This is a genomic window from Pristimantibacillus sp. Z349TD_6 (genome assembly GCF_056173205.1).
On the sequence record NZ_CM149662.1, the window covers coordinates 1,175,416 to 1,227,500 of the forward strand.

At 45.2% G+C, this 52,085-nt stretch carries 30 protein-coding genes and 1 rRNA gene (2 of these 31 only partly in view); 21 read left to right on the forward strand and 10 right to left on the reverse strand.

All coding sequences use genetic code 11. The annotated features are described in order from the left end of the window. Both AC0VYE_RS05085 and AC0VYE_RS05090 read left to right on the forward strand, forming a co-directional pair. Positions 1–677: the 3' portion of a polysaccharide deacetylase family protein gene (locus tag AC0VYE_RS05085; protein WP_475446467.1), read on the forward strand. It extends 148 nt beyond the left edge of the window; the window shows 677 of its 825 coding nt (coding positions 149–825); the start codon falls outside the window, past its left edge; the stop codon is at positions 675–677. A 1-nt stretch (position 678) separates the two neighbouring features. After that, positions 679–1,518, forward strand: a complete 840-nt coding sequence (locus AC0VYE_RS05090; protein ID WP_475446469.1) for a class I SAM-dependent methyltransferase — start codon at positions 679–681, stop codon at positions 1,516–1,518. Positions 1,519–1,618: 100 nt separating this feature from the next. Here AC0VYE_RS05090 and AC0VYE_RS05095 read toward each other — a convergent pair whose 3' ends face one another. Beyond that, on the reverse strand, positions 1,619–2,629 hold the full coding sequence (locus AC0VYE_RS05095; RefSeq protein WP_339207052.1) for a LacI family DNA-binding transcriptional regulator: 1,011 nt from the start codon (positions 2,627–2,629) through the stop codon (positions 1,619–1,621). A gap of 257 nt (positions 2,630–2,886) precedes the next feature. On the opposite strand from AC0VYE_RS05095, the gene AC0VYE_RS05100 reads away from it, so the two are divergent. The 4 genes from AC0VYE_RS05100 to AC0VYE_RS05115 all read left to right on the forward strand — a co-directional run bounded on the left by AC0VYE_RS05100 (position 2,887) and on the right by AC0VYE_RS05115 (position 8,177). Beyond that, complete coding sequence (locus AC0VYE_RS05100) at positions 2,887–4,980, forward strand: amylo-alpha-1,6-glucosidase (protein WP_475446471.1); 2,094 nt, start codon at positions 2,887–2,889, stop codon at positions 4,978–4,980. 58 nt (positions 4,981–5,038) lie between these two features. Continuing rightward, a complete protein-coding gene (locus AC0VYE_RS05105) occupies positions 5,039–6,358 on the forward strand; it encodes an ABC transporter substrate-binding protein (RefSeq protein ID WP_475446473.1) in 1,320 nt (439 codons plus the stop codon). 76 nt (positions 6,359–6,434) lie between these two features. Beyond that, complete coding sequence (locus tag AC0VYE_RS05110) at positions 6,435–7,334, forward strand: carbohydrate ABC transporter permease (RefSeq protein ID WP_076271480.1); 900 nt, start codon at positions 6,435–6,437, stop codon at positions 7,332–7,334. Between the two features lie 12 nt (positions 7,335–7,346). Then, on the forward strand, positions 7,347–8,177 hold the full coding sequence (locus tag AC0VYE_RS05115; protein WP_076271479.1) for a carbohydrate ABC transporter permease: 831 nt from the start codon (positions 7,347–7,349) through the stop codon (positions 8,175–8,177). 419 nt (positions 8,178–8,596) lie between these two features. On the opposite strand, the gene AC0VYE_RS05120 is transcribed toward AC0VYE_RS05115, so the two are convergent. From AC0VYE_RS05120 to AC0VYE_RS05130, 3 genes are all read right to left on the reverse strand, one after another. Next, the gene (locus AC0VYE_RS05120; protein ID WP_372239035.1) at positions 8,597–9,010 is read right to left on the reverse strand and encodes a DUF5412 domain-containing protein; all 414 of its coding nucleotides are present in this window, start codon (positions 9,008–9,010) and stop codon (positions 8,597–8,599) included. A gap of 180 nt (positions 9,011–9,190) precedes the next feature. Next, positions 9,191–10,063, reverse strand: coding sequence for a carbohydrate ABC transporter permease (locus AC0VYE_RS05125; RefSeq protein ID WP_076271478.1), 873 nt, complete (start codon positions 10,061–10,063; stop codon positions 9,191–9,193). A 15-nt stretch (positions 10,064–10,078) separates the two neighbouring features. Next, positions 10,079–11,029: an ABC transporter permease gene (locus tag AC0VYE_RS05130; RefSeq protein WP_076271477.1), complete on the reverse strand. Its 951-nt coding sequence runs from the start codon at positions 11,027–11,029 to the stop codon at positions 10,079–10,081. Between the two features lie 141 nt (positions 11,030–11,170). On the opposite strand from AC0VYE_RS05130, the gene AC0VYE_RS05135 reads away from it, so the two are divergent. From AC0VYE_RS05135 to AC0VYE_RS05145, 3 genes are all read left to right on the forward strand, one after another. Next, positions 11,171–13,012 carry a cache domain-containing sensor histidine kinase gene (locus tag AC0VYE_RS05135; RefSeq protein WP_475446477.1) on the forward strand — a complete coding sequence of 614 codons (1,842 nt, stop codon included), beginning with the start codon at positions 11,171–11,173 and terminating at the stop codon, positions 13,010–13,012. Continuing rightward, positions 12,990–14,600, forward strand: coding sequence for a response regulator transcription factor (locus AC0VYE_RS05140; RefSeq protein WP_475446479.1), 1,611 nt, complete (start codon positions 12,990–12,992; stop codon positions 14,598–14,600). The genes AC0VYE_RS05135 and AC0VYE_RS05140 overlap by 23 nt, the downstream gene beginning before the upstream one ends. 105 nt (positions 14,601–14,705) lie before the next feature. After that, positions 14,706–16,391, forward strand: coding sequence for a type 2 periplasmic-binding domain-containing protein (locus AC0VYE_RS05145; RefSeq protein WP_441907878.1), 1,686 nt, complete (start codon positions 14,706–14,708; stop codon positions 16,389–16,391). A gap of 302 nt (positions 16,392–16,693) precedes the next feature. Here the strand turns inward: AC0VYE_RS05145 and AC0VYE_RS05150 are convergent, their stop codons facing one another. Both AC0VYE_RS05150 and AC0VYE_RS05155 read right to left on the reverse strand, forming a co-directional pair. Beyond that, positions 16,694–17,668: an IS3 family transposase gene (locus AC0VYE_RS05150; protein WP_475449439.1), complete on the reverse strand. Its 975-nt coding sequence runs from the start codon at positions 17,666–17,668 to the stop codon at positions 16,694–16,696. After that, positions 17,605–17,934 (reverse strand): transposase, encoded by a 330-nt coding sequence (locus tag AC0VYE_RS05155; protein WP_475446268.1) that lies wholly within the window; start codon positions 17,932–17,934, stop codon positions 17,605–17,607. Before AC0VYE_RS05155 ends, AC0VYE_RS05150 begins: the two co-directional genes overlap by 64 nt. Before the next feature lie 350 nt (positions 17,935–18,284). Between AC0VYE_RS05155 and AC0VYE_RS05160 the strand changes: the two genes are divergently transcribed. Continuing rightward, positions 18,285–18,449, forward strand: a complete 165-nt coding sequence (locus AC0VYE_RS05160) for a hypothetical protein (RefSeq protein ID WP_475446482.1) — start codon at positions 18,285–18,287, stop codon at positions 18,447–18,449. Positions 18,450–19,258: 809 nt separating this feature from the next. On the opposite strand, the gene AC0VYE_RS05165 is transcribed toward AC0VYE_RS05160, so the two are convergent. Both AC0VYE_RS05165 and AC0VYE_RS05170 read right to left on the reverse strand, forming a co-directional pair. After that, a complete protein-coding gene (locus AC0VYE_RS05165; protein ID WP_475446483.1) occupies positions 19,259–19,882 on the reverse strand; it encodes a sensor domain-containing protein in 624 nt (207 codons plus the stop codon). 129 nt (positions 19,883–20,011) lie between these two features. Beyond that, positions 20,012–23,560 (reverse strand): Npt1/Npt2 family nucleotide transporter, encoded by a 3,549-nt coding sequence (locus AC0VYE_RS05170; RefSeq protein WP_475446485.1) that lies wholly within the window; start codon positions 23,558–23,560, stop codon positions 20,012–20,014. A 263-nt stretch (positions 23,561–23,823) separates the two neighbouring features. Between AC0VYE_RS05170 and AC0VYE_RS05175 the strand changes: the two genes are divergently transcribed. From AC0VYE_RS05175 to AC0VYE_RS05190, 4 genes are all read left to right on the forward strand, one after another. Continuing rightward, positions 23,824–25,779: an ABC transporter substrate-binding protein gene (locus AC0VYE_RS05175; RefSeq protein ID WP_475446487.1), complete on the forward strand. Its 1,956-nt coding sequence runs from the start codon at positions 23,824–23,826 to the stop codon at positions 25,777–25,779. Between the two features lie 78 nt (positions 25,780–25,857). Beyond that, a complete protein-coding gene (locus tag AC0VYE_RS05180; RefSeq protein WP_441907871.1) occupies positions 25,858–26,868 on the forward strand; it encodes a FecCD family ABC transporter permease in 1,011 nt (336 codons plus the stop codon). Further along, positions 26,861–27,859 carry a FecCD family ABC transporter permease gene (locus tag AC0VYE_RS05185; RefSeq protein WP_475446489.1) on the forward strand — a complete coding sequence of 333 codons (999 nt, stop codon included), beginning with the start codon at positions 26,861–26,863 and terminating at the stop codon, positions 27,857–27,859. Before AC0VYE_RS05180 ends, AC0VYE_RS05185 begins: the two co-directional genes overlap by 8 nt. Before the next feature lie 122 nt (positions 27,860–27,981). Then, positions 27,982–28,308: a pyrophosphohydrolase domain-containing protein gene (locus AC0VYE_RS05190; protein WP_475446491.1), complete on the forward strand. Its 327-nt coding sequence runs from the start codon at positions 27,982–27,984 to the stop codon at positions 28,306–28,308. A gap of 79 nt (positions 28,309–28,387) precedes the next feature. Here the strand turns inward: AC0VYE_RS05190 and AC0VYE_RS05195 are convergent, their stop codons facing one another. Beyond that, positions 28,388–29,224 (reverse strand): SHOCT domain-containing protein, encoded by an 837-nt coding sequence (locus AC0VYE_RS05195; RefSeq protein WP_475446493.1) that lies wholly within the window; start codon positions 29,222–29,224, stop codon positions 28,388–28,390. Between the two features lie 186 nt (positions 29,225–29,410). Here AC0VYE_RS05195 and AC0VYE_RS05200 point away from each other — a divergent pair, with 186 nt between their 5' ends. The 5 genes from AC0VYE_RS05200 (at position 29,411) to AC0VYE_RS05220 (ending at position 49,544) form a co-directional block, all read left to right on the forward strand. After that, positions 29,411–31,339 (forward strand): 3'-5' exonuclease, encoded by a 1,929-nt coding sequence (locus AC0VYE_RS05200; RefSeq protein WP_475446495.1) that lies wholly within the window; start codon positions 29,411–29,413, stop codon positions 31,337–31,339. A 160-nt stretch (positions 31,340–31,499) separates the two neighbouring features. Then, entirely contained in the window at positions 31,500–33,329 is a 1,830-nt protein-coding gene (locus AC0VYE_RS05205) for a sensor histidine kinase (protein ID WP_475446497.1), read from the forward strand. Further along, complete coding sequence (locus tag AC0VYE_RS05210; RefSeq protein WP_076271463.1) at positions 33,310–34,461, forward strand: response regulator; 1,152 nt, start codon at positions 33,310–33,312, stop codon at positions 34,459–34,461. Before AC0VYE_RS05205 ends, AC0VYE_RS05210 begins: the two co-directional genes overlap by 20 nt. A gap of 199 nt (positions 34,462–34,660) precedes the next feature. Then, positions 34,661–48,403, forward strand: a complete 13,743-nt coding sequence (locus AC0VYE_RS05215; RefSeq protein ID WP_475446500.1) for an S-layer homology domain-containing protein — start codon at positions 34,661–34,663, stop codon at positions 48,401–48,403. Positions 48,404–48,632: 229 nt separating this feature from the next. After that, the gene (locus AC0VYE_RS05220) at positions 48,633–49,544 is read left to right on the forward strand and encodes a Rossmann-fold NAD(P)-binding domain-containing protein (protein WP_475446502.1); all 912 of its coding nucleotides are present in this window, start codon (positions 48,633–48,635) and stop codon (positions 49,542–49,544) included. 69 nt (positions 49,545–49,613) lie between these two features. On the opposite strand, the gene AC0VYE_RS05225 is transcribed toward AC0VYE_RS05220, so the two are convergent. After that, entirely contained in the window at positions 49,614–50,177 is a 564-nt protein-coding gene (locus tag AC0VYE_RS05225; protein ID WP_475446504.1) for a guanylate kinase, read from the reverse strand. A 98-nt stretch (positions 50,178–50,275) separates the two neighbouring features. Here AC0VYE_RS05225 and AC0VYE_RS05230 point away from each other — a divergent pair, with 98 nt between their 5' ends. Then, positions 50,276–51,595, forward strand: coding sequence for an anti-phage deoxyguanosine triphosphatase (locus AC0VYE_RS05230; RefSeq protein ID WP_083682674.1), 1,320 nt, complete (start codon positions 50,276–50,278; stop codon positions 51,593–51,595). A gap of 436 nt (positions 51,596–52,031) precedes the next feature. Next, a 16S ribosomal RNA gene (locus tag AC0VYE_RS05235) occupies positions 52,032–52,085 on the forward strand (it continues 1,502 nt past the right edge of the window).

Sequence of the window (52,085 nt, forward strand, 5' to 3'; positions counted from 1 at the left end):
TTTTTGTCCTGGGCTGGATCGCTGAGAAAAGGCCTGACTTGGTGAAAGAAATATATCGAAGAGGTCATGAAATTGCATCACACGGCTATTCCCATCGTCTCGTTTATGATCAATCAACACTAGAATTTAAAGCGGATATTAGGCTGTCAAAAGATATTTTAGAGCATTTGATCGGTTCAAAGGTGAGTGGGTATCGTGCCCCCTGTTTTTCTATGACAGATTGGGGACTTGATATTTTAATAGAAGAAGGATTCGCTTACGACTCTAGTATTAGTCCGAATACACCAAATAACTTATATTCCAAGTTAAATTTGTCCTCGAAGGTTTCACATTCTTTTAAAATAAAAGATCATCTTTGGGAAGTGCCGTTGCCTGCTTTTCGCTTAGGCGGCGTTAATATTCCATGGGGCGGCGGAGGGTATTTTCGAATTTATCCTTATCGTTTTTTTTATAGCGGAGCAAGAAAAATTATAGGCGATAAAGATTATTTCGTTTATTATATCCATCCCTATGATTTAGACTACGATCAACCGCAAATTTTTAACACCTCTTGGTCAAATGGCATTCGAAGATACTACGGATTAAAGGATACGTATGCAAAAATAAAACAATTATTGTCGGATTTCAACTGTCTGTCCATAAGTAAATATGATCCTCAAATCGGGGGGATACATTAGCGTGACCACGAAAACGGAGATTATGTCTAACCGGCGTTTATTGGATGGTGTCGCTTATTTATTTTGCAGAGAGATGGGGATTAGAAGGGTAAAGATACAGAAACCATCGGAAGAAGAAGTGAATACGCTCCTTATGAACGGCATTGTATCCGAAGATCTTAAGCTTGTTGAAAAATCATTTGGTTACGCTTGTTATGAATATTACAGGCAGCTTTATGATCCCGATTCCTTTGACCACCTTCTTATCGCAGAGGCCAAAAATCGAAAGAAAATGCTGGACTTGTGCTGCGGGGGAGGGGCTACCGTATTCTCTTTACTTCAGAATGAGCCGGATATTATATATGGAATCGACTCGGATGCGCACCAGATTGGTCTTCTAGAAGCACTGCTCCACAGAAGTGAAGCTTCTAGCAAAGTAGTCACAACGGTAGCAGATGCGCACCATATTCCGCTTGCGAGCCATTCCGTTGATTTTGTCGTTTGTAGAGTAGCGCTGCAATATCTTCAGGTGGAGCAGGTGCTGCAGGAGGTTTTTCGTGTTTTGTCCCCGCGAGGAAGGGTGTTTTTTCTCGTACATGGCTCGGGATATATTTTGGATTATTTATTTGCGCGCAGAGCTATATTGAATAAAAAAAGTTTGAAATTTGCAATACACAAGCTTTTTCATTTGAGCAGTAAGCCTAAGGCGTTTAACCGCGCGCAAGCGAATTTTTTGACCGCAAAGGATTTGTATGAGAAGCTGGCTGCTGCAGGATTTCGAGACATGAAGGTGCACACCCATAAAGAATGGATGAAAATGGGGGTGTTTCCGGTTTATTTTGCGGTAACGGCGGAGAACTGAATATAGTCTGCTCAAAGACAACAGTAACCCAAGGTAAGTAGACTTGGGTTATTGCTGCTTGAATATGTACTTTGTTTGAACTTTCGAGTCAAAGCACATATTAAATACTGCGTACGCTGTCTCTAATCATAAGTTCTGTACCAAGCATGACATGGTGAATGATTTCTTTACCTTCGAGCATTTCAATAAGAATTTGCGCCGCTTGGGAGCCTAACTCGTATTTATGCTGGTGAACGGTAGTGAGCGCGGGCGTGCAATAAGCCGTCAAATCAATGTTGTCGAAGCCGATGATCGATATATCATCAGGCACCTTTTTTCCCATATCCTTAACGCCCTGCAAAGCCCCGAGTGCCATTAAGTCGCTTGAGCAAAATATAGCAGTCACTTCAGGACGGCTGGACAATATTTGTCGTGCGGCCTCTCTACCACCATGCTCGGAAAATGAACCATTCAGCACAAGGGTTTCATCAAAGGGAACACTGCTGCTTTGCAGTGCTTGACGGTAGCCCTCTAGTCTAAGCAGGCTTACAGCTGCTTGCTCATGACCGTTTATCATGGCGATATGGCGATGTCCCGATTCGAGCAAATGGTTGGTTGCCGCAAGAGCACCCGTTGTATTATCCGAAGTAACATATCCAACGTTAGGACCTTGGAGAGTGATATCAATAAGGACGCATGGAATATCAGACGATACGATTTCCTCCAAATAAGGATCGTCTAATCGAATACCCATGATGATAACCCCGTCTACGCCTCGTTCCTGGCATAAAGTTTTATATGATTTTACCTTTTGTTTCTGAGGTGTTGTACTGAATAGGACAAGGTCATAATCGAGTTCGCCTGAACGATCATTTATTCCGCAAAGGACTTCGAAAGCGATATTGTCTTTGGAGCTGTCTCTTGTAACATTGGAGAGAAGGAGGCCAAGTGTCTTTGTTTTTTTCGATATGAGCGACCTTGCAGCCATATTAGGGCTATAACCGAGCTGGTCTGCTATAGTCTTAATTTTGAGCCGAGTGCCCTCGTTAACGTCGTCATAGCCGTTCAAGGCACGCGATACTGTAGTAACAGATACACTAGCAGCTTTAGCTATATCTTTAATCGTAACCATACAATACCTCCGAAATGTTGAAAAACATGTAATGTATTATGATAAAAATTAAAAAATAAATTGACTCTTGTAAATGCTTTCATCATGATCTATAATTCGATTATAACTTATCCGAAACGTTTTGGAAAGTTAGATTGCTTCGTCGAAAATGAGTAAGCATATTTTTTTGTCTCTTTTCCGAAACGTTTCGGATAAACGAATGTTTGTATGATTTAAGGGAATAAAAAAGCTATTACAAGAAGAAATGAGGGAAACACTTGGATTATCGAGTCATCAAAGAAAACGATCTATTCCTCATGACGGACCGGAATGGAGATATTCCGGAAGGTGATGTTTCAGGTCAGGGTCTTTACACAAAAGATACCCGGTTCATAAGCAGGATGGAGATCCGAATCAACGGTCAGAAGCCGATACTGCTGTCTTCAGCAGCGGATGAGAATTATATCTCTACGATTCGCCTTACCAATCCACATATGGAAGAGAAGGGCGAGCTTATCTTGTGGCGTGAGTCCGTAGAAATTGAACGTACACGCTTCATTTATGACGGAGCATTGTATGAGACGTTCAAGCTCACAAGCTATTATCCTAAAGCCATTACATTTGATTTCTCCGTGTTATTGGATGCGGATTTTGCAGATATGTTTGTCGTTCGCGGCTTTCAGCATGGCGATTTGGGAAGAAAGACGGCAGAGAAAAGCGGCCAACGGGAAAGAGTTATTGGCTATCTCGGAGCTGACGATATACGCCGTGAAACGAAGATTAAATGGGATACAAATGAAAGTCGCATAGGCGAGACAGGCGAGCTTCATTTCGATGTGGAACTGAACCATCGGGAAAGCCATGCAATCGCTTTCTATATTGCACCAATCATTGACGGCAATGAGCCGCAGCAGCACGATCCGGCGGAAGCGATGGTTAAGCTTAGACAATCGTATGCGGATTGGAATGGATCATCCACATCCATCCAAACGGATGTACCGCTATTTAACAAGCTGCATCATCGCGGAGTGCAAGACTTAAGAGTCCTGCTTACGGATATCGGATATGGAGCATTCCCAGTTGCAGGCTTGCCTTGGTTCTCGGTGCCATTTGGCCGTGATAGTTTAATTACTGCGCTGCAGATGTTATCCTTAAACCCGCAAATTGCCAAGGGAACTTTGCTCACGATGGCCGCTTATCAAGGCCAGAATGAAGATGAGTGGCGCGATGAGCAGCCAGGTAAAGTGATGCATGAAATTCGGTATGGCGAACTGGCAAGCACAAATCAGGTTCCATTTACGCCGTATTACGGCACGATTGATGCGACGCCGCTATTCCTTCTATTAGCTGCCGAGTATTATCACTGGACCGGAGATGCTCAGTTTGTTAAAGAGCTAATGCCTCATCTTAATGCAGCGCTCGCTTGGGTGAAAGAATATGGCGACTGCGACGATGATTCCTTTGTTGAGTATTATCAGAAATCGTCTAAAGGGATTGCCAATCAGGGCTGGAAAGATTCTGCGGATTCCGTTGTTCACCGCAACGGCGATTATGCAGAGGCTCCGATCGCGCTTGTCGAAGTTCAAGGTTATGTCTACCAAGCGCTTACAAGGCTTGCCCCTATATTCAAGAGCTTAGGCCACGAGGAACAAGCCGCTGGCATGGAGCAAGATGCAGAACAGCTTAGAGTTCGCTTTGAGCGCGACTTCTGGATGGAGGATGAGCAGTTTTACGCGATTGCGCTTGATAAGGATAAGAAGCGCGTAGATTCCGTCACTTCAAATTCAGGACATATTCTAATGTCGGGAATTGCTTCTCCTGAGCGTGCAAGCGCTGTTGCGAAAAGACTGGTTGCTCCCGACATGTTCGGTGGTTACGGCATTCGTACGATGAGTACGGAAGCAGCCGGCTACAACCCGATGAGCTACCATGACGGAAGCATATGGCCGCATGACAACTCCGTTTGTTTGCTAGGTCTTAGTTATTTAGGCTTCCAAGAAGAAGCGATTACCGTCATGCAAGGACTATTGAATGCAGCAGCAAAGTTTGAGTATTACAGATTGCCTGAGCTGTTCTGCGGGTATGATGATTCGCTTGGTGCGCCAGTTCCTTACCCCGTTGCTTGCTCTCCGCAGGCATGGGCAGCAGGGACGCCGCTCACATTTGTACAAGCCTTGCTTGGGCTTCAGCCTAACGCTCTAACGAAGCAGATTACAATTAAGCCTTCTTTGCTTCAAGGGATGAACGAGCTTCTAGTAGAGCAAATGCAAATTGGCAGCGGCGCTCTAAGCCTGCGCGTTACTCGCGGTATCAATGGCCCAGAGGTGGAAATACTGTCTAATCTGACAGGATATGAGCTTCTCATTTCATAGGTTTCACGCTTTATGCTTTATATACAAAGTTCATATTACTAAGGAGGTTGTATGTAAGATGAAGAAAACAGGGGTTTCGATTTTATCTTTAATGCTGGTAGTTGTTCTTATGTTAACGGCTTGCGGCAAGGGCAATGAAGGCAACAAAAACACAGGTAATACAGCAACGAACGGCGGTACAGAACAAGAGGCGACAAAAGAGCCAACCGCTGAGAAGGTAACCGTTACACTTGCAGGTTGGGGAGCAAGTCCAGAAGAGCAGGATTTGCTAAACCAAACGTTAAAGGAATTTGAAGCAAAATATCCAAATGTAAAGGTTAATTATGAAGTAATTGCCGATCAATACATGGATGTTATCAAAACAAGACTTATTGGCGGTGAAGGCCCAGACGTTTTCTACCTGGACGCATTTGAAGCACCTGCACTTATTGAGCGTAATGTTCTAGAGCCGCTTGATAGCTACGTGACACCAGAATTTGATGTTGCAGACTTTGAACAGCCGATGGTTGATGCTTTCAAACAAGATGGCGTTTCCTACGGTTTCCCTAAAGATTTCTCTACGCTTGCAATGTTCTACAACAAAAAAGACTTTGCAGAAGCAGGAATTACTGCTCCCCCAACAACTTGGGATGAGCTGAAAGAAGCAGCAGTTAAGCTTACTAAAAAAGAAGGCGACAAAACGGTTCGCTTCGGCTTTGGTGTTGCGCCTGAGCTTGCACGTCAAATGTTCATGATTCAAGCATTTGGCGGTAAAGTAGCAGATGAGAATGGCAATGCTGCATTCGCGGCTCCAGATGCTCTTAAAGGTTTGCAGCTTGTAACGGATATGCACAATGTAGACAAATCATCCGGCGAGCCAAAAGAAGTAGGCGCTGGCTGGGGTGGCGAAATGTTTGGTCAAGGCAAAGCTTCCATCGTATTCGAAGGAAACTGGGCAATTCCATTCTTGGAGTCCAACTACAAGGATCTAGATTACGGCACAGCTGAGCTTCCAACTGTAAATGGCAAACAAGGCACTATGGCTTTCACTGTTGCTTATGTAATGAACAAGGAATCGAAGAAAAAAGAAGCAGCTTGGCAGTTGATCTCCTTCTTGACTGGTAAAGAAGGAATGAAAACGTGGACGAGCAAAGGTTTCGCGCTTCCAACTCGTAAATCGGTATCACAAGAGCTTGGCTACGACAAAGATGAGCTTCGCAGCGCAATTGTAGCGGGTGCTTCTTATGCAACGCCTTGGCAAGCAGGCTCCACACTTCCTACAATCATGAGCAACTTCAACAACCAATTCGTTGATACATTTATGGGTAATTCGAAGCTTGAAGATGCAATGAAAAAAGCAGAAGCTGTTGCGAATAAGGAAATCGCTGCAGCGAAGTAAGCGAGGTGAAGGAGGGAGAGCGCAAGACGCTCCCTCCTTCAAACTCTGATTTTGATATGAAAGGAGAAGGTGCAGCATGAGCCATGTCTCTTCATGGAGAAGAAAGCTGAAAAATAACGTAACCGGCTATCTGTTCCTGCTTCCAACCATTCTAGTTCTTGGTACTTTTTTGTTCTTGCCTGTTTTCTATTCCCTTTATTTATCGGGACATAAGGTCAATCTGCTTGGCGAAGTAAGTTACAAATGGGTTGGATTTAAAAACTTCACGCGCATGGCAGGCGATGAAAGAGCCTGGATAGCGCTTAAGAACACGGCATCCTTTGCTTTGTTTGTTGTGCCGCTGCAAACGGTGTTTGCAATTTTACTAGCTGTTATATTGAATGCTAAGCTCAAATTCAAAAACTTCTTCCGTATCGTATTTTTTATGCCGACCATTACTTCGTCGGCGGTACTATCACTTATATTTATGTGGATTTACAATTCAAACGGTCTTTTGAACCGAGTGCTTGAATTTATCGGTTTGCATGGATACAACTGGCTTGGAGATCCTGCGGTCGCCATGAAGGCGATCATGCTTATGAATATATGGTCTACCGCTCCATTCTTTATGGTTGTTTTCTTGGCTGCATTACAAGACATTCCTGATGCGCTTTATGAGTCAGCTATGCTTGACGGAGCAGGGGGCTGGAGGAGATTTATTTCCATCACGCTGCCGCTAATCAAGCCTGCGACCTTCTTTACGGTCGTAATGGGTATTATCGGTACCTTCCAACTCTTTGACCAATCTTATATTTTCTCAGCAGGTTCAGGCGGACCGAATAACTCGACCTTGACCGTAGCTCTGCTTATTTATCAATATGCTTTCAAAAATCTCGACTTCGGCTATGCCTCTGCGCTCGCTGTCATGCTGGCTGCTGTCATTATGATCGTAACGCTGATACAGCGTAAGCTATTTGCCGAAGAAAAGCTGAACTAGGAGGGCGACTAGATGGTATTTCAACAATCCAAATGGGGAAAGGCGATTCTTTATTTCCTGTTATTCTCATACGGCTGCATCACTGTTGCTCCCTTTCTATGGGCGCTTTCCTCTTCGTTTAAGCCGCTCAGTGAGATTGTTTCCGGGGGTATCAACTTTATTCCGAAAGAATTCACCTTGCAGAACTATTATGATATTTTCGTGAAAGAGCCGCTTTTCCTCAGGTGGATGTACAACAGTGCCTTGATTGCAGTTGTTGCGACGGTTTGCAATACGCTGTTCAACTCAATGGCGGGTTATGCACTAGCACGTATTGAATTTGCCGGCAACAAGATCATGTTCATCCTTATCTTAGCGGTGCAAATGATCCCAGGCCAACTGACGATCGTACCTGCTTACTTAATTATGAAGCAGCTCGATTTGTTGAACACGTATGCTGCACTGACTTTGCCGATGATGGCGAATGCGACGTTTATCTTTATGATGCGGCAATTTTTCCTTAGCTTCCCCAAAGAGCTTGAGGAGGCAGCCGAGATGGACGGGCTTAATCGGTTCGGCGTGTTTTTCCGCATTGCATTGCCGCTTGCGATCCCTGCATTAGCAGCTCAAACGATCTTCGTTTTCATGGGCGCATGGAACGAGTTCCTGAAGCCGCTCATGTTCATGTCCGACAAGTCGATGTTTACGCTGACGCTCGGTCTGAATACGTTCAAAGGGCAGTACATTAGCCACTGGAACTACATTATGGCTGCATCGATGGTATTTACGCTTCCAGCGCTGCTGATTTATGCGTTCTTCAATCGATTCTTTATTAAAGGAATTACGTTTACCGGCGGTAAATAACATAGTAACGAAACGGGGCTGTCCTGAGGTCATTTAGACCTCTTGGGACAGCCCCGTTTTGATGCGTTCACGTATGCATAATGAGACATAGTGTACTTAGTGGGCAGGCTGTGAACGGTAATAACGCTATTTTTTAGCTCTATTTATGCGTATAGGGCTGATTGGGCGAAAATAAGACTAGATTGTAGCTCTATTTTTGTCTGAAACGGATACTATGGGGAAATTGGCAGGTTTTGAGCGGTAATAAGCCTATTTTTTAGTCCTATTTTTGCGAAGAGCGCTGGTTAGGCAAAAATAGGACTAGATTGTAGATCTAAATTTGTTTGAGTCGAGTATGGGGTCATTTGGCAGAAGAGACTAAGTCTATACGCACATTCTCGAAATGATAATGTATGCTGTGCAGGCAAGGCAGCTCGTCATTATGGATGTCTAAAGTCGAATTTATCGTGAGGAACGTCAAGACTATGACCATTAATGATGACGGTATCGTTATCGCTCCAAGTGATGACCGCTTGATCCTCGTGAGAGCTCCAATAAATATTTTTGGTTTTATGATTGCGTTTATTGAATACCAATTCACCGCGAATCATAAAAGGAGTAGTCGCTCCTCCATTTATAAGGTACGCTTTTAAACTGTAAGTCCCTTCAGGAGAAGCTGCCTCAATAAGAAATTTCCCTTTCGGCAGTCTGCCCATATCATAGAAGAGCCAATAAACACCATAACCAATGGTTAAGGTGATGAATGTGCAGATAGAAATAAATATGATGAGCAGCGTTTTTAAAATTTTCTTTTTCTCGGTCTTCGCTTGAACATCAATATCTTCATCGAACACGGATATTACCTCCTGGAAAATTTGGATAACATTAGAATATCATAAGTTGCACTCAGGAGAAACGAAATGCGAGTCATTACAACAATTAGATATAAAAAAATGCCCTGCCGAATAAAACAAAAAGCAGCCCAATCGGGCTGCTTTTTACTTTATTAATCGGAGCTGGGAAGCAGCAAGAGCTTATTCCTTAACCGCGCCAATGACAATCCCTTTTACAAAGTAACGCTGCAAGAAAGGATAAACCAACAGTATCGGCAAGGCGCCGATAAAGATCTGCGATGCGCTAATGGTTCGTTGCGACATATTGGCAACCATTTGCGGATCAAGCTTAGTCATATCCTTTTGAACGATAATCGTTTGCATGAAGCTTGCAAGAGGTAGCTTCTCGGCATCCTTCATATAGATGATACCGTCGAAATAGGAATTCCAATGTCCGACCATAATAAACAAGGAAACCGTTGCAATCGCAGGCAAGGAGATCGGCAAATAGATCATGAAGAAAGTACGGAGCTGGCCTGCTCCATCAATAAAAGCAGCTTCTTCCAGATCCTTAGGAACAGTACGGAAGAAGTTTAGCAAAAGAATAACGTTATAAACGCCGACTGTACCTGGTAGGATAAGCGCCCATAAAGTATTCATTAGTCCGAGCTTAAGGATGAGGAGGTAGCTTGGAATAAGTCCGCCTGCAAATAGCATCGTAACGACAAAATACCAAAGATAAACGTTGCGAGCACGGAAGATATGAGAATCTTTGGACAGCGCATAAGCGGCAAGTGTACTAACTAACATAGCAAGCGCCGTACCAAGGATGGTCCGCTGTGTCGACACCCACAAGGAAGTTAGAAAATTGCTGTTGTCGAACGTCTTGGCATAGGCTTCTAATGTGAAACCGATCGGCCAAAAAGTGACCAATCCCGCGTTGGCGGGAGCGGACGCACTCATGGAAACCATGAGAAGGTGATATAGCGGCAGCAAGCATAGTATGGAAAGAAGAATCAGAAACACATTGTTAAATATGCTGAAAATACGGTATGGCAGTGTTTTATGGTGCATACGTTGTCACCCTTTCTAGAAGATTCGGTAACCGGCAAATTTATAAGCAAGACGATAAGAAATTACGATTAGAATTAAGCTGATCATCGATTTGAATAAACCAACGGCTGTTGCAAAGCTGAATTGACCGCTGAGTAGACCTTCACGATAGACAAAGGTGTCAATAATATCACCCTGCTGATAAATCAAAGGACTGTACAAGTTGAACACTTGGTCGAAGTTTGCATTCAGTACGTTACCAAGCGCCAAGGTTGCAACTACAATCGCAATTGGAATGAGTGATGGAATCGTAATATGCGTCGTTTGCTTGATACGGCCTGCACCGTCAACTTCAGCAGCTTCATAAAGTGCTGGATTAATACCGGCAAGCGCTGCAAGGAAGATAATCGTATTGAATCCAAATTCCTTCCACACATCACTAAAAATAATGGTGAAGCGGAACCAGGCGCCATCGCCCAAAAAGAAAATCGGCTTAATGCCGAATACATTGCTAATAAATTGATTAATAATTCCTGTCTGTGCGAGCATATCGATCAAAATTCCGGATAGCGTGACCCAGGAAAGGAAATGCGGCAGATAGACGAGCGTTTGGATGGATCTTTTGAGCCCCATGTTCCTGACTTCATTCAGAAGCAAAGCAAAAATGAACGGAATGATTAAGTTCAGCACGATTTTGGAGCAAGCAAAAAATAGGGTGTTCCACGTAATTTGCAAGAAATAATCATTTTGAAACATGTATTCAAAATGCTTCAAGCCTACCCATGGAGAGCCCATCATTCCAAGTGAAGCTTTATAATCTTGAAACGCCATCATAATACCTGTCATCGGTATATAGGAGAAGATGAAAACCGAAAGTACCGCCGGCAGCACCATGAAATGCAGCATCCAAGGTTGTTTATATTTGTGTTTTGTTTTTGCTCGTGGTGTGGTCTCCAAAGTCACTTGCTTTTCTGTGTTTGCTTCCATAGCTATCCCCCGTTCCATAAAATTGGTTTGTGTATAATAAGAAACCCTGCTATATATAGTAACAAGCATTTCTCTTACTGGACTATAGGACAATGTTAGGATTGATATGGTTTTGTTAGGGGATATCGTCTGGAGGAATGAATGATGGAGATTAGTAACGGTCTTGCTTTTGTCAAAAGAAAGATGGGTGCTCGGTTTAGCCTGTTTTCTAAAATGAATGGGTTGATCTTAATTTTGTTCATCCCCATTGTGATCATGTATACGTATTCAAACGACGTGGCCTTTAACGTTGTCAGCAAGGAGCTTAAGCTATCGAACACGAGGCAGTTGTCCTTTTTGTCCAGTCAAATTGACTCGCGGATTAATCAGATGGTCGATTTCTCCAATACATTCTCGAAAGATCCGAATGTGCAGAGATTTAATGGGCTTAAAATATGGGAAGATCGTTATGACCGCATGCAGACCCGCTTTATCGTTCAAGAGAAGATGGCACTGCAATCAGGCGTCATTAACATATGGCCAGTCAGATACACCGTTTACTCGCAACAAAACAAAGAGTTGATATCAAATTACAACAATCCTGCAGAGTACGATGAGGAATTTTTAAAGCGAAACATGAGCGGGAAATGGACCTATGGCAATGGCGAACCCAAGGCGGAGAATGAGCCCAGTTACTTTCATTGGTTTTATACCGAATCATATGGCCAGCAAGGTAAACTGAATGGCAGCAATCTGGTCATAGAAGCGAGCTTCAGTTATGAAAATATTCAAAACATGCTGGACACCTATAAGTCAGGCGGACAAGGCGATCCGATTTTTTATCATAAAGGGGACGCTCCGATTACGAATCGCAGTGCGGATCAACAGCTTTCAGGAGAGTTGGTTTCCTACTTGGACGAGCATTCGCTGGAAGATACAACGCAGCAGGTAGTGAAACTGCATGGTGAGAACTATTTGGTGAGCTCTGTTAAATCAACTTATTTGGGCTGGCATTTGGTTGACGTTGTTCCGCTCGACCAAATATTGAAGCCGATATCGATCACTCGCAATTTGTTTTATGTTTCGATGATTTTGTTATTTGTTGTGGGCATATCTGCTTCCATCCTGCTTTACCGTAATGTGCAGCGGCCGATCAGGCAATTGATCAAAGGTTTGCAAAGCGTGCAGCGGGGGGACTTCTCGTTTCGGATCAGCTCAAGCGTAAATAATGAATTTTCATTTTTATTTTACCGTTTTAACGATATGTCACGACAAATCCAAGACTTAATTGAAAATGTGCTGAATGAAAAAATTCGGTCAAGGGAAGCCACATTGAAGCAATTGCAGGCGCAAATTAATCCGCATTTTCTATATAACTGTCTGGGCTATATAATTAATATGGCACAGATGAAAGAACAGGAAGCGGTTGTGTCGATGGCTTACAACTTAAGCGCCTATTATCGCTATACGACTCGAACGGAGAGACAAACCGCCGCGCTGGACGAAGAAATTAAATTACTCATTAATTATTTGGACATTCAGAAGCTGCGCAACGGCAGAATTGATTATACAATAGATATCCCAGCAGAAATGCTGAAGCAGCGCATACCGCCGCTAATGCTTCAACCTATCGTAGAAAATGCGGTCATTCATGGTATAGGAAAATCCTATACATCTGGAGAAATTCGAATTACCGGCGAGATGTCGGACGGGTTATGCAAAATATATATCGATGACGATGGGCCGGAGCTTGAGTCAAGTGCGCTTGAAGCGTTGAATGCAAAAATGAGCGAGCCATTGAAAGAGGAAATGGGCTGCGGTCTTTGGAATACGAATCAGCGTATCATTCATCAATTTGGCGATAAATCTTATTTATGCTTCAAAAAATCGCCATTAGGAGGATTTCGGACAGAAATCGTATGGGAAACAGCATCTGGAGAAGAACAGAGACCTTATCCTACTTTACAAGGAGATACACAACATGCAGATGATAATCGTAGATGATGAAGCACACTGGGTAGAGAATTTATCGATGCACAAGCCTTGGCATACACTTGGTATTGAGCAGGTTCATAAAGCTTACTCTGCACATGAGGCGCTTCAAATTATAGAAACGAATCCCATTGATATTGTCATATCCGATATTTTAATGCCAGAAATGACGGGGCTTGAACTCATAGAGAAAATACGAGAACGCGATAAAAGAATGAAATGTATTATTTTATCAGGACATTCGGACTTTGAATTTGCCAAAAAAGCGGTTCAAAATCAAACGGTAGATTATTTGCTAAAGCCGCCGTCGGATAACGAGCTGTTCAGCGCGGTTAAGACTGCGATTGATCAATTGCAAGCGGAATGGGAAGCGGTCAGCTCACAAGAGCGGACGGAGTATACGCTGAGGGAGAATCTGCCGCTGCTGCGCGGTCAGTTGCTGATTGATGCGCTAAAAGGCTACCGAATGTCTGCTGATGAATGGACTCGAAAGCTTGAAAGCTATGGCTTGCCGTTCAGTTATGGAGATTGCACATTGCTGCTTGTACGTATGGAAGAGGAATTTGGGCAATATACAAGTAACGGTCAACAGCTGATGGAATATGCCATTATCAATATGGCGGAAGAGATCTTCAGTGAATTTTCTGAAGTATGGGGAGTTAAGGAGGAGCATGGTTATTTGGTGTTCTTGCTTCAACTGAGGGATAAGGGTTCAATCCCTGGAAAAGAGAAGATTTTGGAGAAGCTTGCGATTCAGCTTCAGCATAAAGTAAAACAATTTTTGAAGGGCTCCTTATCCATCGTACTATCAGAATCTTTCAAGTTTCCTGAACAGCTTCAGGATAATTATCGCAAATCGTTCGCTTACTTTAGGCAAATCGTAGGGGACGAGCGAGAATTTGTTATGCGAGTCGGCGATATGGAGCCAAGCGTATCGCATGGTCCGTTGGACGCTCTTTATATGCCGCCGTCTTTGATCAGCTTATTAGAGGCGGGGCGCTGGGAGGCTGCGGAGGATAAGCTGGTGAGCGTTTGCGCGGAGCTCGACGAGAGATGGTCCGACTCATGGGAGCATTGCATGGAGGCTGGATTTTTGATCGCCTCCTCGTTCACACAGCTGGCACATCGGAATGGGCATACGCTGGTCAAGCTGCTAGGGGCAGATATGGAGCCTTTGCAAAGCGGAGAAGCTTTTACATCGATCAGCAAGCTGCGCAAGTGGTCGCTTAACGTGCTTTCGAAGCTGAAGGACGGCACCTCAAGTGAAATTAAAGATATACGTTCTTCTTATGTGAAGAAGATTCAAAATTTCGCGGAGGAGCATCTTCACGAAGACGTTTCTTTGCGAGCGCTCGCTGACCATGTGAATTTGCATCCTACCCATCTGTCCAAAATATATAAGATTGAGACGGGTGAAGGCATAAGTGATTATATATCACGTCTGCGCATGGAACGTGCCTGCCATAAGCTAAAAACAACAAGCAAAAAGATTTATGAAATTAGCATGGAAATCGGCTATTTGGACCCGGCTTATTTTATCAAAGTGTTCAAACGCCAGTATGGTGTAACACCGCAGGAATATAGGGACGGCAATCAATAGCCTAACAGAGTCCTATGGAAACTAACAATGTCCTATAGATACCCCCCCGTACAAATTGTTAAAGTTACTCATGTAAGGATCTTACACCGTAGGGGGAAAAGAAAAATGGCTAAATTCAAAAAAGCAGGGCTTCTACTTGCAGCTTTGGGACTCGTTTTCGTTACAGCTTGCAGCGGTAATACCGGCAAGAACGCAAACAAAGAAGAGTCAGGTTCAACGAATACTAGTACTAGTACAGCTGATAGCGCATTCGCCGCTGGCAAATACGATCCACCGATTGAAATCAGCACCGTATTGATGCCGATTAAGAACTATGGCGGTAAAGGCGATACGAAGGAAAACAACGTCCACGATCGTTGGATGCTTGAAACACTTGGTATTAAACATAAGGATACTTGGTATCCAGCAAGTGATGATCAATACAGACAAAAGCTTCAACTTGCTATTTCTTCAGGCGAGAAGCTTCCGGATTTTGTAAAGGTACCAACAAACGCTGTATTGACTAACCAACTCATCGATTCTGGTCAGTTTATTGCAATTGATGAGCTGTTTGACAAGTACGCAACAAAAGTTTGGAAGGACCATGCTGAGAAAAACCCTGAGCTTTGGTATCCCTTCACAAGAGATGGCAAGAAATACAATGTGCCATTGATGGAGTACACGAACAATGACAACACGCTGCTTTGGCTTCGTGAAGATTGGATGGAGAAGCTGAAACTAGAGGCTCCAAAAACAATTGCAGATCTAGAAGTCATTATGGACAAATTCAAAAACGAGAACCCTGACGGCCTAGCGCCAAAAGATGTTTATCCATTAGCGATTTCTTTGAAAGGCGCTACGAACACTTGGATGGGCGGACTCGATTGGTTATTCGGTGCTTATGGTTCTGTTCAAGAGCAATGGAACAAAGATAAAGACGGAAATCTTGAATACGGTTCCGTAAATCCAGGAGCAAAAGCAGCGCTTGCTAAGCTTCAAGAATGGATGAACAAAGGTTATATCCATGCAGACTCCGCTTTGTGGGATGAAGGCAAGTCAGCAGAAAGCTGGACAAAAGGCGCAGCAGGCATCTTGCCAGGCGCGAACTGGGTACCAGATTGGCCGGCTCCAGATTTGTTGAAAAACGTACCAGGCTCCAAATATAAAGCTTACCCGGTACCTGCAGGTCCGGACGGTTACATGGGTACAAAATGGCAGAACTCTGGCGTAAACGCTAGTATTATGATCAACAAGGATGCGAAGCATCCGGAAGCTATTTTCTTGTACTATAACTACTTGCTTGAAAACCTAGCGAATCCTACAGTTGGCAGCAAATATGAACATGGTTTTGCTCAAGGTTATGACTGGGATATCGTAGACGGTCAACCAACGAGTAACAAGGATAAAATCCCTGGATTCACGAACGAATTCCCGTTCCTAACAGGTCCGGCTCGTATTCCTGATCTATTTATGACAACTTTGGTTAAACTTGCTGACGGAGCTGCTCCGGAAACACCTTACGAGAAACAAACGGCTGAATTCCGCAAACCTGAAAACTGGTATGCAGCGAAAGTCGTAATGGATCAAAAGGATATTCGCAAACAAAACTACTTTACAGGTGCAGCAACAGAAACAATGGTTTCGAAATGGAACTTGCTGCGTCAATCCGAGATGGAAACGTTCAACAAAATCATCTACGGCAAATTGCCGGTTGATGCTTTCGATGAGTTTGTATCCAGCTGGAAAGCAAATGGCGGAGACCAAATCACAAAAGAAGTTAATGAGTGGTTCCAATCCGTTTCTAAGAAATAAAGATCTTGGCCCGCAGAGTATTCTGCGGGCTTTTTTGTGTGTGTTGGGATGTGCGGTGCGAATGGGGAGGAGGTGGGTGGCATGAACAAGATAAAAAAGGGGGGATAGAGAGGCTGGTGCTTGGAAGGTGGATTATTACGTAGAACAGTGCTGCGTGAAGCGGATAGAGCAGACCTGCTTGAGCGTAACGGACATCTGAGCGCTTATTTGTATCGAATTGGCTGTTTTTGAGGAGCTAACGGACATGAGCGGGTTAACCCCCTAAATTTGGACACATGCGCACTCATTCTTTTTCAATCGCATTATAATGCAATTTTTTTAGGCATTAGTTTTTCAGAAAGTATCAACTGTAAATATTCGTAAGGCGACCAGTCCTGAAGACTTCCATGAATACGGACTTGGTTGTAATAACGGATAAACCGATCTACTTCCGTGAATGCCTCTTCGTAGGTCTCAAAGCAATGACGTTGGTAACATTCTCGTTCCAAAATACTGTGAAACGATTCGATGTAGGCGTTCTTGTTAGGTGAACGGTTCGGAATACGTTCGTGCTCAAGCGGGGCTTGCTCACAATACGTATAGAAAGCCTTGCTTATAAACTGCGGACCATTGTCGGTTCGGATAACCAATTTGTGTGCTTGCTCGTGGATGTTGCGCTTCAAAATCGCCTTTTGTACCACCGTTATTATGTCGTTCGTATTACAGGCTTTGCCTCGATGATACGAGATGATGGCACGGTCAAATACATCAATTATGCTTGCCAGATAGAAGTGTCGCCGTTGACCAGCTACATAGCCGTATTTAATATCCAGCTGCCATAGTTGATTAGGACCGTCCACTACGCGGTTATTGGCTATTCGTTTCGGTACGGGATTCGCTGCCTCTCGCTGAGGAGCAAGGATTTGGAGCTCTTTGCACAGTCGATAGATCTTCTTCTTATTAATGACGAGTTGGTATTTTCGACGTAATAGGACGGTTAGTTTACGGTAGCCGAATGCAGCATTAGGTCCTTTGATGAGAACACGAAGCCAGCCTTTAATGCGAGCATCCAAGACGACGTTGCCACTTTTATCATAGGAATAGCCCGGAATTGGCCGCCCCTTTCCTTTGGGATGACATCGATCTGGATGTTGAAGGCGGTAGTAATACGTTGAACGAGGTAGGTCACAGATGCGCAATACCGTTCGGACGGGATAGCCTCGCTCAATCCATGTTAACGCTGTCTCCAGTCTGGGTGCTTTTTTTTTACCAAATCTCTGAGAATGCTTAGTTCCAATTCTTTCTCTCCAAGCTGTTTTATTGCTTGATCATATTTAAGCTGCAAGGCTTCCAGCTTGGCTGCATCCTTTTTTAGTTTATTTTCATCGTCATGTCTTTTCGCCATAAGTTCCCCCACCTCATCCTGATATTGACGAACCCAACAGCTAAGCGTCTTAGGAGACATACCGTGTTTTCTGGCCACAACCTCCGTACGGTAACCAGCTAACACTTCTACAACAAGCTCCTTTTTCGCTTCAACCGGGCATCTAAATCGTCTTTTCACTGGTCATTCCCCCACCATAAATTTAGTGTAGCTGAAAGGAGTGGGAGTGTCCAAATGGATTAGGGGGCTATATAGTGAGATCCGCTATTTGGGCTAAAGTGCTTGAATTTTGCACCTTTTTACTAGAATAACCGATCCTATGTCCGTTAAATTCTAGATTAGATATAATTATTGGAAATAGCGGAACCTATGTCCGTTAGGTGCTAGCCTATAAATGCAAAGCACTGTTTTTGAGGTGATTTGGTGTCAATGATTTCGATCGCAGAGTGTATGGATGAATGTGAGAAAAAGCTCTGAAGGGTATATGTGTGAAAGATGATCATGCTACGAAAGATGCGGGTAGTGTGGGCTTGGTAAACAATTGTGTGTGGAGCGGTGATTGTGAAGTGGGCGTGGGCGTGGATGACGATTGTGCTTGGAAAACGGTAGGTGGTGCGATAAACAATTGTGTATGGACGAGTGATGGTGACGACGATCGAGCGCGGAACGAAGCAAGAAATATGGTGGTTGAGTAGACTATTGTATGGGAACTGTGATTGTGGTGTGGGAGAGGGTGTGGCGGGAAATCGTGCTACTAGAGATGCGGATTTTTTTGTGCGAACAACAGTGTGTGGAACGGTAATAGTGGCTTGCTTGTAGTGGACGATTGAGCACGAAGCGGCGGCGCGGATGTTGTGTGTTTGGCGAAGGGTTCAGAGTAGAACGCTGCAATGTGGAATGGATGAAGCATACCTGCTTGAGCGTATCGGATATAATATCCGTTGTGTGGAGGAAATCGTGCTACTAGAGATGCGGATTTTTTTGTGCGAACAACAGTATGTGGAACAGTAATGGTGGCTTGCCAGTAGTGGACGTCTGAGTTCGGAACGGCGCGGATGTTGTGTGTTTGGCGAAGGATTCGGAGTAGAACGCTGCAATGTGGAATGGATGAAGCATACCTGCTTGAACGTAACGGACATCAGAGCGCTTATTTGTATCGAATTGGCTGTTTTTGAAGAGCTAACGGACATGAGATCCGCTATTTGGGCTAAAGTGCTTGAATTTTACACCTTTTTACTAGAATAACGGATCCTATGTCCGTTAAATTCTAGATTAGACATAATTATTGGAAATAGCGGAACCTATGTCCGTTAAGTGCAAGCCTAAGAATGCCCAGCACCGTTTTAAGCTTGTGGTTGTTGAGAATAACGGCATCTATGTCCGTTATTTCGAGTATTCAGCAGTATGCAGCATGCTTAAAAAATAGCTGTTCCAGCACCACAATTGCCATCGTGATAATATGCTTATAAGGTGCTGGGTTAGTTTGTATGGTGTAACGGAGTGGCTAAATGGACTTCGAAATCATCTGAATATATGCGGCATACATGCGTCCGAGCGCTCGCAATAACATCGGCTGCACAAATACGAGCACTAAGCCGATACCGCCAGCTATCCAAGAGCGCTGTGCAGAAGTAATTTCTGCGTAAAAAGGAAAGAAGGTCCAGGTGGACTGAAATAGATCGAAATTGAAGAAGTCTGCACTCACCTTATAGGCAAATGGGGAAAGCATGACTGCATAGGCGGTAACTGGCAGGACAATGCCTAATGTAAACCCGGTAATACCAATCGGAAGCTGCAATAGGCTGTACAGAATACCTTGGTAGGTATGACCCTTTCCAAGAAGACGAAACAATGACCGCGAGCCTTCCCAGCTAAGGGATAGTTGTTCGTCTACCCGATCAAGCGATTGGGAATTACCTCGATACCAAGCTAGAGTAGATTGTTGTTCCTTGACCATCAACCAGCGACACGCTGCAAGTGTCGCCCACAACATGGGCAATCCAACCCATAAGATGATCAGCGGCAAGCTTACTGATAAACCTGCAACAGCTATTACAAATGCTATGATTCCTTTCGGAAGCGACATTAGAAGCATGGCCCAAGCTTTTACGGCACTTTGTTTTTGCATGTTTAAACCCCTCTCATACCAACACTTTCTTCAGTATAGAGGGATCACTCTACTTAAGCATTGATCCAAAGACTGGATAGCGTGCTCGACTTTGGTCTAGTATTCTTATCTTTTTTTTGGAAAATAAACTCAGACCAACCGCTCTGTATCCTGCGTTCTCTCAACCAACACGCGCATTAAGCCTTTTAAAACATGAATTTTTTGGAAGCAAAAAGAAAAGACCTGCTCTCTAGTCAGTTCCAGCAAAATGGTGCGGCTAATGGCTGTACAATCGGCTGACCGCGGCTGTCCGTCGATGATGGCCATCTCACCAAAACATTGTCCGACCTCGAGTGTTGCAAGCTGCTCAGATCCCTTATGCACTTGCACTTTCCCTTCAATAATTCCGTACATGGTGTCACCATCTTCACCAATGCCACAAATTCTCTCACCGGGCTCATACACGGATTCTTCCACCATTCGAGCCAGCTTTATAAAGTCTTCTTGTGAGCAGTGGGCAAAAAGGCTAATCTTCTGCAGCACAAGAATACGCCTAATAATTGTCTCGTTTCGGTCTTCAGCTTCAATTGACGCAAGAGCATGATCCTCGACAGCGGCTTCTTCTATTGCAGCATCCAGAACGGCTCTTGAAACCTTCTCATTGGTGTTGCGCAATCGAAGCGACAACTGCTTCATCAGCTCCATAGCAATTTCGGTTCGATCAAAAATCATTTCGTAAAATGCACTCGAAGTCAGCTCGTATAGGACGACATTCTCTTCCGCTATAACGGTTGCAGAGCGAACTCTTTGCGTGATGACGCTTATCTCGCCAAAATAATCGTAAGCGCTGAGCTCATTAATTTTGTGGCCATAGATATAAATGCCTGTACGGCCTTGTTCAATAAGATAGAGAGAGTCACCAGCATCTCCTTCGCGAACGATTTCGACTCCTTTATTTATCCATACCTTTTGCAGGCGCATCGCGATGTTGAAGAAATCACGGCCTGTTAAACCAGCAAATAAAGCTACACGTTTGAGCAAATGAATTTGTTTCATAAGTGAATCCTGCATAAGCTTATCGTCTGATTGTGTTAAATAATCAATATTTAGATTAATCCAAGGATCGCCTTGATCATAAAACCACTGTATTGCTTCTTTAACATGCAGTTCCGAGGGAGCTTCTTCTCTGGGAGTGGAAGATGATGAAATGATTTTTGTCATGTCAGTCCGCAATTTCCCTTTAAGCAGCTGGTCAATTACTTCAATGGCATTAGCCTGCTGCCTAGCATTGCCATCCTGCCAATTGGCATACACAGCGTGAATGGACCTTGAGTCATAAAGAAAGGCCAGCAGCTGGAAAATCCTTTTTACATGACGAACCCGCATCTGTTCAATCGCCTCAGCTAGATCACTCATTCGATTTGTATTACCGATAAGTGCAAGTTGCTCCACCCATATGAAATAATAGGAGATTTCCTGATCGATCAAATGCTCAGCATGTTTTTTGTCAACCTGATTGGATCCAGCATGAATCCGAGTTGCAGACTCAAGCGTTTTCTCCCTAAGCTCGCTGGAAAAGAACAAATAATGCCTCAATAAGGCATCTAGTGCAGCTTGTGTTCCGATTTCCTCTAATACGCGTGGCAAATGAAGATTAAGCTCTTTCGCAGTCATGCGGCTTTCAAGTATAGGAATGATAATGGCCTCATCATAGCTTGTTAATGCAGCAGTAGCTTGAAGCCTGACCTTGCTATCATCAAGAAGCGGAATAATGAACTGAACCAGCTCGGGTACTCGCAATGTGGAAGCAGACTCCAATGCCCGTATACGAACGAGATGGGAGAAGTCCTCGAACATCGGAATCAACGGTTTGTAAAAGCTGGCAATGCCAATTTGTCCGAACAGGCCCGCCATGGCAATACGCTCTTCTTCCTGTCCATTTTTGAGCAGCTCCTTTAATACGCCGACGGCTTGGAACATGCCTTCTATGCCATAATATTTAATTAATCCGACGATGGCTGCTGCTCGTATATGAACATCCTCATCATGCAGATAGGCAGTAATGCGATCTAATTGCTCTTCCAGCGCATAGGCAGATAAGGCAAGGATGGCATGGGCGCGAATGATAACTGATGATGAAGAAAGATGGGCTTCAAGCTTCCTTTCACCAAGGGCAGGCGTGCTCAATTGAAGGTATTTTAACGCTTCGATCTGCAGCTCCTGAACGGGATGCTGAAGCAGAGGGGTGATCTGCTCATTCATATCAAATTCTTGTATGCCGCTGAGAAGTGTAAAAGCATATAAAGCTTGCTGCCTGTCATGTCTATGCAGCGCTCCGGCTAAAATTTGAATGCTCGCTGGATCTACGAAATCCGGCTCATCTTGCAGGTCCATGCTTTTCGATTGCAGAGTTGATAAAAGCATGCTTAAATAGTTTTTCTTAATTTTTATCGCCGCAAGGATACAGCAGCCTATCAACGCAAGAATAAAATAACTGAATTGCTCAATCGCGAACCATTGCGAAAGCACAATGAGACTGATTGCCGCGATTCCTTTGGCACCATTTCGTACAATGCCATCGAGGAAACCTTTGGCTCTTCCGCGCCATTCGGGAGCAACGGGAAACATGATGAGCTGACTTACGGAGGAGTATATCGTATCACCAAGCACCTTATCACTTGCTTTAACTGCAGTTGCAATGGCAAGCACAGGCATGATGAGGAGAGCGAAGCTTCCTGTAAACAAGACGATCGGAAAAACAAGAATCGCAGTCATGACACCGTAGCGGGTTATCATTTTTCCGGAAATGAATAATTGAACAAATAGCGCAAGCAATCCCGCAAATCCATAAAAGCTGCCCATAAAGCTGGCGAGCTCTTCATTTTGCAAGGTGCCGCGAAGAATAACTTTGAATTGATAATCAATAAGCGTCAGGGAGATTGTAAGCGTACCGGCCATGATCGCCACATATTTAAGATGAGGCACGCTTTGGAATAAGCCTTGTTTCTCTTCAACGGCTCGCGTTTGTGCTTTGGATAACTTTTTAACAGTAGATTTAATCGCGAAAAACTCGGCTGGATTTGGCACTCCTCGCAGAAGCTTAAGGACAAACAGCAGGCAAAGCAGCTGTGCAGCAGCATAGATGAAGATTAAATTTTCGGTTCCTAACGGCTGTACCAGCAGCTTTAGACCAAAGCCGCTCAAAATACCGCCAACAAGTCCACCGCTTCCTACAAAACCAATCATGCGTTTCGCTTTGCGCTGATCCATAATGGAGGTCGCAAACTGCCAGAAGCAGACGATCATCAGAAAGTTTAGTACATCATATCCGACGTAGATGACGGGGAAAATCCAGCTAAAGCCGATCCCGACAGCAAGTCGCGAAAGAAGTGCGAGCATAGAAGCAATGATTATAACTCTAACAACGAGTTGATCGGTGCGGAAGCGTCCGCATAGCTTTTGGTATATAAATCCGGTTAAGAGAAGGGTGGCTGCTTGGGGCAAATACATATACGATAAGACGGATGCGTCGTATCTGCTGAGAAATAAAGTATCTGCTGCTGTTCGACTGATAGTAGAAGCAGCGACGACGAAAAATAGATAACCGAATAAATAAAATATTTTGCTATATTCCGTTCGATCGGATTGAAATTGACGTGAGAGCAGAGTGAATGGATTAATGATACTTTTCTTAGACATGATACTTGTTCCTCTCCGTTTCTCTTCCTGCCCGCAATTGCTTAAGAAGAATAGTATATATGAAGAAAATACATATTGGAACAAAATTTGCTAGAATACTGCGCGATACGTATGGTCTTTTGAAGCAAGTATTAGATTCTTTGCTAAAAATAATGTCATGATTTATGCTGTCAGACATTGCAAATGATAATCGTTATCATTTATAATGATAATGAATGTTTATATGTAATGCTTTCACAGGGAGAAGGGAGTGATCCGACACGATGAAAATGAGTGATCACCTAATGTTATGGAATCATGCTTCGATCAAAGTGATGGATATACGCCATACGGTCATGGAACCAGGCGAGGAGCTGCGATCGTATCGCTTGCCAACCAGCGCTTTTTTTTATGCGATTCGCGGCAGTGCGCAGATGTGGTCGGATGGAACGATGCACATGGTAAATCGATTTCATGTTTTGCATGGCGGCAAAGGAATGTGCCTTGATATTACCGCTCATGATGCTTTTGAATATTATATGATTTTTTATAAAGCTATTCTCGCTTTGCCTTCTCGCCAACCTTTAATGAAGCTAATGGAGACGGATAACCCATTCCAACTGCAATATAGCTTTGTGCCTCATTATCCGATCCCCTTATATCATAGTGTTGAGCTAATGAGCAAGGAATGGCGTGAGCCAGAACTATTGGAGAAATTACATATAAAAATGTTATTCTATCAATTTGCCTATGAGCTTTTAAGTCAAATGAGCAGCCAAAACGTGAAGACCCAAAAGGTAGATCTCGTGTCACAAGTGGTTCGTTATATTCATGAGCACTCTTCAGACCGGGTAACATTGGACGAGCTTGCAGAGCTGCTGGATTGCAGCGTCAGTTACTTATCAAGGAAATTCAAGCATGCGACAGGCAAAAGTCCCATTGAGTATTTGATTGCTGTTCGAATCGACAAAGCGAAGGTACTTTTGCAAAATACAGATGCAACGCTGCAAGAAATAGCCGAGAGCGTAGGTTTCTCAGATGACAGTTATTTCAATCGCATGTTCAAAAAACATGTAGGCATGTCGCTTGGTCAATTTAAAGCAAAGGTTCAAAATAATCCTGTGGATCGTTCAAGATATACAATTGTCCCACGCAGAATCAGGCGTTATAGTGGTAATGGTTATGAAAATCATTATCAATACAAGAAAGTGGGAATATTCAAAATGTATAGAGGATCAAGAACACCAATGGCTGCATCATTATTGCTTTGCTTTGTTTTATTTCTCAGCGCCTGCTCTGCGGGTACGTCAAATACGAGTTCAACAAATGGAGGGTCGTCTGCACCAACCGCTAATGTGTCTGAAGCAGCTGCAACCGACTCCACACCAGCAAATGTTACCCGCGTAGTAAAACATGCGATGGGGGAAGCAACGATAACTGGCGCGCCTGAGCGTGTTGTCATACTTACGAACGAAGGAACGGAAGCCCTTCTTGCTGTTGGCATTAAACCGATCGGCGCGGTGCAATCTTGGATTGGCGACCCTTGGTACGACCATATCAAAGATGAGATGCAGGACGTTACCGTTGTAGGCGATGAACTGCAGCCGAATATTGAAATGATCGCGAGCCTGAAGCCAGATCTAATAATCGGGAACAAGGTCAGACAGGAAAAAATATATGATCAGCTAAGCCAAATCGCGCCGACCGTATTCGCAGAGGACTTGGTTGGAGATTGGAAAATCAACTTTAAGCTTTATATGGAAGCCGTGGATAAGACGGAAGAAGGCGAAAAGGCGATGGCTGACTTCGACAAGCGTGTTGCTGAAGTGAAAGCGAAGCTAGGCAGCAAAGCGGATACGAAAATTTCGGTTGCACGCTTCTCCGCTTCCCAGGTAAGAATCTATCAGAAGCAAACCTTCTCGGGCGTACTCTTAAATGATTTAGGATTTGCACGGCCTGAGTCGCAGGATAAGGATTCATTTATTGAAGTGATGTCCAAAGAAACGATTCCAAGCATGGATGGAGACGTATTATTCTACTTCGTCACGGAGGCAGCTGGGAAGACAGATGCATCCAAGGTGGTAGAGGAGTGGATGAACGATCCGTTATTCAAAAAACTAAATGTCGTGCAAAACAACAAGGTAATAAAAGTAGATGAAGCGATTTGGAATTCTGCTGGAGGCTACAAGGCTGCAAATTTATTGCTGGATGAGATTGTTGCCTATTTTGATGTAAAGTAGCTTAGCATTGTTAGTCAGCAAGCTGACGTCGTGACTATCAGACGTCAGCTTATTTTTGATGAAAGGGGTGAAGTTAACATGGCATTAAGGCTCCATAGCCGTAAAAGAAAGCTGGTGAGCCTGGTGGCAGGCGCCGTGCTGCTGCTCATCGGTATGCTCGTTAGTATTCTATATGGCATCCATCTATTCGAATTAAAAGATTTATGGCGTGCCTATACGCAATTTGACGGTTCGGATGCACATCTCATTATTAGAAATACGCGAGTTCCTCGAGCACTAATTGCGGCAGCAGTAGGGGCGAGTCTTGCTATTGCGGGTGCAATCATGCAAGTGTTAACCAAAAATCCGTTAGCTTCTCCATCTATATTCGGCATCAATTCAGGCGCTGTTCTATTTATTGTTGTCAGCTTGGCTATGCTAGGCTCCTCACTAACCATGAACGGAATGGTTTGGATTGCTTTAGCAGGAGCAGCCACTACTTCTTTGCTTGTTTTTACACTGGGAATGCAGGGGAGAAGCGGTTTTGAGCCAATTAAGCTTACGTTGGCCGGAGCTTCTGTAGCTGCATTTGCTTCCTCCCTATCCTCAGGCATTATGCTGATAAATAAAGAATCTCTTGATTCGGCATTGTTTTGGATGGTCGGCTCTGTATCTGGGAGACAATTAACTCATCTAACTATCGTATTTCCTTATATGCTGCTAGGATGGGTCCTAGCGCTGCTATTGGCAGGGTCTTTAAACGTGATGGCTTTGGGCGATGATAGTGCCAAAGGCCTTGGTCAGCGAATGATGCTTATCCGGGTTGTATCTGTCCTTGCTGTTGTACTTTTAGCAGGAAGCTCGGTTGCGGTGGCAGGGCCAATTGCGTTCATTGGATTAATTGTGCCTCATCTTTGCAGATATATAGTTGGAAATGACTATCGCTGGCTATTTCCTTATTGTGCGTTGGTAGGAGCAATCCTCCTCGTATTCGCTGATATCGCTTCGCGGTTTATCCTTATGCCCAAGGAGGTACCTGTAGGTGTAGCTACTGCGCTTATTGGTGTTCCTTTCTTGATTTATGTGGCGAGAAGGAGTAAACATGCATAGAGGAATAGGCAAATCTATCTTAATACTCGCAATATTAAGCATCGCACTGATTGCGTTGTCTATTCTTTGTTTATCCATAGGCGGTGTAAGCATTCCTGTTAAGGAAATCTTCCTTTCACTGCTGGGTAAAAATAAAGAGGGCAGCGACTTAATTATTATGCAGTTTCGTATGCCACGAATTGTGGCAGCTGTTTTAGTCGGCGGAGCCTTGGCGGTTGCAGGTGCTGTGCTTCAAGGCGTGATACGGAATCCGCTTGCATCACCAGATTTGCTGGGTGTGACCGGCGGGGCGTCAGTTGCGGTTGTAGCTTTTATGACGCTATTCACAGGATACAGTGTTCACTGGATTCCTTTTATAGCTGTCGCGGGGGCATTCGTTATTGCTGCTCTAAACTATACGCTAGCTTGGAAAAATGGGGTTTCACCGTTCAGGCTCGTACTTATTGGTATTGGCATATCGACTGCAATGGGGGCACTTACGATATTTCTGCTTATTAGCGGACCAGCCTATTTGGCTGCACAAGTGCTGAACTGGATGACGGGAAGCATCTACGGGACGAGTTGGAAATATATTGAGGTGCTGTGGCCTTGGGTCGCCATTTTCATTCCATTATCCATTCTCTATGCAAAAGAGCTGAACGTACAATCCTTAGGTGAAGCAACGGCAATCGGGTTAGGCAGTCGACTTCAATTAAGCCGTATGATTCTGATGTTCTATAGCGTAGCGCTTGCAGGAGCAGCGGTCGGAATTGCCGGAACTATTTCTTTTTTAGGTTTATTGGCTCCACATATGGCTAGAAAGCTTATCGGCCATTCTTATAAACTAGTAATCCCAGTATCCACTCTTCTGGGTGCGATGATATTGCTATTGGCTGATCTGGCGGGGAGAATGCTTTTCCAACCGCTTGATATTCCAGCCGGTGTCTTTACCGCAGGTATAGGCGCTCCGTTCTTTATGTACCTTTTGTTTAAACGGAAAGCTTTTAAATGATGTTGTTCGCTTAAAAAGAAGAACGGCGACCGATTATGGTCGCCGTTTTTTCTTGTATAATCATTCTAGGAAGCTTTATAGCCAAGCAGGCAAAAAAAGTTAATATAACAAGGAGGCAAGTTATGCCCATTTATAATAAATTAGTCCGCGATCGGATTCCAGAAATCATAACGAAACAAGGTAAAATGTTCACTACGAGAATACTTGAGAACGAAGAGTATCTGAAAGAGCTGCGTACGAAGCTGGTAGAAGAGACGAATGAATACCTTGAAGCAGATTCTAAAATGGAATCGGTCGAGGAGCTTGCGGATATTATGGAGCTGCTTCATGCGCTTGCTGAATTCCACGACGTAACGATTGAGAAGCTGGAGCAAATTCGTGCGGAGAAAGCAGAAAAGCGCGGAAGCTTTAAGGAACGTATATATCTTATGGAGGTGGAGGAGAGCTAGCTAAAAAGAAAATCCCCCCGTATTCTGAACAATTCAGGGGGATTTTCCGTGCTAATGGCAGCAACGATTGAACATGCTTCTATCCTAATAGCCTTATTTTCTGCTGCTTAAATTCATCTTCCGTTATAAGATTATCTCGCAACAATGAGGAAAGTTTTAGTAATTCATCGGCAATTGAAATTTGATTAGCGTTAGGCTGCTTTTCCGTTTCATCCACTTGCTTAATTAAAAAACTCAACATAGCATGCCAATGCGTAATTTCATTATCAACGGATTTGAACATTATATTGTCTTTAGTAATGCCCTTTGGGAAATTCTCAAACGTAATGCGATGGAATGGTTTTGACATATTATTAACAACGATAAGAAGTTGAACTTTCTTGATTAGATTAAGAGTGGTTCTTGAAGCGCTTAGGCCACCAATAATAGCTCCAGTATTTCCAGCCATAGATCTGCCAAGCAAAGCTCTGCCAATGATGTCCGTTCGTGAGGAAGAGGTTTCTGTAAAACTGTCATGAAGAATGGTTGACTGTAAAATATCTTTATAGAAGAAAATCTCGCATTTGTAATTGTATTCATTTTTGCTTAATAAAGGCTCAGTATTAGTCTCCTGATTATAAATGATACATATTTTTTTATTTGTTTCATCCAATGCAATATAGCTTTCTTTATCAACCGACATAAATTCTTGTGAAAGTTTAAAATCTTTTATGTCTGGCACCATATCTTTAATTTGTTTTTCAAGATTTATCGATAATTGATAATAATTTTTGCTTTTCCGATTAGCGGCAGTAAGTGTGAATAATATAAAACCTGAAAATCCAATTAGCATAATGGTTTCATTACGCGCAAACAAACCAATAATACCGACAAGCAAAAATACTGCTAAAAAAAATACAGATGGATTTCTATACATCGTTTCTCCCCTATCAAAAACGAACGCAAATGGTTGGATTTGATCATTCGTTTACTTATTAGGAATATCGTACCATGAAAATCTTCCATTTGTCATAACAATCTTCTCTCCATTTTCTCCTGCCAAACGCTTAAAGATGGTTTATACTAAAAACAACAGAAAAAATCGAATTCGAGGTGAAAGAGAATGGCTTATATGGTCCCAGAGGTTATCCGGACGAGTGCGACTGCTGGGGAGCGGTTATTGTTTCGTACGCTGAAGGATTATCTGCCGAGCGATTATGCGGTTTATTTTGAACCGGAAATTGGGGGGAATCGCCCTGGCTTCGTAATCATAGGCCCAGATCTGGGATTGGTCGTTCTTGAAGTGAAGGACTATACGAGGTCTGCTCTATTCGAGGTTGATCGTGACGAGTGGCGTTTGCATGCATCTGGAGGTCAGATCGAAGCTGTATTGAACCCTTATCAAGAAGCAAGGGAGAGCTTGCGGCAGGTGGCGGGCGAGCTAAGAAATGATGACAGCCTCATTGAACAGAAAGGCAAATTTCAAGGACAGCTCAAATTTCCGAACGGCTTCGGAACGGCTTTTACACGGCTGAAGCAGAAGGATTTTATAGAAAATGGTTTGTACGATGTCATTGCAGAGCAATTTGTGCTTTGCCGCGACGAGATCGACCCTGAGGATGCTGGATTTACAGCCGATTCCCTCATTGAGAAGATCCATGGCATGTTTACGGCACGCAAGCGCAGAAGCTACATTTTATCGCAAGAGGAGATCAGGCAGATTCGTAATCACCTCATACCTGAGGCGCGGATCAGCGCGGAATTTCTGCAGCCTGCAAATCAGAAGCAGCAGGAGCAGTTCGTCCTGTCGCATCACAATATTAAGGGTATGGATCTGCATCAGGAAAATATGGCAGAACAGCTTGGTGATCGCCATCGGCTTATCCGCGGCGTGGCGGGGAGCGGGAAGACGCTTGTCCTCGCCAGCCGAGCCAAACATTTGGCCAATCATCATCCTGACTGGAAGATTCTAGTCCTCTGCAGCAGCATCGCCTTGTCCCGAAGTCTTCGGCAAATGATTGACCGGAAGATGGAGGAACCGGAGGATTTGCTTGATTGGATTAGACTAGCGGAGCAAAAGGAAGGCAAGCCTCGCGACCAAAACGTCGAGGTCTATAATTTTCATGAGTGGCTGCGAGCAGTGCTGAACGTGAGAGATACGGATGTCGCTAAGCTTATTGGCAAGCTGGAGAAGAAGGAAGCTATTTTACCTACCTATGAAGCAATCCTTATTGATGAGGGTCAGGATTTTCAGCCAGAATGGCTTAAGCTTCTAAGTTATTTGCTTAATCCAGCGACACAAAATTTGCTGCTGGTCGAGGACCGGGCACAATCGTTCTTTAAACGGAAATCGAGCTTGCTGCAGGACACGGGGCTTGATTTTCGCGGACGTTCACGCATTCTCTCCGTTAATTATCGCAACACGGCTCAAATCGCGCAGTTTGCTTGGGATTTCTATCAACGGCATTCTCTGTTTCAGAACAAGGTTCAGTACGGAGTGTCGAAAGGGGTAGAGATCATACCTCCTCAGAGTACACGGAGAAGCGGGCCTGAGCCAATATTGGAGCGTTGCGGGAGCTTTCAGGAAGAGATGAAGGCTGTCATTGAACAAATGCGATCCTTGCATGACCATCATAAGATTGCTTATGCAGAGATGGTCATCTTATACCGAGTGAAAGACAATTACTACTCCTCCTTCACAGATATGATCAAGAGGGCGCTTAAGGGGCAAGGGTTCCCCGTATATTGGATCACAGAAAATACTGATTTGAACCAGGAATCAGACATAGCCGGCGATGCGATTAACGTATCGGACATTGACAGTGTGAAGGGGCTCGATTTCCGAGCGGTCTTCATCGTAAATGCCGAGAACATGCCGTTTTCATTGGAAGAAGTGGAGGAGCGGGAAGTATCGCTGTTTTATATTGCGATGACACGCGCATTGGACTGGCTGCACATCTCCTACAGCGGGGATTCCAAGTTTACGCTTTATTTGGACGAAGTGCAGCAGCAGCGGCTGAAGCAGGAGCATGCTATAAAGAAGATGGGATGAAGCGAAAGGCTAATTCCATGCTAATGAAAGGCTGTCCGATAACGCATCGGACAGCCTTTTTTTGCTGTCGAGAGCTTGAAGAGGGTTGGCTGAGGCTTCACAAGGAATTTGAAGAACTTTGTCGAATGATAGACGAATCGAAAAAAAGGGAGGCATTGTCATGGACACAAGACAATGGATGTCAATATTGCTGTGCTTCGCGACCGCAGTCATGCTGTTCGTGGCGTTCCTCTCCTACCGGAACCGTCATATGCAGATGGCGAGGACCATGATTTATATGATGACAACGGCGTCTTTTTACGCACTCGGGTACACCTTTGAGATTTTTAGCGACAGCTTAAGCGGTGTGAAGTTTTCTCTACAGATCGAGTACATCGGTATTCCCTTTGTCTCTGCATTTTGGCTGCTGCTCGTTATCCAGTTCACAGGACTTGCGCCACGCTACCGGAAGCGGCTTGCGATCTTGCTGTTTATCGTCCCAACAGCGACTTTCCTCCTTCATCTCACTAACGATTGGCATCATCTTATTTACAAAGAATACGTCCTGAACGCAATCAAGACGGTTCCCTTGTACAATACGGTGAAGGGTCCATGGTATTCCGTACATGCGATCTACAATTATACAATTCTGCTTCTCGGTATTCTTTTGTTTATTCCCATGTATTTGCGCGCATTGCCAATCGTGAGGACACAGATCGTCGTCCTTATTTTGGGCGCGGCCGCTCCTATGCTGTTCAATATCGCCTATATGTTCAGCAAAGTTATCGATTTCACACCACTCGGCTTCGCTGTATCGGGCGTTGTTTATGCTTGGGGCATTTTCCGGTTTAGGCTGCTTCGTTTAACACCGCTTGCATATGCCAAAATGTTCGATACCATACGCGACGGTGTTGTCCTGCTCGATTATGAGGATCAGATTGTGAACCACAATCGCGCGGCGGAAGAGGTATTTCCTGAGCTTGCCTCGGCAAAAAGTTTTCCTGCTCTCATCAAGGACTTGCTGCCAGACTGTCCTGAGCTGCTCGAGCGAATTGCCGCAACGGAATTCCGAGATGATCGGTTTTCGCTTCAGCGCTTGCAAGGCGTTCGGCAAAGGTATTATATTTGCAGCTTGGATTATATTTATGATACAGGTGTGACCCCTATTGGAAAAATGTTGATGCTCAGCGATATTACGGAGCTGAAGGAGAACGAGGAGAGGCTGCGCGAGAAGTCTGAACGTTTGTCTCGGCTGAATGCCTTCAAGGATAAGCTGTTCACTGTAATGGCTCACGATATCCGTGATCCGATCGCTCTTCTTGTCAGCTTGACTGAGCTGCTGGGCGATGAGCCGAGCGACACCGACATCGCGAATGCTGAAGTGTTTCAAGAGATTAGGAGGCAAGTTCGCGGTACCTATCATCTCGTTGATAATTTGCTCGATTGGTATCGCAGTCAGAATGGGGAAGTGGCGTTTCGGCCGCTCACGTGGAATTTGCAGCAGGTCGTTCGCCAAGCCATCTCGTTAGCCGGAGCAAGGGCTGGCATGAAGAACATCAGTATCACAGAGCATATCGACGAGAGGCTGACAGTGAATGCGGATAAAGAAATGCTCGATCTCATTTTCCGGAATTTGCTTTCAAATGCGATTAAGTACACGGACATTGGCGGGGAAATTGCGATAAATGCATCTATCGATCGGGACCAGGTGACGGTGACTGTACGCGATAATGGGAGCGGGATAGACGAGGAGACAGCACAGCTGCTGCATCATGATGAACTGTTTTTCAAGGAGCCCGGATTTGCCAGTGGAGAAGATGGTGGAGAGATGAGGTTTGGTCTTGTATTGACCCGAGAATTTCTTCGCATGCATGGCGGCAGTCTTAGGTTCGATAGCTTGCCTGGCGTAGGCACAACATTTTTGTTTACGTTGTCCGGCTCATCTAGTCGCGGCGGCACGATTGAAAGGGAAGGAACGGCGGTGATAGCTGATGAAAGTTATATTGATTGACGATGAGCCCGTCATGCACTTAATCATGCGGAAGATGCTTGTGAAATATGCTGAGCTTCAGGTGACGGGAACGTTTTTGAATACGGATGCTGCGGCTGCCTTTCTGAGCGAAAATCCCGACGTCGAGCTGGCGTTCGTGGATATCTCTATGCCGGGTGATAGTGGACTTACATTCGCCGCAAGGCTGGACGAAGCAGGCTGTAAGACACAAATCGTGTTCGTCACCTCGCATAAGGATTATGCGCTAGAAGCTTATGAGTTGTCCGTGCTTGATTATTTGGTGAAGCCGGTGACTCAGGAGCGGCTGGAGCGGACGATTAACCGGGCACTGGAGAGCAGGAAAATCGTTCAACCGCTGCAGCAAGCAGATACTGCGATTCGGGGTATGAGCCGTGTTAGCATTGCCACGCTGGGCGACTTTTTTGTACGCAATGAATCAGGACGTGTAAAGTGGATTTCCAGCAAGAGTGCTGAGCTCTTTGCTTACTTACTGCTGAATCGAGGCAGACGAATTTCCCGCTCCCGTCTGGTTGCAGATATATTCGCCGGTATGGCGAGCATGAATGCCGAAAAATATTTAAATACAACCGTGTACCAGCTGCGTAAATCATTGGAGCCGATAGGGCTCCGGGAAGCTATTCGTTCTGAGAATGACGGTTATGCGCTGGAACTGGACGATGCAGTTATTGACTACGTGGAGTTCGAGCGTCAAACGGAAAATCTGGGAAGTATCGACGCGGGCAACGTGGAAGAAGCACTTATCGTTGAAAGGCTCTATACGGGTGATTTGTTTGGCAGCAAAGCTTACGTATGGGCAATTCATGAGACGGATCGGCTGTCAGAGCGGTATGCTTCTTTTGTCAAAAATGCAGCAGAGACGCTGCTCACCCTGTCGAACACGGCTGCTGCGTCGAAGCTTCTTCTGAAGCTGCATGCCCGCAATCCATTGGAAGAATCGGTCGTCGGACTGCTGATGAAGAAGCATGGACAAGAAGGGGATAAGAAGGGTCTGACCGCTCAATACACGGACTACGTGAGGCTTCTCAAGAGGGAACTGGGCATTCGTCCATCCCAAGACCTGCTTTTGTTATATGATTCTCTCGTCAGCGGACTATCCGAAGGCGGCAAATAAATATTTTAAAAAGGTTGCAAAAACCGCGAAGCCTTGATGCTGCGCGGTTTTTGTCGTTTTACGCGAAAATCTTTTATTATTCTTTCATCGCAGCCTATTAGACTTGAGCTTAAGTGCTGTTAACGTTGCCGAACTTGGGCTCTATCAAATACAGAGTAAGCTCTCAAGCCAATTGGCAGAGATGGAAGGGGAAATCATTGTGAGGAAACGAAAAGTTAGAATGTTAAGGAGCCTGCTGCTCAAGTGGATGATGATCACTAGCTTAGTTGTCGGTCTTGTGGCTCCCGGCATAGGCAATGCGAGCGGACAAGCCTTTGCGGCATCTGCAATTCCGGCTAAAGTGCCCGCCGCATTCACAGATCTAGCGGGCCACTGGGCGGAGAAGACCGTCAAGGAGTGGGCAGGTCAAGGTTTAATCGAGGGATTCCAGGACGGAACCTTCAGGCCGAATCAAGCCTTAAGCCGGATTGAATACGTAACGCTGGTCAACCGGCTATTCGCTTTCAAAGGGGCGGGGACTAAGCAGTTCACGGACGTCGCTCCGACCGCTTGGTATGCAGTGCAAGTGCAAGCAGCCGCGGAAGCAGGGTACATCGAAGGCTATGGCAATGGAACATTTCGGCCAGAGCAGAAGCTAAGCCGAGTAGAAGCAGCTGTTGTGCTTTCGCGCCTTGTGCCGGTAATTGGCAAAGACGGGGAGAGCCTGCTCAGCGAGTTTAAGGATCAGGCGAGCATTCCGGGTTACGGACGCGATGCATTGGAAGCCATTGTTGAAGCGGGCTACATTAGCGGGCTTGCGGACGGCACGCTTCGGCCGGTTCAGCCGATGACAAGGGCGGAAGCCGTCATGATGCTCGATAGAGTGCTGAAGCAATCAACTAGGTCAGAAAATGGAATAACCGTTAGCCCAAAGATTCTTGAAACAGGCGGCACATGGGGCAAGACGCAAGGGAACTTTGAAGTTGCTGGCGACTTGACCATTCAGGCTCCAGGCACAACTCTTCGCAATGTGACGATTAAGGGAAATCTCATTATTGGGAAAGAAGTTGGCGAAGGAGATGTGTTTCTCAAAGGTGTGAAAGTGCTTGGCAGCACGTTTATAAACGGCGGCGGGCAGCACAGCATACATATTGATGATTCGCAGCTAGCAACTGTCATCGTCGACAAAGCAGATGGACGAGTTAGGGTTGTTGTCGGTGGAACAACGATTATAAGACAGTTGGATGTACAATCGGAGGCAAATATTGAATCTCCGGTATCGGAAGGCAGCGGGATAGAGGGAATTACGATCTCTTCTTCCGGCGAAGTTATTTTGTCCGGCAAGTTTAAGCAAGTCGAGGTTAAGAGCGATGTGCAGTTGACCATTACTTCTGGATCGGTAGAGAAATTAATCGTTAGTGAGCAGGTTAAGACATCAACCATTTCACTTTCGGAAGGCGTCAGCGTTAGCAGCATGGAACTGCATGGACCAGCGAATGTGAAAGGCAAAGGAACGATTGAGAAAGCAATTGTCGATTCTCTGGGCGTTGTTTTTGAGAAGGAGCCTGCTCAAAAAGAAGTAACCGAGAAAGGTGGCCTAATTGGAGGTGGAGCATCTGGAGGAACTGGTTCGCCGGGCGGGCCAACGAGCCCAACTAATACACCTAAACCAACCGATACACCCAAACCAACAGAAACGCCAAGACCAACGGATCCGGTTGATGTAACAGTAACCGCGACTGCGGGTCAAGCAGGAGTGACGGGATTCAGACTCGCGTTCAGCTCGCCAGTACCGGGGCTCGCCGCAACACATCTGACACTGAAAAACGCTGCGAACGGAAACATTACCATTGCATCAGTGGCTACGCTTAACGGAGGCAGCTCTTACTTTATTACAGCCGCTCTCACGGAGGGCGAGTCTTATAAGCTGACGATAGCTAAGGCTGGGTTTCAGTTTGGATCTGAGATTTTATTTCAAGTTCCGAAGACTGAGCAGCCTGCCATTTCGGTTGCAGCGTCAGTATATGGAATCAGCAAAGCGGGATTCTCATTGCTGCTGAGTCCGTCGGTTGTTGGATTGACGCAAGCTGAGTTTACGCTCAAACACGGCAGCGAAAGCATCGCAGTAGGTTCCGTAACGGAGGGTATGGGCGGCAGCGCTTATGATTTATCAGCGTCACTTGCCGAGGGTGAAACGTATTCGCTTACGGTTGCCAAGGAAGGGTATCATTTTGGCAACGCGGTATCGATTTTCGTGCCGATTACTGATCCAGAGGTTGTATCAGTGGTCGCTTCAATATCCGACGTAAGTACAGCTGGCTTTACAATGAAGCTGGATACTCCTGTCGCGGGGCTGACAGAGGATCATTTGTCATTAGCCTTAAATGATCTGGGCACTGAGATTGGAGTGTCGGAGATTACTACTGATGATGACGGTAGAACTTATGCTGTCAAAGCGGAAATGGCCGAAGGCGAGACATACTCACTAATAATTAGGAAAGCTGGATACAGCTTTGGCGCGGCGCTTATCGTTGCGGTTGCCCCTCCCAGCACCATCCCTGTCCATGCGGCGGTTAGCCGCATCTCGACATCCGGCTTTATGCTGGAGCTCGATCGTACCGTCCCAGCTATCGATGCTCTAAGCTTTATCTTAAAGAATGCTGCTGGAGCGGACATAGGCATTAATATGCTAAGCGCGGTATCTATCGGCAAAGAGTATGAAGTGTATTCCTCCCTAACGAAAGGCGAGACGTATACCTTATTGCTAAATAAAGAAGGTTATGCTTTTGGCAGCGAAATTGTCTTAAAGGTAGAACCTTCCCCAATTATATCAAGTATAGGCTGGGTCAATCGTCAAGGCTTTCAGCTGAATTTCCCAAACGACACGGTCGATTTGGCTAAGGCCTTGATCACAATAGAGGATGGAAATGGGAAATCGCTTGCTGTCTCTTCTGTCCAAACGAACGCGGATGGGCATTCGGCTATCCTTTCGACCGATTTAATGGCTGCTGGGACCTATCGGTATAGAATTGATGTGGACGATGACCGCTATACGGTCGGTACGCTTATCGTTCCAGAGAAGATAGCCGTGTCAAAACAAACGACGTTTGATCCGTCCAATGCAGGGATTATCGTGCACTTCAGTGTACCTGTTCCAGGATTAACCGCAGCAGCGTTTTCTCTAGCGAATACAAACGGTGATCAAATTGCAATAGACAGTGTATCGACTCTGGATAATGGCAGCAGTTATTTCGTTAAATCGGCGGCCATGCAGTATCAACCCATAACACTAAAAATAAGCAGTGAGGGTTACGACTTCGGAAACAGTGTAAACGTTGTTCGGACAACGATTAACCCATGGTATATAGGTGTTGGTCCGAATAATGTCATGGTCGGGCTTAACCCGAATATAGCAGGTTTGACCGCAAATGATTTCAAGGTCATGGATGCGCTCGGGAATGCGGCAGCCATAACGAATGTCATGTGGGATCCTCAGCAAAGATTTTATGTTGTCTCTTATAACGGTTTGAGAGGAAAACCATATTTTATTAGCGTTGTACGTGAGGGCTTCGACTTTGGTTTACCGAAATCGGTTACGCTCGCGGAGAAGAATACAATAACTGATATTTCCTATACAGGATTCACCTTCGTTCTTAATCCTCCTGCTTCTATTGATACGGTCAACGGCTTTGTTCTCAAGCGGGCCGACGGAAGCAGCATAAAACTCCGCTCTGCAGTGACAAGCGACGGCGGTTGGAGTTACCGGATTGCTGCTGATCTGACTCCTGGTGATTACGTACTGAAGGTCAGTGCGACAATGGATCAGACGATTTATAACGTTCATGTTCCGGTCGTTACTACCATTTCGGCGGATCAGATTGTCGATTCGGGACTTCGGGTTAAGCTTAGCTACGCTATCGCGGGATTAATACCAGGTCAGTTTCTTCTGACTCGCAAGAGTACAGGAGAGCGGGTAACGGTACAAGACGCTGTGACAATGGATGGCGGTCTTACCTACAGGCTGAAGGCTGACTTGCTTGGCGGCAGCTATAACCTGAGTCTTCCTGGTCATCTTCCATCGCAGGGGATCGACTTTGAAGCCGGAGAAACAATCAACGCGGGGAAAGCGACCATTAGCAAAGTAGCCATGAATGGCTTTGATCTGACATTTGAACAAGCGGTTCCTGGATTACTGCCTACTCATATTCAACTGACAGATAATCAGGGCAATGGGGTTAGCGGACTGGTGCTGACAACCGCCAATGGAGGATTATCCTACCGTGTCAGTGCAAACCTGATCAGTGGTCGCGACTATACGGTTTCCTTCCGCAAGGATTACGTGAAGTTTGACGGGCCAGCGACGTTTTACGTCAATCAATTGGTCACCGGGGTTATTACTGACGTCTCCAAAGACGGGGTAGTAGCGGTTACTTTCTCTACTCCTCTAAGGCAAATAGAGTACGGGCAGGGTCTTGCGGTGAAAGATGAACAAGGCAAACGTTATCACCCAAGTACGCTCGTCATGTCTGCCGATGGAATGAGCTTCGAGATGTCTTTTGGCGGTACGTTTGCTTTGACACGCGGACAAACATACGCCTTTGATATTGAGGTGGATGGTTATTCGTTCAGCCACCTGACCTTTACCGTGCCTTCCGAAGCAACCGTTGCCGGATTTTCTGCTTCGGGTGTTACCGTGCATTTTGACATTCCAGTTATCGGACTTGGGAAGAAAAATTTCGTCATTCGGGGAACTCAAGGGGAAACGATAAACGTAGCTTCGGCGAACACAACGGATTTCGGAAGCAGCTATGTATTGGAAGCAGCGCTGATTGCTAGTAAATCGTATATCGTTCTGGTAAAGCCGGATTTGACTTATCAACGTTACGAGCCAGTATCCTTTGTGTTTACCAAGCTCATTACCGCTTCTGTATCCGAGATGAAGAAGGATAGCTTCAAACTAAGCTTTAGCGAAAAAGTTGCTGATTTGAAGCCAGCCGACATTATTTTGCGAAAACCAGACGGTCAGCAAATGCCGTACACGGAATACTCTTTATCAACAAAAGATCAGGGTTTAACTTATATGGTGGCGATTAAGGCCGTGACTGGTGCAAAATATTCGCTTGAGCTGAACCGAAGTGAATTTACGCTGGCGTCGCCGATTTCGGTGGACATTCCGGTAACAGGCTCACTTCAATTGAGAGGTACGACAGCAACGAAGATTTATGTCGATGTCTACCCGCTTATTTCAGATTTGACTGGGGACAACTTTAAGCTGACAGATAGCAAAGGTCGGCCGATCGGATTTACGCTTCATTACGAAGGAGGCGCATCCTATTCTCTCATTGGCAATTTTAATGTATCCGAGACATATAGCCTGGTCATCAATTATCCGGGATATGACTTTGGAAACCCGCTGATCGTTGGGCTGAAGGTTCGTGCCGATGCGATACTGTTACGCCAGTCGCAGCAGGGATTCACCATCTATTTCTTCCCGTCGATTCCGAATCTTCAAGCCGCAGACGTGAAGGTTAAAGACAATAACGGAAATACAGTCGCTATTGAATCCATCCAGACGAGTGATGACGGAGCAAGCTATACTATTGCGGTTCCTTTAAAAGGAGGAATTACCTATACCGCTAGTGTAGAGAAAGAGGGCTACATGTTCTCTACGCTCGACAAGATTACACTGAACTCGAGGTCCATTTCGGCCGTACAAGCAACGGCTTCGAGAGTCACGTTGCATTTTAAGGAACAAACGATGTTAAATACTTCGGATATTCATATAGTGGATGAGAACGGGGTAAACGTTGCGATTCGCACGAACGTGTCAAACGACGGAGGTTATTCGTATGAGCTAGACGTCGCAATCGTTCCTGATAAGGTCTATTCGGTGTTCATCTCAAAAATGGGCTACGACTATGGTGATCCGCTAGCTTTCTCCATTCGCTCTGTAGGCGTTCGTTTTGGCGGGATGATTAGCGGGAACAATCAAGCTTTTATATTGCATTTAGATCAGCCAGTTCCTCATTTGCGAATAAGTGACTTCCAGCTTAAACGTGTGGAGGGCGGTACAAAGGCAATTACCTCCGCAACCACGAGTGATGGGGGTAATAGCTACCTAATTGAAGCTGAGTTTTGGGGAGCGGAGCAGTATACAATTACCGCTGCCAAAGCTGGGTATGATTTTGGAAGCCCGATTGTGGTTGACGTTCCAATCATAGCAAATGCCGCAGTGCTAAGTTCAGGCGCTTCGGAAATTGTCATTGGCCTTAGCCCTGCTGTACCGGGTTTGGATATAAGTCATGTGGCTATCACGGACGAGGAGGGCATCCGGCTTGCTGCAGCTTCGGTCATTACGGAGGATGGCGGACTAACTTATCGGATTAAAGCCTCTTATAAAGGAGGCAAAGCTTACTCTTTTGCGCTAAGCAAGAGCGGGTATGATTTTGGACAAGCGTTGTCGTCTTTGCTGCCAAGCGCGATTTCGGTGACGTTGGAAGGCGCTGCCGAGTCGGGACTTGTCGTCTCTGTTGCACCGGGACTAAGCGGACTGTCTGCGAGCAGCTTCACGCTAAAGGATGCCGAAGGCAAGTCGGTAATTATAAAAGCAGCAACAACAAATAACGGTGGAAGAACGTACACATTATCCGCAGCGCTTGAAGGCGGGAAAACGTACAAACTGATCATAACAGCAGCAGGATATGATTTTGGAGCGGCATTGAACACTTTTGTCCCGGTACCAGTAAATCCAACTCTATCAAGTGTCAGTAAGGATGGGTTTAACGTGTTGCTTGATTCTGCTGTTCCAGGCTTGCGTGCAAGTGACTTTGGCTTGCGTAATGGCCAAGGCGCTGCGATTGACATAACCTCTATTACAGCCGAGAACGCTGGTATTGAATATGCGGTGCATGCCACACTTGAAGAGGGAGCGGCTTACAGTCTGACATTAACGAAGAGCGGCTACGCATTCAGCAGCGGACTTCCGGTTCTTGTTCCAGCTGCACCTATACCGGAGGCGCAGGTGCCGATCCGTATGACAGCAAGCCATATTACAACTAACGGTTTCACATTGGAAGTAAGCAAAGCAGTCCGTAATATGGATCGCACATGGCTTACACTGTTTGATGACCAGGGACGAGGAATTGGATTCCAGCTTGTAAACCCGAACGGGAACAGTCCAGATGCGCCAGATGCAGGAAGAATCTACAACATCATTACTCCGTTGTCAGCAGGTGTGAATTACAAGCTGATTGCTCAAATACCGGATCGTGTGGTGGAAGGACCGTTGGATGTTTATGTTCCGATGACGGAATATCCGAAAAGTTTAGCTGCGACTAGAAACGGCTTGACGATCACTTTCGTTGGAGCGGGTCCAAAAGATCTGCAGCCGGAAGATGTGAAGCTCTTGTCAAAAGACGGGACAGAGGTCACAGTCACTGGAGTGACAGCGGGTGCAGAGACAGGGTCGTTTTTAATTAAAGCGAATGTGGTTGAAGGGCAAACGTACACCGCAGCTTTTAGCAAGCAAGGCTATATCTTTGCTGGGCAGGAAAAATTAAATGCCGCTTATGTGCCGATTGTTATCTCTGTATCGCTTGTTCGAGTGAATGAAAATGGGTTTAATCTGCTTCTTAGTGCTCCGATAGAAAATTTGAATATCGAAATGCATAATGGCAGCGCAGTCTGGTATCGCCCAACCTCTGTTTCAACGCCGGACTTTGGGCAAACCTACTTTATTAATGAATATATCGGATATAACAAGGAGTTTAAGCTTCGTCTGAGCAAGGATGGGCATGACTTTGGAGGGGATACGATCATCAGCAACGTGAGCACACCTCCCGAGCTGATCGATGCAGTGTCGAGTGAAAACGGAAAAGCCATTACTCTGACCTTTGATAAGCCGCTGGCTGCTGTTAATTCGGGGTCAACGTTTTCTGTGAAAATCAACAATCAATGGCAAAGCGGGGTTATGACTAGACTGACCTCCGATGCTACGAAAATCGAGTTGACTTGGAGCAGCAGCGGGGCGGTTATCAGTTCGACATCGACGATAGCCGTCGCTTACAGCGGCATCAACCGGGTCAAGGCAGTTAATCAGACGTATTTGGCCACTTTTGGAGAATTCCAGGTAGCTAATGTCGCTACGCTGGAAGGTTTCCTGCAAAGCCATTCCACCCAGTACGATGCCGTTTACCCTGTGCATGTACTGCGGGTTGATTATGGCAAGACTGCGTTAGAGTCATTAAGACTACTACGGCAAGCTGGATTTACCCCAGCGAACTACGCAAAAGCGGTCAAGAAAGAATATGGTTTGGATTGGAGTGCATTCATCCGCCTATTATACGAAATAGATACAGATGCGCCTACCTTGTTCCAGGCTTTAAGTGCGTCTGGCTATATTTCCAACTATGTCAATCTGATACCGGATATGGTCACTGCAGGTTATGAAGCTGAAGATATTGCGCTGCCGCTTCGTAATTTAGGCTATCAACCTCGAGATATAATGTCGCCGTTTAAGCTAACGGGGGTAACAGCCGCTGCAGCAGCCTATGTTCTGCGTTATACGTATGCAGAGATTGGCGGCAACGCAGCCGCGGCATTGAAGCTAGGCAAGTACAGTATTAGCGAGATTAGAGATGCTGTTCAATCCGTTTACGGCTTAACGAACGAGAGCACCATCGAAGCTTTGGCTGCTGCGAAATTCACGGCAGCAGAAACGGCAGTTGTCATTAAAGAGGCTTATGCCGCATCTAGCGTAGATAATGCGAAACTGCTTGGCAGTGCTGGTTATCCTGATAACAATATAGGAATTGCGCTGCGAGATCTGTATTCGTTCAGCGACGTCAACGAGGCTGTTCTGACTTACTTGGGAGCAGGCACTGAGACTGGACAAGCTTACGTTATCTTAAAAAGCACCTTCGATAAGCAACAAACAGCTTCAGCTATGCTAACGGCAGGTGTTGCTGCTGCCCAGGTCGCCAAGGGTATTCAAGCCTCCGGGGATGGTGCAACCGTCATCGTTGGCGCAATGAAGAGCGGATCGTATGAGATCGGTGATATCGCCAGCGCCGTACTCGGCGCATGGGGTTCCGAAGCGGCTGGCCTAAGTGAGGCTATGAGAGGGTTTACGGATCATGGTTATGACATGGAAAGCAAGGCGCAATTGCTTCGAGAAAGCTTCGGGGCTGATATCGCAACGACCATCAGCGTGCTGTATCCGGGGGTGAAGGGCGACCAAAGAAAGACGATGCTGTTGTCATTAATCCGCGCTGGTTATGAGCCTGCGGAACTTACGGCTTATATTCTAAATAATCGAGTGGCCAGCAGCCGTTCGGAAGCTCTGACGCTGCTGAGGCAGTCGGGTATGTCTACCGCGCAGGGATTAAGCACAATTCGAAATGCCGTCATTCTCGGAGGCGCGTCCTTCACGATGGAGGATGCGGTGGAAGTTATCTTCCGCAGCTATGACCGCTTCGAAGCTGGAGATGTATTACATGCGCTTCGAACAACTTTTGCAAGTGATGAAACGGTAAGTATGGATGCCACTACTCTGGCCCGTTCGCTCACAAGCATTAAAAGCTGGGAGAAGTTAGCCATCGGCCAAGCTCTAAAGGCTCAGTTAGGCTTGACGCTGCAGCAGTGGGTAGAGCTTGAAAGGACTAATGCATTCGATTATTTTAAATGTCCTTGCAGTGTATCAACGGTTGTAAAGGACTCGCAGTATCTGTTCCCTGGTACGTCAATACAGGAAGCGACAGTGGCGATGAGCCTCTCTAGCTTCTATACGCTGGATGACATTATTGAAGGAACAATTAATCTTTACCCTACTGGCGGAGTTCGTGCGAAAGGATTGCCGTATTTGACCGCAGCGCTAAAAGACTCGGGGTATAAATTTGCGGAAATTGCACAGGCATTTGAAGCGCGGGGCTGGACGGAATGGATTGGTGCTTTCAGCAAACAAGGCATAGCCGCTAGTGAGGTTGCTGCCTATCTGAACCAACGGACCGAACCGCTGACGATAGGGCAAGTCATCACACGCCTTGCTCCATACTCGGTAAGGGATATTGCATTAGTGCTTAGAACGGAATACGGCTTGCCATCGTCAGAGGCGTCTGCGCTTCTACTTGCCAGCTATTCGTCAGAGGAAGTAGGTACTGCCATCGCTTCTGCTTATGGCGGAGACCCTATGACGATTTGGATCAAAGTGCTGAAGGAGCAAGGCGCAACGGCCATTTCTGTCATTAATACGCTGGGTGCGCTGTATCCGTCTTATTTTGACTCAGGCAAGGTTGGGCCGGCACTGATTAAGGGTGGATATTCGAAAGAAGAAGTAATGGAAGGACTTCTCATCCACACCCGAAGAATGGGTAATATGAAATCGACCATAGCGATTCTGCAGTCTTTGTACGGACAAGAGCAAGTGACGATTGCTGGTCTGCTTGACGCTTCGTCCAGCAAAGAGCCTAAGGATGGTATTGCATTTCTTAGAATGAGCGGTTATTCCTTATCCGTTGTTGCTCGCAGCCTGAAAGATTATTATCAGCTTACCTCCAGCGAAGCTTCATATTTGCTGGCAAAAGAATATCCTAACGACATCGACGATATTCTGCTTGGCCTTGCATCCTTATATGGTCAAGGACTTGATGAAACAGTTGCAGGTGCGTTGGAGCAGCAAGGCATCACGACCTTTGATGATGCGGTTAATTATCTATACGTCACAGGTTTCCCGATGAAAGATATCGTGAGCGTTGGCAAAAACCATTTTGGCCAATCGCCTGGGGTAATCGCGCTCCGCTTGTCAGCGGTATACTTGTCGTCAAGCAATGTGCTAATCCAGGCAGTAGCTTCAGCTTTTAATCAATCCGTTGAGTTAACGATGTATCAGCGGCAGGCAGCAGAAGGATCAGTATCCTTTGCCAGTGGAATTGAACTTGCTTATAAGGCGCAATTCAGCTTAGTTTCGATCGTGAAGATGGCAAAGGATGGTTATGCTATTTCATCAGGTGCAGCTCTTCAAGCACTGCTGGATACTGGTCGGTATCGCCAGAGCGACGTGCTTTCTGCTATATCGAATGTTTACGGCAGCTCACAAAACGAAAGCATTGTTGATTCTTTAGAGGCTCAGCACCTGGTGACATTAAAGGATGCAATACCTTATCTGACAAAGATGAGATTCAGCCTCCGGGATATGATTCAGGTAGGGAAAGATTATTACAAGCTCGATTCCTCTAAAGTGGTACAAGCCTTAATGGATGGTGCAGTCGATGAGGAGAGTCGGATTTTGGCGGATGTTTCCGCTGTTTACGGTTTAGCGTTAGAGCAGGTTACGATTCAAGCCATGATCGATCTGGGCATCGGAAAGTTGGCGGATGCGATTCCACAGCTTAAGCTCAGCTACAGCTTGCGGGATATTATCCGAATTGCCAAGGATTATTACCATATGACAGCAGGTGAGACACTAGCCATTCTCTCCGAAACAAATGGATATTCATTTAATGAGCTAGTAGCAACTGTATTTGAAGTTTACGGAAAACCGATCGAGGAAAGCTTATCCAGTCTGCTTAAAAAGAGCAGAATCAATACGCTGGAAGAGGCTGTTCCGCTCCTGAGAGGCATGGGCTATACGCTCCATGATATTGTGGGCGCAGCTAAGGATTATTTTGGATTTGCAGAAGACAAAACGTTAACGGTTCTAACCGCTCTCCAAGTGGACAACGAAAAGGTTATTGAAGTAACGGTAGCTGCCGTTTATGGGCAGTCATCAGAGTCTACGGCGCTGCAGTATCTAGAAGAAGGGGGAATCACGGACGCAGCAGCGGCCATTCCTTACTTGTGGAATTCAGGCGTTCCGATGATAGATATCGTACGCGTGGTTAAAGGCTTTTACGGCAAGACAGCCGGCGAAACCGCAGCATTGCTAATTGGCAGTGAGCTGTTCGAGCAGAACGTCATTCTGAGCAGCGTAAATGCAGTGTACGGACAAGCGGTGAACGGCGCTTTAATCGAAGTGATCAAAGCAGGTGGAGCAACATCAGCTGAAGCTATGGCGGATCAGCTCTTGCATGCAGGCTACCGCATGGAGGACATCGTTAAGGCGAGCAAGGAGCAATATGGCAAGACGAGAGAAGAGGCGCTTGCGATTCTTCAGGGACTTGCCGTTTATCAAGAAGCAGCCATCCAATCAACGCTTAATAAAGTGTACGGAGAGGCTTTTGCTCCGGTGAGCATTATCAAGGATGTACTTAAGCTGAAAGGTGTTGCGACGCCACAAGGAGCGATTGTGTTCTTGCGGGATGCCGGCTATGAGATTAAGGAAATTGTTCAGTATCTTAGGTTTGACTATAAACTCGACTCAGGTGCAGTTACAGAGTTGCTCTCTCCCTATTATCCGGGGGAGGTAATTGGACTTGCTATAGTGGGTGTCTATTACACCAACACAAACCTAAGGGTATTGGAAGATATTTTCCCGGCAACGACCGCATTTGTACCACTCAATGTTGTGCGGTTTATGAAAGCCAAATTCACTGTCGCCGATATCGTACTCGCTATGAAGCTGTTATTTCAAATGGATGCAGCCACGATAATGGAAACTATTCCGGAAACTTTGATTCCGCAGGATCAGGTTCGGATGGCTGTAGGTGAAGTATTCGGCGGCAACCCGCTAATTGCTTACCTTGCCCGTATGAAGTCGAAAGGGACGGACGCCGCCGGGATTGCTACCGAGCTTGAACGGCAAAATCTGCTTGGTCCTGATCGTTCCGGATATTTGATCGACACGTTATTGACGCTTGGTTTTGATCGAGCCAGCATTATCCGTGCTTTCTATATGTTCTTCACGGCTGGCAGAGGGACGGCAACAACAATCGAGGAGCAATCGGCGCTGTTCGTCAAGCTGGGGTATTCGAAAGCGGGAGACATCATTGACGTGTTGAGGCAGAATGGGTACGTGAACAGTACCAGCTATGCTTATCGTGTATTCACAACCGTTAAAATGACATTACCGAACGTTTCTATGGTCGATATTGCGAAGGAAATGAAAAATCGCGGTTATGACGGTAGAGAGATTTTGAACACGCTGAATCGGTATGATGCGCGAGAAGATTCGATCTTTACGCTTCTAAAGGAGTATGGTTATAACGCAGAAGAGGCGCTGCGGTACATGAAAGAACGGACGCTCGAAAATAAACTATATTGGCTGCATAAAAACGGATACGCTGTCGGTGAATACTTAAGATACACCTTCAATTGGGATAACGACACAATTTCTATTTTGAGGCAATTGGGCATATCTTCCACTGACCTCTCGAAGGCTTTGCACAGCAGTGGCTACAGTCTTTATTCTATTTCCAAGTTCTTGTACGACGGAGGATTCAAGGAAATTGCTGAGCTTACTAGAGCGCTGCTGGCGGTAAATGCCCACGTACAATGGGTTCCTTACAATTTGCTTGAGCTGGGTCACTGGTCGCTTAAGGAGATAGCCAAGGGTATGCTTGATTCTGGGCTGATCACTCTCGTAGAGCTTAGCGATGCCATACGGATGGCTAACAACAACAACTTGGACGAGACATATCTGATTATTAAGGAAATATCGACACGTGAGCAGCAAGCTTTTTATGATGATCTGTCCAGTGCGGAACGCATGCTGCTCAGCAATAATGAAATTGCCATTATCGTTACATTGACGACTCTTCGGGGCGACAGAGTAAGGATAGGTGAGGCGACTAAGCTAATGCGAAATACAGAGAGAGTGGACTATAAGGACTCCGTCATTATGACAGCTCTTTCTGGATATAACGTCCTCGATGCTCTTGATGCGGTATGGGATGTTTATCGCTTTGAAATTGGCGTCGCTATTCTTAAGACGATGATCGGTCAGACTTGTACGAAGGTACTTACGGAATTCAAGGATTACTACAGGCTGGGAAATCTGGTTTACAAGATCGTATCAAGAGTGATGAAATAATTTATTCAACCACTGAAGCAGAATTTCGCTATTGCTAGAAGCACCCTGTCAAAGCCATTACTCATGATGGCTTGATAGGGTGTTTTTTTATTATGATTTAGTTTCGCAGCTAACTTAATTTATTCTACTCCGGGATTGTTTGTTTTCCTGTAGTTGACATAATGTATCCTTCACTTTAAATTGAATATAAATACATTATGGTGTATAAATATTCACGAGAGGTGAAATCATGACTCATTTATTATCACTAAGAGAGTTCGACACTGACACCATTCACTCCATCATCAGGCAAGGAATCGAGATAAAGAACAGTCCAGAACGCTATTACCATGCTGCAGAGCGTAAAGGTCTTCTTATGCTTTTTCAGAAAACTTCTACTCGTACGAATCTATCGTTTCAATCCGGGATTAGCCAAATGGGCGGATACTCAGTCGTTATGGATTGGGATTCCAGCAACTTCAGCATTTCCCCTATCCAGTATGAAGCGCAGTATGCATCAAGAAATTGTGATGTGATTATGGCGAGACTGAAGAAACATGGCGATTTGCTCGAATTAGCCAAGTACTCCAAGGTACCTGTCATTAATGGCTGCTGCGACAAATACCATCCTTGCCAAGCGCTAGCGGACTTGATGACAATCTATGAAGTCGCTGGTCATTTTGAGGGAATAACGCTTACGTATGTCGGAATTCATAACAATGTAGCCAATTCGTTGGTCGCAGGCTGTATGGCGGTTGGCATCAAGCTTTTATTAGTTACTCCGATCATTAACGAGCCGTCTTGGGATGAGGAGCTGATGCAAACGGCCTATCAAAGCGGATGGGTGGAAAAGGTTGATCATTTAACTGAAGCAGCTTACAGATCTGATTTTGTATATACGGACACTTGGATCGATATGGAGTTTTATGCAGAGAGCCATTACCAGGATGAGAAAAATCGAAGAATGGAAATGATGCTTCCTTTTCAATTGAATAGAAGCAATCTTGCTGGTCACTCCCCCTACTTAATGCATGATATGCCTATCCATCCGGGCTTCGAGATAGAGGAAGATTTAGTGGGATCGGAGCGTTCGATCATTTATCAGCAGGCTGAGAACAGGATGCATGTTCAAAAAGCTTTGCTTTTGCACTTACTTAAATAAAGTTATCAAAAAAGCTCATCCACGCATAATAAGCGTAGTTGAGCTTTTGATTGTTTTTTTGGGATGTTCTCAAAATGAACCATGAGCGGTTATGATCTCTCTGACCTGCGTCATTGTATCATTAAAGCGGGTGTCATCATGGTTCCATATGATCACATCAGCATGCTGCATATACTCGCTCTTTAGTTCAATTTCCTCCGCGCGTTGCACCCTTTTGGCGATTTCCTCAGGCATTCCGCCTCTTATTGCCAATCTTCTTTTGATGGATTCAACATCCGCACCTACATAGATCGCAATCACATGATCATACCGCTTCTTTAAAGCGAGTACGCCAGCAAGGTCCATTACAATATGGGCATTCCTATTTTGATCGAATACTTCTTCAATGCTGGATTTTAGTGTGCCGTAATAATGCTCGTTGTATCGTGTCCATTCAATAAAGGCATCTGTACGAATGTGATTTTCAAACTGGCTCGTTTCCATAAAAATGTAATGAATCCCGTCTGACTCATTCGGCCTCGGGAGTCTGGTGGTTGAAGTAATAATCTTTTGAAAGCCGCTAAGGGTCAGCTCTTTCTGTATTTCGGATTTACCTGAAGCGGAAGGGCCATAAAATGCGAATATTTTCCCCAAACGAAAGCTCTCCTTTATGAATTGTTCATCGATCTCTTCTATTAAAGACCATATATTGTTAAAATGTTTCTAAATGACAAGGAGCTGGGAGCGAGCCTATGATTCTCTATAAACATTCTTCAAATTCATTTTATAATGATACGGATATTCAGAGGCATATTAATATAGAAAATGCGAAGCAAAGAGTCTCAGTTCGGGATGACTTTGAACGTGATTTTGGCAGAATCATTCATTCAGCAGCGTTCCGTCGCTTACAGTCCAAGACGCAAGTCATTGGAATCAGCGAAGGAGATTTTCACCGAACAAGGCTTACACATTCCCTTGAAGTATCTCAAATTGCAAGAGGAATTGCCACAACCTTAAATGAAAAAAACAATATTTTTAAAGAGACGGAAAGTAAAATAGATATTTCTCTTATTGAGGCAGCTGCTTTAGCTCATGATTTGGGACACCCGCCATTCGGGCACCAAGGCGAACGTGCATTGAATAAATGCATGAGTGCATTCGAGCTTAACTTTGAGGGGAATGCGCATACGTTCAGGCTTTTGACGAATACGAATAGCGATGGGGACGTGGAAGCGGGGCTTGATTTAACAAGAGCTGTTTTATTGTCCATTTTGAAATATCCAGCCAGCATGAAGCAAGTTAATAATCCTGAGATTACGGGAAAACCGCCTAAATGCAGTGTTTTTGAAGAGGACGAGCATATATTTCAGTGGGTGATTGAGAGCTTTTCGCCTGAAGAGAAGGCCTACTTCATGCAAGTTTCCGACTTGCAGGCTGGTAAGCATAAGAAGACTTTAAATAAAACGTTTGAATGCTCCATTATTGAGCTTGCAGACGATATTGCTTACGCAACCTATGATTTAGAGGATGCCTTTAAGCTTAATATGATCAAAATAGATGATCTATATGAGGTAGCAAATAAGCATAAGCATATTTCATCCGCTAGAATTGCGGAGTCTTTACGGGTTTTTATGGAGAACAGCGGGGAGCGGCATAAACAGACGAAGCGTTTTTTCGCTGATTTGGTTTCTGGATTCATACATGAGATTACGGTTGTTGAGACCCAGCCTGCATTCTCCTCCAGCCGGTTGCGCTATAAGGCAGTAATTACTGAGGATGCTATGGAGCTGCTGGAGGATTTGAAGAAGCTGGTCGAAACGCATGTGATCTTCTCACAGAAGGTTCAAACCTTTGAATGGCGCGGCGGCAAAATAATTGAAAAGCTCTTCGATGCGATGTTCAATGATCCAAACCTGCTTCCAGAAGATAAAAAGCTAAGCTGGCATGCAGCTGATGATCGGATGAATGCAAGATTGGTTTGCGATTACATTGCTGGAATGACAGATACCTATGCATTAAAAATGTATTCTCGTTTATATGAAGCTGCTGGAGGCAGGTTGTTTGATATTTAAGTTTGAATAGTTATAAGCAGACGACCAATTTGTTCTTATCTATTAAGTGCTAGGCTGCAACAGCTGTACGCAAGCACATTCGTCTAATGAAGGGATGTGCTTGTATGGTATGAATAAAGGCACATTCTAATAGAAGAAGAGCAAGACTATAGAACATAAATCTCGCAATATTTAAAGTTTATAAACTATTTTCAAAAAAACACTTGCATTACTAGATGAGTACATGGTATATTCTATTTCTGGCCGAGAGACACACGCGGACAGCAAGCAAAACAAGCATGACAAACGAAAGAATAGATTGCTCTTTGAAAACTGAACAACGAGTAATAACTGCCCTTACGATTCTAACGAATCGTGAGAAAAGCGATAAAAAAGTAATGAGCATTTCAAACACACGAAGCTTTTCTCTTCGACATCGCGTCGAAGCGAAAACTTCCATTTGGAGAGTTTGATCCTGGCTCAGGACGAACGCTGGCGGCGTGCCTAATAC

Coding starts and splice junctions, on each gene's coding strand:
- AC0VYE_RS05135 (WP_475446477.1), top strand. CDS start 11,171: ATGATGGAGATTAGTAACGGTCTTGCTTTTGTCAAAAGAAAGATGGGT.
- AC0VYE_RS05175 (WP_475446487.1), top strand. CDS start 23,824: ATGAAAATGAGTGATCACCTAATGTTATGGAATCATGCTTCGATCAAA.
- AC0VYE_RS05185 (WP_475446489.1), top strand. CDS start 26,861: ATGCATAGAGGAATAGGCAAATCTATCTTAATACTCGCAATATTAAGC.
- AC0VYE_RS05205 (WP_475446497.1), top strand. CDS start 31,500: ATGGACACAAGACAATGGATGTCAATATTGCTGTGCTTCGCGACCGCA.
- AC0VYE_RS05220 (WP_475446502.1), top strand. CDS start 48,633: ATGACTCATTTATTATCACTAAGAGAGTTCGACACTGACACCATTCAC.
- AC0VYE_RS05095 (WP_339207052.1), bottom strand. CDS start 2,629: ATGGTTACGATTAAAGATATAGCTAAAGCTGCTAGTGTATCTGTTACT.
- AC0VYE_RS05110 (WP_076271480.1), top strand. CDS start 6,435: ATGAGCCATGTCTCTTCATGGAGAAGAAAGCTGAAAAATAACGTAACC.
- AC0VYE_RS05210 (WP_076271463.1), top strand. CDS start 33,310: ATGAAAGTTATATTGATTGACGATGAGCCCGTCATGCACTTAATCATG.
- AC0VYE_RS05165 (WP_475446483.1), bottom strand. CDS start 19,882: ATGCAAAAACAAAGTGCCGTAAAAGCTTGGGCCATGCTTCTAATGTCG.
- AC0VYE_RS05140 (WP_475446479.1), top strand. CDS start 12,990: ATGCAGATGATAATCGTAGATGATGAAGCACACTGGGTAGAGAATTTA.
- AC0VYE_RS05230 (WP_083682674.1), top strand. CDS start 50,276: ATGATTCTCTATAAACATTCTTCAAATTCATTTTATAATGATACGGAT.
- AC0VYE_RS05200 (WP_475446495.1), top strand. CDS start 29,411: ATGGCTTATATGGTCCCAGAGGTTATCCGGACGAGTGCGACTGCTGGG.
- AC0VYE_RS05125 (WP_076271478.1), bottom strand. CDS start 10,063: ATGCACCATAAAACACTGCCATACCGTATTTTCAGCATATTTAACAAT.
- AC0VYE_RS05105 (WP_475446473.1), top strand. CDS start 5,039: ATGAAGAAAACAGGGGTTTCGATTTTATCTTTAATGCTGGTAGTTGTT.
- AC0VYE_RS05145 (WP_441907878.1), top strand. CDS start 14,706: ATGGCTAAATTCAAAAAAGCAGGGCTTCTACTTGCAGCTTTGGGACTC.
- AC0VYE_RS05180 (WP_441907871.1), top strand. CDS start 25,858: ATGGCATTAAGGCTCCATAGCCGTAAAAGAAAGCTGGTGAGCCTGGTG.
- AC0VYE_RS05195 (WP_475446493.1), bottom strand. CDS start 29,224: ATGTATAGAAATCCATCTGTATTTTTTTTAGCAGTATTTTTGCTTGTC.
- AC0VYE_RS05115 (WP_076271479.1), top strand. CDS start 7,347: ATGGTATTTCAACAATCCAAATGGGGAAAGGCGATTCTTTATTTCCTG.
- AC0VYE_RS05130 (WP_076271477.1), bottom strand. CDS start 11,029: ATGGAAGCAAACACAGAAAAGCAAGTGACTTTGGAGACCACACCACGA.
- AC0VYE_RS05190 (WP_475446491.1), top strand. CDS start 27,982: ATGCCCATTTATAATAAATTAGTCCGCGATCGGATTCCAGAAATCATA.
- AC0VYE_RS05170 (WP_475446485.1), bottom strand. CDS start 23,560: ATGTCTAAGAAAAGTATCATTAATCCATTCACTCTGCTCTCACGTCAA.